The sequence below is a fragment of the Pseudomonas sp. CCI4.2 genome, assembly GCF_034350045.1.
GTDB lineage: Bacteria > Pseudomonadota > Gammaproteobacteria > Pseudomonadales > Pseudomonadaceae > Aquipseudomonas.
Window position 1 is genome coordinate 4,360,069 of sequence record NZ_CP133781.1, and the last position, 57,671, is coordinate 4,417,739.

Below are 57,671 nucleotides of genomic sequence, written 5' to 3' on the forward strand. Positions count from 1 at the left end.
CGAATGAAATCACGCGTTCGTATTCGGCGTTCTTCAGGCTGTCAGCCCAGAGTCCGGTTTCTTTGGCGTACAACTCAACCAGACGCACTTGTTCGTCATCGCGACCGGTGAGTTTCAGGTAATCAATGGTTTGTTTGTCGATGTAAAACATGGCCGCCGTGGAACCAAACTCCGGGGTCATGTTGGAAATCGTCGCACGGTCGCCCAAGGTCAGGTGTGCGGCGCCGGCGCCATAGAATTCTAGGTAGGAGGACACGACTTTTTGGTTGCGCAAGAATTCAGTCAAGGCCAGAACGATGTCGGTGGCAGTAATGCCTTCTTGCGGCTTGCCGCTGAGTTCCACGCCGATGATGTCCGGCAGGCGCATCCATGAGGCGCGGCCGAGCATGACGCTTTCAGCTTCAAGGCCGCCAACACCGATGGCGATCACGCCCAAGGCATCCACCATGGGTGTGTGGCTGTCGGTGCCGACCAGTGTGTCCGGGAACGCCACGCCATTAAGCACCTGAATCACCGGCGACATCCGCTCCAGGTTGATCTGGTGCAGGATGCCGTTGCCCGGTGGAATCACGTCGATGTTCTTGAACGCTTTTTTGGTCCAGTTGATGAAGTGAAACCGGTCCTCGTTGCGACGGTCTTCGATCTGGCGATTCTTTTCGAACGCGTCTTTTTCGAAACCACCGTGTTCAACGGCCAGCGAGTGGTCAACCACCAACTGCGTTGGCACTACCGGGTTGACCAGCGACGGGTCCCCACCTTGGGCCGCAATCGCGTCACGCAAACCGGCGAGGTCGACCAGCGCGGTTTGACCCAGAATGTCGTGGCAGACCACGCGCGCCGGGAACCACGGAAAGTCGAGATCGCGCTTGCGATCAATCAACTGACCCAACGACGCGTTCAACGTGGCCGGGTCGCAACGGCGCACCAGGTTTTCGGCAAACACGCGAGAAGTGTACGGCAGCGTGTCGTAGGACCCAGGCTTGATGGCTTCAACCGCAGCGCGGGTGTCGAAAAAATCCAGGCGGGTGCCGGGCAGAGACTTACGGTATTCACTGTTCATGGCGATGGGGACTCGATCACGGGCGATTCAAAGGGTCGGGGGCAAAGGGCTTGGGAGTGGTAAAGCCGGTAGCCACTCCCCTGCTCCCGATCAGCGTTGTTCGATTGGCACGAACGTGCGCTGTTCGACGCCGATGTACTCGGCGCTCGGACGGATGATGCGGTTATTGCCGCGCTGTTCAAACACGTGCGCTGCCCAGCCAGTCAAGCGCGAGCAGACAAAAATCGGCGTGAACAGCTTGGTCGGAATGCCCATGAAGTGGTACGCCGAGGCATGGTAGAAGTCGGCGTTCGGAAACAGCTTTTTCTGTTCCCACATGGTCTTGTCGATGGCTTCGGAGACTGGGTACAGCACGGTGTCACCAGCCTCATCAGCGAGCTTCTTCGCCCAGCCCTTGATCACCTCATTGCGCGGATCTGACTCTTTATAGATCGCGTGACCAAAGCCCATGATCTTGTCCTTGCGTTCCAGCATGGCCAGCGTGCCTTTCACGGCGTCGTCAGCCGAGCTGAAGCGCTCGATCATTTCCATGGCTGCTTCGTTGGCACCGCCGTGCAATGGACCACGCAAGGTGCCAATGGCCGCCGTCACACAGGAAAACAGGTCCGACAGGGTTGATGCGCAGACCCGCGCGGTAAAGGTTGAGGCGTTGAATTCATGTTCGGCGTAAAGAATCAGTGATACATCCATGACTTTGCAGTGCAGTTCACTGGGTTTCTTATCCAGCAGCAGGTGCAGGAAATGACCGCCAATGGAGGCTTCATCCGTTACGCAATTGAGGCGCACGCCGTCGTGGCTGAAGCGGTACCAGTAGCACATGATCGCCGGAAAGGTGGCGAGCAAGCGGTCGGTGCTGTCGAGCTGCTGGTCGAAGCTGGTTTCAGGCTCCAACGTACCGAGCATTGACGCGCCGGTGCGCATGACGTCCATCGGGTGGGTGTCGGCAGGAATGCGTTCCAGCACTTCTTTCAAGGCTTGCGGCAAATCACGCAGGCCTTGCAGCTTCTTCATATAAGCAGCCAATTCGGCTTGGGTCGGCAATTCGCCGTAAAGCAGCAGATAAGCCACTTCTTCGAAACGCGCCTCGGCGGCCAACTCACGCACGTCATAGCCGCGATACGTCAGCCCAGCGCCTTCCTGGCCCACCGTCGACAAGGCCGTTTGGCCGGCAACCTGACCACGCAGGCCAGCGCCGCTCAATACTTTTGCTTCAGCCATTGCTTTCTCCACTCTTGAAATTATTGGGGAGCACCATCGAACTGCATGGCAATTGCCGTCCAGACAAGGTTAGGTCTGGATCGACATCAGGATCACTTTTTGTTGGCAAACAACGCATCGAGCTTTTGCTCGAAGGTGTGGTAATCGATGGCGTCATACAACTCCATGCGGGTTTGCATGGTGTCCACCACGTTCTTTTGGCTGCCATCACGGCGGATTGCGCCGTAAACGTTTTCAGCCGCTTTGTTCATGGCGCGGAATGCAGACAGCGGGTACAGAACCAGCGAAACATCGGCAGAGCGTAATTCGTCGACAGTGAACAGCGGCGTCGCGCCGAATTCAGTGATGTTGGCTAGAATTGGCGCCTTTACCCGAGCGGCGAACAGCTTGTACATGTCCAGCTCGGTGATCGCTTCCGGGAATACCATGTCAGCACCGGCTTCGATACAGGCCGCAGCCCGATCCAATGCCGATTCCAGGCCTTCAACAGCCAGTGCATCGGTCCGCGCCATGATCACAAAGCTGTCATCGGTACGGGCATCAACCGCCGCTTTGATGCGGTCGACCATTTCTTGCAGTGAAACGATTTCTTTACCCGGACGATGGCCGCAGCGCTTGGCGCCGACCTGGTCTTCGATATGAATCGCCGCAGCGCCGAACTTGATCATCGAGCGAACGGTGCGTGCCACGTTAAACGCTGAAGAGCCAAACCCCGTGTCGACATCGACCAGCAACGGCAGGTCGCAGACGTCAGTGATGCGGCGCACGTCAGTCAGCACATCGTCCAGACCGGTAATACCCAAGTCTGGCAAGCCCAGCGAACCCGCTGCCACACCGCCACCCGACAGATAAATAGCTTTGAAACCGGCGCGCTTGGCCAACAGCGCATGGTTGGCATTGATTGCGCCAACGATTTGCAGTGGATGTTCACTGATAACAGCATCACGGAAACGCTGGCCGGGAGTAGTCTTATTGCTCATTTATCACCTCGGGCGGTCGATGGGGGAGCGGCCTGATAATGGCGCTCAATATTACGTTTCGAAGCGCCGATATGACGGCGCATCAACAGTTCAGCCAGTTCACCGTCACGCTCGGCGATGGCATCAAGAATTCGGTGGTGTTCGGCAAACGCCTGGCGCGGACGATTGGGTGTTGCAGAAAATTGGATGCGGTACATGCGAACCAGTTGGTACATGTCACCACAGAGCATCTGGGCGAGAGTCTGGTTGCCGCTGCCCTGGATGATCCGGTAGTGAAAGTCGAAATCGCCTTCTTGCTGGTAGTAACCAACACCGGCTTGAAACGCTGCGTCACGTTCGTGGGTGTCGAGCACGCGGCGCAACTCATCGATTTCTTCGGTGGTCATGCGCTCAGCGGCAAGGCGGCAGGCCATGCCTTCCAGCGACTCACGTATTTCGTAGAGTTCGATCAGTTCTGCATGGCTCAGGGAAACCACCCGAGCGCCAACGTGAGGAATGCGCACCAGCAGCCGCTGACCTTCAAGACGATGGATCGCCTCACGCAAGGGGCCGCGGCTGATGCCGTAGGTGCGCGCCAGTTCAGGCTCAGAGATTTTGCTGCCCGGCGCGATATCACCTTTAACAATAGCCGCCTGGATGCGCCGAAAGACGTTCTCGGACAACGTTTCGGAATCATCCTGTGTCGTGCCTGCTATTTCGACTGCATCCAACATATTGTCAACACCTTGGTAGCGACTGGCGCTAAAATTAGCCAATAAGCCCTAATTCGTCAACCAATATGTAGAAACTGTCGACAATCGTCTAATATCGCGAACCCCCTGCAGGAGCCAACGTGTTGGCGAAGCGTTGGACCTGACACACCGCGCCGGACCTTCGCCAACACGTTGGCTCCTACAGGTTCATCGGATGTGTGGATCCTTAGAATCAGGGAATATTCCTACAAACTCTGGCGATCCTTTACTTAGGGAGCAGGCTAAATCCTTCATGCTAGAATGCCGCGCCCCGCTGCTGCACCGTTTCATCATCTATTGCGCCAGGACCTATGAGACTCAAACCCTTTCTTACCTTCCTCTGTTTATTGGCCTTGCCCGGCTTAAGTGCCGGCGCTGACAAGACCGTGTACGGCCTGAACGAATACGCGACCCTGTCCGACATTGACCTGGAAGTGGCAGCGAAACTCGACACCGGCGCCAAAACTGCGTCCTTGAGCGCTCGGGACATCAAACGTTTCAAACGTAATGGCGAGCGCTGGGTGCGTTTCTACCTGGCCATTGATGACGCCCATGCCCACCCGATTGAACGGCCGTTGGCGCGGGTCAGTAAAATCAAGCGGCGCGCCAGTGATTACGACCCTGACGACGACAAGAAATACACGGCGCGCCCGGTCATCAGTCTCGATGTGTGCATGGGAAAGACTTTAAGAAACATCGAAGTGAACTTGACTGACAGAAGCGCATTCCAATACCCGCTTTTGATTGGTTCAGAAGCACTGATGAATTTTGATGCGCTGGTCGATCCCAGTCTTAAATACGCAGCCGGCAAACCTGCCTGCGCTACCGACGCTCATACCGCAGAGTAATACCCATGCGTTCCATCACCCTCCATCTGAAAATCTTGATCGCTGTCCTGGTGACACTGGGGATCGCGGTCACGGCGTATCAGATCCTTGTGCTCGGCATTCCGGTGACCGAGGATGAGACCGACGACTTGTGGAACATCGACGCCAAGGTCGAGTTCGTCGCTAACCCCAAAGACCCGGTCAAGATCCAGATGTTCGTGCCGCCACTGAGCCACGACTTCGTCAGCCTGAATGAAAGCTTCATCTCCAACAATTATGGGGTCAGCGTCAACCGCGTCGACGGCAATCGCAAAGTCACGTGGTCGGCCCGGCGTGCGACCGGTAACCAGACGCTGTATTACCGACTGGTACTGACTAAACGTTACAGCGGCGACAAACCCAAGATCAAAGGCCCGACGTTTCGCGACAGCATCGCCATCGAAGGCCCGGAAAAAATCGCCGCTGAAGCCCTGCTCGCACCAATTCGCCAGCACTCGGCGGACACCGAAACCTTTATCACCGAAGCCATCAAACGGGTCAACAACCTCAGCGACGATAACGTGAAGTTGCTGCTGGCCGGCGACACGGCCACCTCAAACAAAGCGCGAATCACAGAATTGCTGCTGTCGATTGCCCACGTGCCCATCGAAAAGGTCCACACCTTGCGTTTGGTCGCCGATCAGCCGCAAACCCCGGAACTGTGGTTGCGCAGCTTTAACGGCAAAGCCTGGCTTTATTTCAACCCGGACACCGGTGAACAGGGCATGCCGACCGACCGCCTGCTGTGGTGGGTTGGCGATGAAAACCTGATCAGCGTCGAGGGCGGCAAAAAAGTCACGGTCAACTTCACGCTGAACAACAGCGAAATGAACGCGATCCGCCTGGCCAAGCTCACGGACGCCAATACCGACGGAGATTTCCTGGGTTATTCGCTGTACGGGTTGCCGCTGCAAACCCAGCAAACGTTCATGATCATGGTGATGATCCCGATTGGCGTGCTGGTGATTCTGATCCTGCGCAATCTGGTCGGCCTTGAAACCCTCGGCACCTTTACCCCGGTGCTGATCGCGCTGGCGTTTCGAGAGACGCAGCTGGGTTTCGGCATCGTCTTGTTCACGATCATCACCGCGCTGGGTCTGTCGCTGCGTTCATACCTTGAGCACTTGAAGTTGCAGATGCTGCCGCGACTGTCGGTGGTGCTGACGTTTGTGGTGGTGCTGATCGCCGCCATCAGTTTGTTCAGCCACAAACTTGGCCTGGAGCGCGGTTTATCAGTGGCGTTGTTCCCCATGGTGATTTTGACCATGACCATCGAACGCCTGTCGATCACCTGGGAAGAGCGCGGCAGCGGCCATGCGATGAAAGTCGCCATCGGCACGCTGTTTGCCGCCTCCCTGGCACATATCATCATGAGCGTGCCGGAGCTGATTTACTTCGTCTTCACCTTCCCCGCCGTGCTGTTTATTCTGGTGGGCTTCATGCTGGCCATGGGTCGCTACCGCGGCTATCGCCTGACTGAGCTGATCCGTTTCAAAGCCTTTCTCGATAAAGAGCTCAAGGACGAGAAGGAACAGGTTAAATGATCGGCCTCTGGAAAACCTGGAAGGCACTTGAAGCCCGAGGGATCATGGGCATCAACCGGCGCAATGCGGATTACGTGCTCAAGTACAACAAACGCAGCCTGTACCCCATTGTCGACGACAAGATCGTCACCAAAGAACGCGCCATTCAGGCCGGCATTCACGTACCCGAGATGTACGGGGTAATTTCCACGGAAAAGGAAATCTCCCGCCTCGATGAGATCATCGGCGGGCGCGACGACTTTGTGATCAAGCCGGCCAAAGGCGCAGGCGGCGATGGGATTCTGGTAATCGCCGACCGCTTCGAAGAGCGTTTCCGCACGGTCTCCGGCAAGATAATCAGCCATGAAGAAATCGAGCATCAGATTTCCAGCATCCTTACCGGCCTATATTCCTTGGGCGGCCATCGGGATCGCGCACTGATCGAATACCGGGTCAAGCCGGACCAGATTTTCAGGAGCATCAGCTTCGAAGGCGTACCCGATATTCGGGTTATCGTCCTGATGGGTTACCCCATCATGGCGATGCTGAGGTTGCCGACGCGTCAGTCCAACGGCAAAGCCAACTTGCATCAAGGCGCCATTGGGGTGGGTGTCGATTTGGCGACGGGTTTAACGCTACACGGTACCTGGCTCAACAGCATCATCCACAAGCACCCCGACACCACCAATGCCGTGGACGGTGTGCAGTTGCCGAATTGGGATGGGTTCATGAAGCTCGCCGCCGGCTGCTATGAACTGTGCGGTCTCGGCTACATCGGCGTCGACATGGTGCTGGATCAAGACAAAGGCCCGCTGATCCTCGAAATCAACGCCCGCCCCGGCTTGAACATTCAGATCGCCAACGACTGTGGCTTGACCCATCGCGCCCACGCCGTTGAAGAGCGTCTTGCCCAACTGGCACTGAATGACGAACAGGATTCAGCCCAAGAGCGCGTACGTTTTGTGCAGGAACTGTTCGGTCATGTGCCGAGCGCTGCCCTCTAGGAGTCAGCCCTCGGGAGGATTACAATCGCCGCCCCCCACCGCTGATCCTCTTCGAATGCCCATTTGCGCCGTACATCCACTGCCCTACTGCCCTGACCCGGCCGCGTATTTCTCGCGGGTGCGTCATGCGCCCGGTGCCGTGCTGCTCGACAGCGGACGGCCAACTGCCGATCGGGGACGCTTCGATCTGCTCAGCGCCTGGCCTTCCATTGAATTGCTCGCGCGACCCAATGAAACCGGCGACGCCTTTCTCCAGCGCCTGCGCGACGGCCTCGACACACTGGGTCACGCCGAGTTACCCCACTCATCACCACTGCCATTCGCGGGCGGCATTATCGGTTATCTCGCCTATGACTTTGGCCGGCGCCTCGAACCTTTGCAGGTTCACGCCCATGATGACCTGCAACTGCCGGATGCGCGGTTGGGTGTTTATGCTTGGGCCATGATCAGCGATCACCTGCACTGCACCAGCCAACTGGTGTTCCATCCCGCATTGGCTGCCAGCGAACGTCAGCGTTTACGCCTGCTGTTTGCCGAGAAGTCCGCCGTTGAAGCTCCAGCCTTCTCACTGACCACCGCGTTTGAGGCCAACCTGAGCGCCAGTGATTATCGCAGCGCGTTTGCGCGCATTCAGTCGTATATTCAGGCCGGTGATTGCTATCAGGTGAATTTCGCCCAGCGCTTTCAAGCAGCCTATGAGGGCGATCCGTGGGCGGCGTATTGCGCGCTACGCAGCGCCTGCCCCACGCCCTTTTCCGGTTTCCAGGCGCTACCCGACAACAACGCAGTGCTCAGCCTCTCGCCAGAACGATTCGCCCGCGTCACCGGCCAGCACGTTGAAACACGCCCGATTAAAGGGACCCGCCCGCGCGGCAACGATCCGGCTGAGGACGCAGCATTTGCCGCTGAGTTATTGGTCAGCGATAAAGATCGGGCGGAAAATCTGATGATCGTCGATCTGTTACGCAACGACTTGGGCCGTACCTGCCGCATTGGCTCGGTAAAAGTACCGGAATTGTTCAGCCTGGAAACCTATCCAAACGTACACCACTTGGTCAGCAGCGTTACCGGCGAACTGGCGGAGGGCAAAGACGCCTTGGACCTGATCGCGGGTAGCTTTCCTGGGGGCTCGATCACCGGGGCACCAAAAATCCGGGCGATGCAAATCATCGACGAGCTGGAACCCACACGCCGTGGGTTGTATTGCGGGTCGTTGCTGTACCTGGACGTGCGCGGCGAGATGGACAGCTCCATCGCCATTCGCAGCTTGCTGGCCAAAGACGGGAAAGTGTCTTGCTGGGGCGGTGGCGGGATTGTTGCTGATTCAGACTGTGAGGCGGAATATCAGGAATCGATCACCAAAGTGCGGATCTTGTTGGAGACGTTGCAGGGGCTTTGAATGCGGGGTGATTTCGCTAGTTCTTTCGCGAATGAATTCGCTCCCATCGGGATCACACACCCCCTGTGGGACCGAATTCATTCGCGAAGGCGTCTTACAGGCTCAACTCGCGATTCGAGGCCTTGATGAATTCCTGCTTCAGGTCTTCAAAGGTATGCACCGCCGGAAATTGCGGGAATTCGCGAATCACGTTCTGCGGGGCATGGAACAAAATCCCGGCGTCCGCTTCGCCCAGCATCGTGGTGTCGTTGTACGAATCACCTGCGGCTACTACCCGGTAATACAAGCTCTTGAAGGCCAGTACTGATTGGCGCTTCGGATCCTTCTGACGCAGCTGGTAGCTCACCACTCGATCCGTCTCGTCGGTGATCAGGCGATGACACAGCAGGGTCGGGAAACCCAATTGACGCATCAACGGCTGCGAAAATTCGTAGAAGGTGTCCGACAGAATCACTACCTGAAACCGCTCACGCAGCCAGTTGACGAACTCAATGGCGCCGTCCAATGGTTTCAAGGTTGCAATCACGGCTTGGATATCGGAAAGCTTCAAACCGTGTTCATCCAGAATGCGTAGACGCTGTTTCATCAGCACGTCGTAATCGGGAATGTCCCGCGTGGTGGCTCTCAGCGATTCGATACCGGTTTTTTCGGCGAACGCGATCCAGATTTCCGGGACCAATACACCTTCAAGGTCGAGACAGGCAATTTCCACAGATCACTCCTAGCACTTCAATTAGGCCGCCTCAATGGGGCGACTTCAAAACTAGCGGCACTCTAACGGCTCATTCACGGCGACGCCAGCCCGTCAAACCGGGAACTGGTGGAAGGTTTTTGTTACTATCGCGCCCATACGAGCGCGCCAAGCGCCACCACTACAGGAAGCCGCCTGATGAGCCAACCCTTCGACGTCGCTGCCCTTGCCGCGACTTACGCTAAAAAGTCCGCGCAGGATATTTTAAAACTGGCCTTCGAGCATTTCGGTGACGACGTCTGGATCTCATTCAGCGGTGCCGAAGATGTGGTGCTGGTGGACATGGCTTGGAAGCTGAACAAGAACGTCAAAGTTTTTAGCCTCGACACCGGTCGCCTGCACCCGGAAACCTACCGTTTTATCGAGCAGACCCGCGAGCACTACAAGATCGACATCGAGCTGATGACCCCGGAGCGGACTGTTCTGGAACCATTTGTCAAAGAGAAAGGCTTGTTCAGCTTCTATAAAGATGGCCATGGCGAATGCTGCGGTATCCGCAAGATCGAACCGCTGCGTCGCAAGCTGTCCGGGGTCAGTGCCTGGGCCACCGGCCAACGTCGGGATCAGAGCCCGAGCACTCGCAGTGAAGTAGCGGTCATGGAAATCGACAGTGCGTTTTCGACGCCGGAGCGCCCGCTGTATAAATTCAACCCGCTGGCGCAAATGACCAGTGAAGAGATCTGGGGTTACATCCGCATGCTGGAGCTGCCGTACAACACCCTGCATGAACGCGGCTTTATCAGCATCGGCTGCGAACCCTGCACCCGCCCGGTACTACCGAACCAGCATGAGCGCGAAGGCCGCTGGTGGTGGGAAGAAGCCACGCAAAAAGAATGCGGCCTGCATTCCGGGAACTTGATCGCGAAGGTGTAACACGCATAACCTGTGGGAGCAGGCTTGCCTGCGAAGGGCTTGACTCGGTTGAGCCTGATCCACCGCCTTCGTCGGCAAGCCGACTCCCACAAGTTTATGAAGGGCTCACACTGACCTGATCAATGCACCGGTAATTCAACCCCGGCGAACAGCTCTTCGAGCTCTTGCTTGTTATGGCACTGGATCGCTTTTGCCATCACTTCCCGAGTCAGGTGCGGTGCGAATTTCTCGATGAAGTCGCACATGAAACCGCGCAAGAAAGTGCCGCGTCGGAAGCCAATCTTGGTCACGCTGGCCTCGAACAGATCGCTGGCATCCAGCACCACCAAATCGCTGTCGAGTTTGGCGTCTACCGCCATTTTCGCCACGATGCCTACACCAAGGCCCAACCGCACATAAGTTTTAATCACGTCAGCATCGGCCGCCGTAAACACCACTTTTGGGGTCAAACCGCGATGGCTGAACGCTTCGTCCAGTTTCGATCGGCCGGTAAAGCCGAACACGTAAGTGACGATCGGGTATTCGGCGAGGATTTCCAGAGTGAGCTTTGCAACCTTGGTCAGCGGGTGGCCGTGAGGCACTACGACACACCGGTTCCAGCGGTAGCACGGCATCATCACCAGGTCGCCGAAGAGTTCCAGCGCCTCGGTGGCAATCGCAAAATCCACAGTACCGTCAGCCGCCATTTCAGCAATCTGCATCGGCGAACCTTGGTGCATGTGTAATGCGACGTCAGGGTATTGCTTAATGAAATTGCTGATCACCGGGGGCAAGGCATAACGCGCCTGAGTGTGGGTGGTGGCAATCGACAACGTGCCTTTTTTCTCATTGGAAAATTCTTGAGCGATCTGCTTGATGCTCTCGACCTTACGCAGTATCTCGCCTGCGGTGGTGATGATTCGTTCGCCGGCCGGGGTCACCCGCGTCAGATGTTTGCCGCTGCGGGCAAAGACCTCAACACCCAGTTCGTCTTCGAGGAGGCGGATCTGTTTACTGATGCCGGGCTGAGAGGTGTACAAGCTCTGAGCCGTGGCGGAAACGTTGAGGTCGTGGTGCGCCACTTCCCAGATGTAGCGCAATTGTTGAAGCTTCATATGTATCCCTCAAAGCAGTAGACGCCACGATTATCAGCGACGGTATATAACTATATTAATGGTCGGAGGAATAAAGCTAGAACTTTTTCATCATTTTTAAATAGCACGTCTAGAGGATTAGCGGTCAACGTAAACGGTGCTGCAGCATGGGAACCATGTACACCGGCACCTCTGACAGTTGCAGAACCTTCGCGGCCGTACGCCCCAAAGGGGTATCGCCTGCTGTGCCGTGACTGTGACTGCCGACAATCAACAGATCCACTGCCAGCTTCTGCGCCTGTTCGAGTATCACGTTCGATGGGTCCCCCTGAATGACCTGAACCGTACGAATCAACGCCAAATCCTGATGCCCCTCCCCCAACTCGTCCCGAAAACCATCCAGCACACGCTGCTCGATACCCTCCATCACGGTGTTCAAGCCCTGGCTGTGCAATTCCTTCAAGGCCGCTTCATCAAGATAGCTCTGCAACACCGACTCCGCGAACAATCCCATGGGCTCGACGACGTGAATGACATACAACTCAGCGTTAAATGTTCTAGCCAGCGCCAGGGCATGCTGCAACACATAGGGGGCATAAAGACCGAGGTCAGTGGCATAGAGCATGGAGCGAATCATATGACCTCCTCGACTGCCAATATGGCGGAGATTGACTCAGCTTAGCAGCGTGTTGGCGACTGCGACGGCTGGCACCACACGAGGCGGCCGAGGTTCAAATTTTTAGTTCGTTACTGATCCCGTGGGGTACATGGCCGGTCGCCACAACCTCCCGCGCCTTTTCACAATGTCCTGGTTGATCATCGAAAAAAACGTCCGCCGCGAATGCCTCCAGAAACGCTGATTTCTCCAGGCCACCGAGGAACAAAGACTCATCCAGCCGAATGTCCCACTCGCGCAAGGTGCGAATCACCCGCTCATGGGCCGGCGCCGAGCGCGCTGTCACCAGCGCTGTGCGGATGGGGCATGCGTCCTCAGGGAATTCGCGCTGCAACAGATTGAGTGCCGCCAGGAAAGGTTTGAATGGCCCACCGCCTAACGGCTCACGTGCGGACTCACGCTCGCTCGCCTGAAACGCTTCCAGTCCGCCTGATTGATACACCCGCTCAGACTCGTCGGAAAACAACACGGCATCGCCGTCAAATGCGATACGCAACTCAGCACTCGCGGCACGCCCTGAACCCCCGGACAAAATGGTCGCGGCGGCAAAACCCGCTTCCAGCGCGCTGCGCACATCATCGGGGTGGGTCGAGAGGAACAGGTGACAGCCGAACGCGGCCAAATAGGGATAAGGGCTACGTCCGCCAACGAAGGCTGCCCGGGTGATATCCAGCCCGTAATATTGAATCGAGTTGAATACCCGCAAGCCGGTATCAGCGCTGTTGCGCGATACAAGGATCACCTCGACCCGGGCTTTATCCAACTGCGCATTGAGGCTCAACAGTTTTTCCACCAGCAGGTAAGCGTCACCCTGTTCAAGGATCTCTTCTTCGTGTTCGATCTGGTATTGCCGATAGGCTTCCACCCCGTCGGCCACATACACCGCATGGCTCTCGCGCAGGTCAAACAATGCCCGTGAAGAAATGGCCAATACCAATTTATTGCTTAGCCCGGTCGTCATGTCGCCCCCTGGCTGATTCAACCGTTATGCGCGTCAATAAAAGCCAGCGCCTGATACAGCGCCCGAATTTTTGGCATATCGTGTCCAGCGGTCAGCGCCGCCTGAAGTGGCTTCGCGTAAATTGACGCCAGCTCCAGTGGTCGTTTTTCCTGGTAATCGAAGTACATGCTCGGCCAGTAATCGGGCATTTTCTCAGTCGCGGCGAACAATTGCTCGGCATAACCTTCAGGCATAACGTGCCCGCACGCCGAAGCGCCTTGCATAACCTCTTTCATCAATGCTTGAACCAGATCGCGGCTGTTTGTGTCGTCCATCAGCGGTGCGGTACTGGCCTTGAGTAACACCGACAAGCCGTTATACGGAATATTCCAGACCAGCTTTTGCCAGCGCGCCTGATGCACGTTGGCCATCGTCCGTGATTCCAACCCAGCCTGGCGAAACAGTTCGGCGCCCTCCTCGGCGATCGCTTGCCCGGCAGCCGTATCCGAAGCCGAACCGCTGTGATAACCCAACGTGACCGCACCGAACGCCTGATGCGTGACAACCCCTGGGGCTGTGCGATGAACGCAGATGAAACACAAGCCGCCAAGCAAATGCAGCGACTCAGGCAGCAGCGCACGCAAGCTGTCCTCGACATCCAGACCATTTTGCAGCAGTAACACCTTGGCCCCAGGCGCCGCTGCCTGGGCGATGAGAGGAGCTAGACCAGCATTGTCGGTGGTTTTAGTGCTCACCAGCAGCCAATCGCAAGGTGGCATATCCGCAGCCGACGAATACGCCTGGACCGGGTTCAGCGTCATAACACCGTACTCGGCGCTGTTGATCGTCAGACCCTTTTCCGACACCACGGCAAACTCACTGCGTAGGAGAAAATGCACATCAAAACCGGCGCGAGCCAGCATCACGCCGTAGAAACCACCAATGGCGCCGGTGCCAATGATGCCAATCCTGGGTTTTTTCGTTTCAGTCGTCATGCGCACTCCTGTTAGGGCAATTCATCGGAATTCAGGCTCAATGCCTGCTTAATACCCGCGCTCAGCTCGGTCACGGTGAGTCGTGAATGCAGCGCGCCATAAAATTCGCCGTCACGGACCACAAACATCGCTGGCAAACCAGACACCTGATAACGCTGCACCGCGCCACCGTTGTCGCCTGCATCGATCCAGCATAAACGGTCTACGGGCAGCTCGAAGGCCGGCAACTCACGCCGCGCCCAACGGCAACTTGCACAGCCTGCCCCAGTAAAAATCAGCAGCGAAACGCCTGGCAGCTCAAGCAAACGATGGTCTATGTCGAAATCTGTCAGTTCCAATGGGCTCACACAGCGGGTCCTGAAGTTGGGTTGCACACTATCCGTCTTCGTTGCCTCATTTGTAAAATCTTGCCCGAGTTCTGTAGATACCGTCTTGTTGGCGAAGCGGTTTACCTGGCACCCCGCTGAGAAAGCTTCGCCAACAAGTTGCCGCCTACAGGTGAAAGGCCGCCTGCACACGGCATAAAACCCGCGTTTACCCATTGTCGAACAACCGGGTAACGCGCTAAGGTTCCTCCCCCGTCGCACTCAATCATGCTTGGCTCCGCCGCACGGGAATCGTTGGGGGCCAGCACCCGTGACCTGATGAGTAACACGATGGCTGATTTACCGATTGACGACCTCAACGTTTCCTCCAACGAGACTCTGATCACGCCGGATCAGCTCAAGCGCGAAATCCCGTTCACTGCCGCAGCCCTGCACACAGTGACCAAAGGCCGCGAAGTGATCCGCAACATCCTTGACGGCAAGGATCACCGCTTGTTCGTGGTGATCGGTCCCTGCTCGATCCATGACATCAAAGCCGCTCACGATTACGCCAATCGCCTTAAAGCCTTGGCTGCCGAAGTCTCCGACACCTTGTACCTGGTGATGCGTGTGTACTTTGAGAAGCCGCGCACGACTGTTGGCTGGAAAGGCTTGATCAACGACCCTTACCTTGATGACTCGTTCAAGATCGAAGATGGCTTGCACATCGGCCGTCAGCTATTGCTTGATCTGGCGGAGATGGGCCTGCCAACCGCCACTGAAGCCCTCGACCCGATCTCTCCCCAGTATTTGCAGGACCTGATCAGTTGGTCGGCCATTGGTGCGCGCACCACTGAATCGCAAACCCACCGCGAAATGGCTTCCGGCCTGTCTTCCGCTGTTGGCTTCAAAAACGGCACTGACGGTGGCTTGACCGTTGCGATCAACGCCTTGCAGTCAGTTTCCAGCCCCCATCGTTTCCTCGGCATCAACCAGGAAGGTGGCGTGTCCATCGTCACCACCAAAGGCAATGCCTACGGTCACGTGGTGTTGCGCGGTGGCAACGGCAAACCGAATTACGACTCGGTCAGTGTCGCGCTGTGCGAGCAGGCGCTGAACAAAGCGGGTATTCGTCCAAACATCATGGTCGACGCCAGCCACGCCAACTCCAACAAAGACCCGGCGCTGCAACCGCTGGTCATTGAGAACGTCGCCAACCAGATCCTCGAAGGCAATCAGTCAATCATCGGCTTGATGGTTGAGAGCCACATCAATTGGGGCGCTCAGTCGATCCCCAAGGACCTGGCAGAACTGCAATACGGCGTGTCGATTACCGATGCCTGCATTGACTGGCAAAGCACCGAGAAAACCCTGCGCAGCATGCACGCGAAACTCAAGGACGTCCTGCCCAAGCGTCAACGCGGCTGATCCCTGCGCGTGTACTGACCGCCCACACAAGAACGCCGAGCATATGCTCGGCGTTTTTCGTTGTAGCGTCAGTACTTGCCTCGACAGCCGATCAGATCTTAGCCATGTGGCGCTGATGGCGTTCCATGTAGCGCTCGACATAGGAACACGAAGGAATCACCGTATAACCCATGCTGTCTGCGTACGCGAGCGCTTGCTCGGTTAACGCAGCAGCGATACCCCGACCTCTAAGCGCATTGGGCACGAAGGTTCGATAGATATCGAGGGTCTGCTTACCCAAGTCCATGTAGGTCAGGTACGCACGATGACCGTCCACGTTGGTCTCGAATTGATGACCGGCCTGGTCATGGTGGATGGACAACGCCTCGCTCATCACTACTCCTCGCGGGTCTTGAAATTAGACCTCTACCTTACCGATGTTTTTCCGGCGAAGGAACCTCTACGCCACCCGTGCCAATTTGGACACCGAAATCAGACTGGCTGTTGACCAACACGAGCACCTCCAAATAGTAGGCGTCATTCCTGTGTTTGCTCAAGCAGCTTGCAAAAAGGCCGACAAAAAGACCGGATCCACACTGCAATTGTCACAATCACACGGGGCGATGCTGACACTCCTTCGGCCCATTGCCGGATGCTGAGTTTGAGACGAGTCCGCCCTGAAAAAGTCACCTCTTATTGTGCGCAAAGAGGCAGATGTATGACGGACTCGAGACAATCAGCAATCGTTAGTCTCAATAGACTCGACAATTAGCCAGCTATCCTTTTTAATCGTCGGCAGAGGGCGTGTTTGAGCCTCGGTCCGCGCAAGAACAGGGGCCGAAAGTTGTCGTGATGAGCGCGAATAATTTTGCACAAGAAACGCGAGAAGTTAGACGATAGTTTCAATCCTGAGAAATTTGTCCGCTTCTTGCGCTTCCTCAGTTTACTTACTACAAACAATGGGTAGTATGTACGCCGGTCATTTTCTCACTTTCGAGAGATGACTATTTTTAGAAAGTCCTTAAGGGGAACACGATGAACAACGTTCTGAAATTCTCTGCTCTGGCTCTGGCAGCAGTATTGGCCACCGGTTGCAGCAGCGTATCCAAAGAAACCGAAGCTCGTCTGACTGCTACTGAAGACGCAGCAGCTCGTTCGCAAGCACGTGCTGATGAAGCCTATCGCAAGGCTGACGAAGCTATGGCTGCTGCTCAAAAAGCTCAGCAAACTGCTGACGAAGCCAACGAACGCGCTCTGCGTATGTTGGACAAGGCTAGCCGCAAGTAATAATCTCCGCTGAGATTATTAATAAGCCGATCCAGTTTTGGATCGGCTTTTTAATGCCTGGACACCGGACACTAAAAAGCCCGCCCGCTCAACCTTGAGATTCAAGGCCGTGCGGGCAGGCTTTTAATGGGTCCGTTATTGCGCGGTGGTGGGGGCGCTTGAGATTGTTGCGCCGCCTCCTGGCACCGCAATTTGAACAGGCATGCCGTTTTCAGCAGCGACCACGTCCCGAACCACATCCCAATTCATCTGCAGGTTGGCCGCAAGGTCTTCACGCTTAAGTAACGCGTTGATCACTGCGGTGTGTTTGTCATCTGCTGAAGGATTGCCGTTTCCGTCGAGCGGAGCGTGCGCCTCAAGGTACACCTTGCCAGCGCTGACACCGAATTTGTAGGGCTCGCTCATGATCCGCACAGGCGTCCCGATCGGCACGATACCGGCTAGTTCCAACACGTTGTTGTTGTACATGCGGAAGCAGCCGTGGCTGGTGCGCATGCCAATACCAAATTTCTTGTTCGACCCGTGGATCAGATAACCGGGCAAACCAAGGCCGAACTTGAACGGCCCTAATGGGTTGTCCGGACCAGCCGGTACCACGTTAGGCAGCGGGTCATCGTCAGCCAAATGTTCAGCTTTTACTGAAGCCGGCGGGGTCCATGTCGGGTTCGGTGTTTTAGCGGTGATCTTGGTGATCGCCACCGGCGAACCCCAGCCCTCGCGGCCGATACCAAGCGGGTAGGTATCAACGACGTTTTTGCCTTTCGGGTAGTAATAAAGCCGGTACTCCGCCAAGTTGATCACGATCCCTTCCCGAGGACCGGGTGGCAGAACGAAGCGGGTCGGCAACACGATCTGCGTGCCCGCACCCGGCAACCATGGATCAACGCCAGGGTTGGCCGCGATCATTTCCAGATAACCCAAATCGTATTGAGTTCCAAGGTCGGCAAACGTGTCTTCGTATTTGGCGGTGATGGTTTGTACTTGACCCACGATGTCTTCGCCAGCTGTTGGCAGCGGGAACTCTAGTGCGGCAACAGGACCCGCCGCACAAAGCGCAGCAAGCGAAAAACAGCGGGCGACCACGGGAATGCGCGACAACATCCGGAAAATCCTTGGTGTATGCGACGGGAAAAGTAGCGCAATTGTACACCGCTGCCCTTGGAATCGGGAGTTGCCTAACGATTTACTCGGGATGACCGATTTACTGGCTGAAACGCAGCTCCGGCCAAATCGGCCGGGTGCCACGTTTCTGTGCTTCAAGAATCGCTCGACACAGAGAACACAAGCGCTCGTCACGCAACCTCACTCGATTAACCCCCAACCATCGCGGCTGAGCAGGCAGCAAGGTGCCGCACAACGTTCGGTCGATAGTGCCGCCTAATTCCAGCTGTCGCGCGACCAGGTGCACTCGCACCTCCTGACAGGCGAACAGGTCAAGCTGGTCATCAGGTTCGATGAGTTGGTATGCAAATAAAGACCAGGCGGGACGCGGCATCGGGGGCTCCAAATCGGGGCGACACCTTAGCCCAAACCCTGCGGTTAGAACAGCGTCAAAGCAGCGGTTTTAGCGTCGGCCAGACATTGTCCAGCAACTTGCCTTGAGCCGCGACGGCCGGGTGTAGACCATCGGCCTGCATCAGCTCCGGGATACCGCCCACGCCTTCAAGAAAAAACGGCACCAGCGCAACTTTTTTTTGTACTGCTAAATTGCCATACACCGCAGCGAAGGCCTCGGTGTAACGCGCGCCGTAATTCGGCGGTATGCGCATCCCCAGCAGCAGGACCTTGGCACCCGCAGCCCGAGCGCTGTCGATCATCGACGCAAGATTTTGTTGCAAATTAGCTGGCTGCTGTCCGCGCAAGCCATCGTTGCCACCCAATTCGAGGATCACCAACTGCGGTTTATACTCTGCAAGCAGCGCAGGCAGCCGCGCTTGCCCTCCCGCACTGGTATCGCCGCTGATAGACGCATTGACCACTTTGTCGGCAATCCCTTCTTTCTGCAGACGCTGCCCCAGCAGCGATACCCACCCCAGGCGGGTATCCAGCCCGAAAGCCGCGCTGATACTATCCCCAACGATCAGCACCGTGCCCGCCGCCGCTCCTTGAGAGATCAGCATTAAGCCCAGGCCTGCACTTAAAAGCCACGCACGCATCGGATTCTCCATGAGCGAAAGTATTCTTAGTGCCTGGAACCTCAGCAAAGTGGTCCCCAGCACGGAAGGTGACCTGACTATCCTGCACGAACTCTCCCTGGAACTGAACAGGGGCGACAGCCTGGCCATCGTCGGCGCCTCGGGTTCGGGCAAATCTACCCTCCTCGGCTTGCTCGCCGGTCTCGACCTGCCCAGCGCAGGAACGGTCACGCTGGCGGGACGCAACCTCGGCGAACTGGATGAAGACCAGCGCGCCCGGATCCGTGCTGAACACGTAGGTTTTGTGTTCCAGTCGTTTCAGTTGCTGGACAGCCTTAATGCGCTGGAAAACGTCATGCTGCCTATGGAACTGGAAGGCCGTAAAGACGCACGGGCACAGGCGCGACTGCTGCTGGAGCGCGTCGGCCTGGGCCAACGCCTGACCCACTCACCCCGCCAGCTCTCAGGCGGCGAGCAGCAACGCGTGGCCATCGCCCGCGCGTTTGCCGCTGACCCCGACGTGTTGTTTGCCGATGAGCCCACCGGCAATCTCGACAGCCACACCGGTGAACGGATCAGCGATCTGTTGTTCGAACTGAACAAGGAGCGGCGCACGACCCTGGTGTTGGTCACCCATGACGAACGTCTGGCCCACCGCTGCCGGCGCCTGATCCGTCTCGAAGGTGGCCGATTGGTCGCCCCTCTGGAGCCTTGATGGCACGCTTGCCGTTTCAACGTTTGCTGAGCCTTGCGACCCGACAACTGCTGCGTGACGCACGTGCCGGAGAATTGCGGGTATTGTTCTTCGCGCTCTTGGTTGCCGTGGCAGCCAGCACTGCCATCGGTTATTTCGGTGCCCGTCTGAACGGTGCCATGCTGTTGCGCGCCACCGAGTTCCTCGGCGCCGATTTGATTCTCGAAGGCACCAGCCCCGCGCTGCCCGCTCAGATCGAAGCCGGCAACACGCTGAAACTGGACCACGCTCAGGTCATCGAGTTTTCCAGCGTGATTGCCACCGACACCGGTATTCAGTTGGCGAGCGTGAAAGCCGTCGACGCTGGCTACCCGTTGCGCGGCGAACTGAAAAGCGCCGCAGCGCCCTATCAAGCAGAAGAACCGGGCGGTAGACCCCAACCGGGTGAAGCTTGGGCCGAGTCACGGATGTTTGCCGCGTTGAATCTAAAAGTCGGCGACAACATTGACGTCGGCTCTAAAACCTTGCGCCTGAGCCGGGTGCTGACCTATGAGCCCGACCGCGCCGGGAATTTTTACAGCCTGACCCCTAGGGTCATGATCAATCTGGCAGACCTGGCCGCCACCGGCGTCGTCCAGCCCGGCAGTCGGGTCAGTTACAAGGAATTATGGCGTGGCAGCCATGCGTCGTTAGAAGCCTACCGTCAACAGGTCACTTCAGGGCTGGCTGCCAATCAACGGCTGCAGGATGCCCGCGACGGCAATCGCCAGATTGGTGGGGCACTGGGCAAGGCTGAACGTTATCTGAACATGGCCAGTCTGGTTGCGGTGCTGTTGTCGGGCGTCGCCGTTGCACTCTCCGCCGCGCGTTTTGCCGCTCGACGTTTCGATGCCAGCGCGCTGCTGCGTTGCCTGGGTTTGTCGCGTAATGAAGCCTTGGTACTGTTCAGTCTTCAGCTAGCCATACTCGGTCTTCTGGCCAGTCTCACCGGCGCTTTATTAGGCTGGTTGGCGCAATTGGGCCTGTTCGCGCTGCTGCATGACCTGCTGCCAGCCGACGTTCCACCCGGTGGTTTGCTACCCGCGATTGCCGGGATCGGCACCGGCCTCGTCGCCCTTGCCGGCTTCGCGTTACCGCCATTGGCCGCGCTGGGGCGGGTGCCGCCGCTGCGGGTATTGCGTCGAGACATGCTACCCATCCCCGCCAGCTCTTGGCTGGTGTACGGCGCCGCACTGCTGGCGCTGGGCCTGATCATGTGGCGCCTGAGCCTGGACCTGGTATTGACCTTTGCCCTGCTCGGCGGCGGCATCATCGCCGCCGTGGTGTTGGGCGGTTTATTGCTGTTGGCACTGCAAAGTTTGCGCCGCCTGTTGGCCGGTGCATCACTGCCGTGGCGTTTGGGGTTGGGGCAACTGCTACGTCATCCGTTGGCCGCCGCGGGGCAAACCCTGGCGTTCGGACTGATTCTGCTGTCCATGGCGTTGATCGCCCTGCTGCGAGGAGAGCTGCTCGACACTTGGCAAAATCAGTTACCCAAAGACGCACCCAATTACTTCGTGCTCAACATTCTGCCGGGGGACAAAGACCACTTCACCGAGCGCATGGCCGGCCTTTCCACCCATGCGTCGCCGCTGTACCCCATCATCCCTGGGCGCTTGATCAGCATCAACGACGAGCCGGTGCGCAACATCGTCAGCAAAGATTCCCGAGGCGAAAACGCCACCGAACGCGACCTCAGCCTGACCTGGGCCGCAGACCTGCCCCAAGGAAATCGCTTAAGTGCCGGCACTTGGTGGGACACCAAGGGCAACGTCGCGGCCGACAAAATCCCCGGTGTGTCAGTGGAATCCAAACTCGCCGAAAGTCTCAAACTCAAGCTCGGCGATCACATGAATTTTGTAGTGGGTGGCATGACCCGCGAAGCTCAGGTCACCAGCCTGCGCGACGTCAGTTGGGATAACTTCCAGCCGAACTTTTTCATGATTTTCCAACCCGGTACGCTCCAGGATTTGCCCACCACCTACCTCACCAGCTTTTATTTAGCACCGGGTAACGACCAGCAAATTGTCGAGCTTTCACGGACCTTCCCGGCGATCACTATCCTTCAGGTCGAAGCGCTGCTTGAGCAACTGCGCAGCATCCTCGCCCAAGTGACGATAGCCGTGGAATACGTGCTGTTGTTCGTTCTCGCGGCCGGGCTTGCGGTGCTGTTCTCAGGCTTACAAGCAACCCTCGACGAACGCATTCGCCAAGGTGCTCTGCTTCGCGCACTGGGTGCCGAACGCGCCTTGCTGATCAAGGCGCGACGCATCGAGTTCGGTTTGTTGGGTGCGGCAAGCGGTGTGTTGGCCGCGTTGGGGTGCGAACTGGTGAGCTTTGCGCTGTACCGTTACGCTTTCAACCTGCAATGGCACCCGCATGCGTGGCTGCTGCTGTTACCGGTGATGGGGGCGGCACTGGTGGGCGGAGCCGGTGTGTTCGGCACCCGCCGCGCATTGAACGTCAGCCCGTTGACTGTATTGCGAGACGGCTGATGAGTAACCGGAGCGTTCCACCTATTTCGGGTATTCGATAACGTTTATCCACCAGCTCATGTCACCCCCCGGAGTCGGCACGATCACATCGTCGCCGACTTCTTTTTTAAGCAGCGCGCGGGCCATGGGTGAATCAATAGAGATGTAATCCATCCGCCCATAGATTTCGTCGTAACCCACCACACGAAAGCGTTTGGTTTCACCGCTTTCGTTTTCGATTTCAACCCAAGCGCCAAAATAGACCCGGCCTTCCTGCTCGGGGGAATACTCGACCACCCGCATGTCTTCCAGCCGCTTGCGCAAATAACGCACACGACGGTCGATTTCCCGCAGCAATTTCTTGTTGTACTGGTAATCGGCGTTTTCACTGCGATCACCCAACGACGCTGCCCACGTGACTTTTTGCGTCGTGTCCGGGCGTTTTACTCGCCAAAGATAATCAAGCTCCTGCTTCAGGGCCTCATGACCTTCCTTTGTAATGATCTGTGTGCTCAATCGATTGCTCGCTTTTCTCTAGTAGCCCTGAGCGTGCGCCGTGAAAAAGCGTGGCCCAACCCAACGAACCGAGAATAGACCCGTCCGCTCGGAAAAAAGCAAGCGTGGTTTCAACCGCCCCGGCGCAACCCAAGCGCGCAACGATGTGGGGTGGTCACTCACGGCGATCAGTACCTGTGATTAACACATCCAATTCTGAATAAACGTCATGACAACGCGGTCTAGCCACGCCGATCAGCGGGTAATGAACCGCTGGTCGAGCTACTAAACTGAGCTTAAAGGAGAAAACTAAAATCAAAGGAGCTGAACAATGGTCAGGGACGGTATCAATCAGGACGCTTTAGGACTGACCACTAAAACCAGTGAACAAGCTATTCCGGACACTCTCCAATGGGCCGAATATAAACGTGATAAGGAGACGTGGCTAAGCCCAGGCTATATCGAAGCCGAACGCGCCTTAAATCTGAAAGAACAGATTTATGCGTTTGTCATTAATAGAGCCAGCGGGAAAATCCTCGAAAGCTTCTATTGGTACCCATCGAGGGAGGACTACAGACCGGTCGGTCAGTGGCCCAAACAACTGGCAATTTCAATGTGGAACACCGGCAGCAAACTTCAGGCAGGCGAAGCTGCCAGTGGTCCGTCGGGCTTGGCAATCGTGCTCCCGGGAGCCGCATCAGTCGGGGCCGCGGCGGTTTCTGTTCGTAACAGGTATTGGTTTCAAGGGGACGACAACAGAGCATTCATTACGCTTCCCCATACCAATAACTGGATCAAGTATTTGGTGTTTTCGGAACTGGATCTTGGGTCAGACGCAAAGATCGAACTACAGGTCAAGGATGAAAGCTCAGACACGCTGTACGAAACCCATAGTTTCACCCCAAAACCGGACCGGCTTAAAGCGGCTGAGTGGTGCCAAGATATTTGCGCTCAAATAAACGACAACAGTCGCATGATTAAAGGTGGCGGTTGGGACGCTAATAAGTTTCTGCGCCCGGCCAGCACGGGCAACGCAGTGTGGATTGCGCGAAACTCCGGCCTGAATCTGGTTGTCATTTCCAGTGGGTCGCTCGTTTCTTCTGCCCCACCTGATTCTGCCGTAACTAACCCCTATGACACCCCTGACTTCAGTTTCGCCTCTGGCCTGTTAGCCGTGCCGAAGACAGACCTGCCGGACATGACTGGTTTTGAACCGGACGAACTCGGTGTGCCGCAAAACTCGTGGCTCAGTCCTTCTTATCTGCTAGCAGACCGTGATCTGGAACCGGGAGAAAAACTTCATACCTGGTTAATCCGTCGCTCGGACGGCGAACCACTGGAGCACGTTACGTTTACCCCGGGCACCAATACCCGAACCAAAGCCAAATGGCCCCAGGCATTTGCTAAATGCATCAACGCCAATGCCAAACAAATAACCGCAGGCGGCTGGAATGACCAAGGCCAATTTATTGATCTGCCGGGAGGCGCAGCACCCGCTGAATTCTCAACGCTGGATATTGTTGGCAAATCGCTGATCAATCGCCTTTGGCACTACAGCCGGGAATACCGCACGTTCTCGACCGCCGCATTTCGCAATAACTGGGTGACCACCTTCACCTTGGCAGAAAAACCGCTGAGCGCTGATACAACCTTATGGGTGCAAGTGCGGGATATCACGTCGCAGTACCTCTATGAAACCCATATCTTCAAACCCGCAAATTCACGCTTGGCCGCTCAACAATGGTCCAAGGACTTGTGTGAGCAAATCAATCGCAACGGCGCGATGCTGCGCGCGGGCGCCATCAATGCCCTCACCGGCGCGATAACGCCTGGAGATGATCAAAACGCCCTGTGGATCCCGCAATGCTCAGACTTGGCAGTGACGGCCATACCGGTGACTTGGTGGACTCAACAGACCGTGCAGGCTGAACGCGACCTGGCAGAGGGTGAATCGATTTACTGCTACGTGTGGGACGATTTTTCTCAAGCAGAACTGGTGCCCGCGTACTGCTTCACACCCGCCAATGCGCAAGAGCGAAAAAAACAAAACTGGATCAACGCGTGGGCGAAAGCCCTTAGTAGCTCTACGGTTGCTCCTTACGTGCGTTTGGGTGGGCGCACTCAAGGCTCCGCTGATCCGGGGGTCAACGCGACGCAAGCATCGATCTGGCAAGTGGGCGCACCGCTGCGCGTGTTTACCACTGAACCGTCAGCACGCAACTGGACGAAGGTGTCCGTACCCTTGGCTGAACTGTATGAAAGCAATCAGAGTTCAGTGCAGCTGCAGCTGGTGAATAAACTGACTCAGCGAGTGTTTTATAGTCAGGTATTTACGCCGATGGCCAAGGATCAGATTACTGACAAAGCATCGTGGGTCGTAAATGTCAGTTCGAACATTGCCATGTTCTTAAATGAAAGCACACGCCCGTACATTCAATCCGGGTACTCCATAGACGCACGTAATGGACCGGCCGCCAGGACGGCTGATCCTGACATTATTTCTGCATCATCCCCTTTGGTTTCAAATATACAAATCATCATACGGACACCCCCCACTATCACCGAAGAATACCGTCAGAACCTAACACCAGACGAAGCAGAACCGATAAAAGTATCGTCAGGGTATTGGAGTAGCGATGACATCTATGAAAATGTTAAAGATATTTACGAGCGAGACCGTATAAAAAACGTGGACGCTCTTATTAATGAAGAGCGGTACAAAATTAATGAAGAGCGGTACAAAGACAAATCGGGTGACGATGTCAAAAACCTCAAAAATAAAATCGACGCGCTTGTACGAATAATGACACTTACGCGTGGTGAAGAGCAAAACTTTTACGGCAACATGTATGATTATAAGTTTGTGTTAGACTGCGTATTGTACCTAAGCTATGAGACGCTATTAAATTTCGAAAAATCTCTTATTTTTGAAAATTTCAAACAATTGCTAAGCGAGCACATCCTCAATCGTTGGCAGCTTTTTGCAATAATAAAAGTTATCGACAAACACCACATACCCACAGCATCCATTGCATCCATTGCATCCATTGCATCCGGCAACATAACCTCATCAGGATCAGAAACAAGCTCTTCTGGTTACTCCGGAGTTGTTGATTTCATCAGCGAGAATGGTCGAAGTACCGCTGTGATTTTCATCCTGCCGCAAGCGCGTAAAAACCGCATACAACTACTTCCATCGGCAAAAACCGACACGCGTTTCAACTTCAATCTTTATTTCCCAGAATCACTCGATACCGTACCACTTACAGTCACAGCTTCCGGCGTCATCAATTCAAATGGAATTTGGCACTATGGGCAATCGCATGTCATTACCCCTCGACCTGCAGACGAAGGCCCAACCCCCACTTCTCCGTTATGCGAAGACTACGGCAACACCTACCGCTCCGAGGTATTTGATGTCACTGGCCAAAACAGCAACGGCGTGGACCCACGCACAGGGTTATTCAACGCCCATTATCCAATAGCCACGTTGATGGGACTCGAGGGTAGAGGGCCAGTATTTGATCTCACACTGCACTACTCTCCGCTGCGCGCCAATGAATCCGGCATTGGTGATGGCTGGGCGTTTAATTTCTCCTGGTACGACAGTCGCCCTCGATTACTGACGCTGAGTACAGGACAAACGATCCAGTTCACAGAGAATGAACTAGACGCTTTGAAGGCAATGCAATGCATTGAAAAGTCTGCCTGCAAAGCGACAGCAACCTTCGACAATGAACAAAAGATCATGCGAACGCTAGAGCTCAATTTTCCGTCGGGACGCAAAGAACAGCTCACGCTGCCGAGTGGTGAACTGGCTGAACATAACGCGGCATTCATTTCACAACTTATATCAAAGCTCGAAGAAGCAAAAACTCAAATACCGCTTTTTGTAGCCAGTCAAAAGCCCGTCCTGAACCTTGCGTGGTATCAGCGAGTTGCAGAAGCGTTCTGCGACATCTTTAACGAAGACAACGCTTATACGAAAGATCGAAATCAATTCAATGCTGCTTATACTCAATGGAAAGAATACTGGGTAACACGTCTGCCAGAACTCAAAAAACAAGTTGATCGGGAGCTGGCCTATTGGAAAAATCCCGATCGCCAGCTTGTTCCTGCGAGGGTTTTTTCGCCGTCTGGAGAACGGCTGGATTTTATCTGGGAGCGCCGTCAAGGACAGTACTTATTGATGGAGGTAATGTCGGCAGAAAAGAAACTGTTGCACGCCGAATACTCTTCCGCCCAAAAAGCTGAAAAAACCGATGACCTAGTGTCCAGCGTGATCTTTAGCCTGTGGCCCAATACCGATAACGCTACCACCGTCACTCTCGATCTCAGAAACTACTTGCTTAAAAGCATCAGTCGTCAACTCAACGTCTACAACACCTCTTCAGAAAGCGTGACATATCGGTATTGCCCTGAGCCAACGTTGGACCGGGTATTGGAGTCGATATTAGAATCGGACGGGTCGCTGGAAAAAGTATTTTACGACGAAGACGTTATGCAATTCCCCAGCGGTGCTGGCTGGAAGCCGCCACTGCCAAGGGTAGCATTGCACATTATTTCACCGGGCGCTGATCAACCGCCACTGCGGATAGACTGGTCGTATAGCGATAACAACTACTTGGGTTACAACCAAGGCGAAGGCTACGACCGCCTTAAAGATTCCGCCGTCGAACTTGGCAGCTCCTATTTCTATTCAACCACTTCAATCGAAAATCAAGGCGTCTGCGTAAAGCGAACCTGGAACGGCCTGCACCTCCAGGTTGAGGAACAGGAAACCGCACCTTCCGGTGCCTGCAAAATCACCAAGTGGACCTACAGCGATGTAGCAAAAGGCGACCCACGCTTTGGTTTGCCGACCGCAATTGAAACCACGTATCAGGACGATACTCAGCAATCCGCTCCGGAGTTTGCATCATGAGCACTTCGACCAAAACGCGCTCTAGCGCTACCGCAAGCCAAAGCTTTACCTATGCCACCGATGGGCGCTTGGTCAAAAGCGTCGCCGCAGACGGCGTCATCAGTGTGTGGAGCCACTATCCTTCTACTGGCGGCAAAAGCCCGGACTTGAGGTCACTTTTGCACAAAGACTGGGAACGCGAGATCTGGAATAGCGGCGCGGAGGTCGCCACGCTATGCCTACAGGCGCCGAAAACGGCGGCGACTTCGCCCCGACCGGTGATGGCTCAATTTCAGTACCAGATTTTTGAGGGTGTCATTCTTCCCGTCAGTCTTATGCTTTACGGTTACCTCAAACCGGACAACACCGAACAGCGCACTCCCAAAGCCGACACAGCGGTAACCTTGCGCGGGGTGATCGTCAGCAATCTCAGCGAGGTCAACTCAAATCCCGATACGCCTTGGAAGCTGGGGTTAAGCGCTGGGCGTCAATACGCAGACATTCACTGCCAGACAACGGTTGAGAGTGCTGTTTCCGATAAAGTCGCCACAACCTGCGTCACTGAACGACGTTATTGGGGCCGTGAGAAAGTCCAACTGGTTACCACCGAAACGCGAGAAACGAACATCGCGGTGGGGGTCGTGAAAATCACGCTATGCTCGCGGGCCAGTGATGTTCCCGCAGATGACGTGGAGCTCTCCAGCGAACGGCGTTCGCTTCACCACGGACTACTGCAATGGCGGTTGCACAAGAGCGAACAGGTTCGCTGGCAATACGACAAACTGGGGCGCGTGCTGCGCGAAACCAGCTACGCCAATAATCCTGTGCACAACGACAAGGTCACCCGTACTGATAAAGCGTTGACTGACATCGATACACACTACGAAGAAATCAACGGCGGCGTTCGCATCACGAGCATAGACCGCGCGCATGTCAATGCGCGATACCAGCGGGTTTTCCAGGACGGACTGCAACAAGTGGTAAGCGTCGAGCAACAACGCCAGCCGGGTGCCGACGTGTCCGATGGCAACTTTTGCCCAGTGCGGGCGCAGGGCATTACGCTGGACTATCTGCCAGGAGGTTTGCAGCGGCAGGTTGATTTGTCAGTGCAACCAGATAACGCCCGTGACTGGTTCTGGGCGGGGTCAAATGATAGGGATTCAACGTTATCAGTTGATGGTGTCCCGCAGTTTACTAAAGAAGAAACCCTGGGCGATTCGCGTGGTGCTCGCCTGATCCATGAACACAGTCAGCAAAACCTGAAAAACGGCAGCACCCTGCACATTGATTCCGCACACCTGCCCTTATCCGCCAATTCGCCCTTACCGTTGCCTCGTTTTAGTACGGAGAAAACCTTCGACCCTCTGGGCCGTATGACCCAACTCAAGCAAAGCGCGAAAGATGTGCCAAACAGTGAGCGAGTGTTCAAGGTCGACTACGACGAACTGGATCGACCTGTCGCCTGGACCAGCCCAGAGGGTACGAAGGTTAAGCGCACCTATGGCGGCTTGGGTGACATCGTGACGCGTCTGAGCATTACTGGAGGCGGGACGGGTGACAGGGAAATCGTCATTGGTCAACAAACCCTAAAAGGGCAGGCACGCGTGGACAAGCGTCTGGTCGGGGCGCGCAATTATAACTTCGTCTACACCAATGGAGTTTTTTCAGCGATTGAGATGCCGGACACGACACGCCTTTTCAGCGAAGTGTCTGACGATGGCAATACATTGAGTTGGAAAACCGAGACCACTTCCAGCACTGGCAAGGCGACTACAACGCTGGCGACGTTCACTTACGATCCGCTACAAACAGCCCTGTTAGCCACGCGTCCGGCCGTACCCACCGCCCAACAAAGCGAGGTCAATGCCAGCGCCAGAGAGTCTGACTGGTTAAGTAGCCTTAACCGTCGAGTTACCAGTGATCTGGTGCTCAACACTGGTTTTTATCGCTCGCTGTTGGGTACCGCTTATGTCACTCAATATGCCAGTGATAGCCAAGTCGTTGCGTGGCGCGATGGACTGAACCGGCGCACCCGAGTGCAGCGTGACCGCCTTGAATATCACTACCTGTACGACGCCTGGGGTCAGTGTGAGCGAACCACCGTACGTGACCTGCAAACCGGCCATACGCTGGCGGTAGTCCATGAGTTCGACGGCTTCGGTCAAGAAACCTGTCGTCGCTATGACCTGAACCATGAGGAAGTCGAAACCTACCAACAACAATGGTCGGCCAGCGGACAACTGATTGGCAAAGTTCTGAGCCGCAAGGGCGTTACGTGTCTAAGTGAACGCTTCAACTATGACCTTCGCGAGCGCCTTCAGGAATGGGTCGTCGATGACGCCACTGTCGACGGACCGCAAGATGCTGGCGGTAAATCGATCCGTAACCAAACCTACGAATACGACCTGCTGAACAATCTTATTGCGTGCGCCACTACGTTTGTTGACCGCAGCAAACAACGGCAGGAATACAGTTACAACGCAAGCAATCCGACGCAAAGAATCAAAACAGTGACGATCAACACTCCGGCGCCTGACAGCGCGGGACGGACGGCAAATCCCGTCCGAACCGAAGCGATACTTGCCTATGATCTAAACGGCAATCTAACTCAGGATGAGCTAGGCCGCAGACTCAGCTATAGCATGACCGGACGGCTGGCGGCGGTCACTGGCAGAGATAATAGACTTATCACCCGCTACGAATACGACGAACAGGACCGACTGACCATTCAATGGGACGAACAAGCACAACAGCGCCGCGTGTTGATTTATAGCGACGATGCATTGTGTGGCGAGGTATGGCTTGATCAAACCGGAAAAGAGCTGAAAAGACTTCGGTTTGACGAAGAGGCCGGGCTGGCGGTGCAATTGATAACCGACCAAAGTCAGCAAACCGTATTTACGTTGAGTGACCCACAGAGCGGTATGACCAGCGAGTATCGACCCGACCAAACCGCTGCTTTGGTTCATAACAGTGTTTCGTATACCCCATGGGGAGAGTGCGCTGACACGCGTAGAAGTTCGCTGATCAGTGGCGTCGGATATAACGAAGCCCGGCGCGACCCGCTGACCGGTTGCTACCATTTGGGTGAAGGCTATCGCGTCTACAACCCCTCAATGCGGGTGTTTCAACAGCCGGACAGTGCCAGCCCTTTCGGATACGGCGGACTGAATGATTACGCGTATTGCAGCGGTGACCCGGTGAATCTGTACGACCCCAACGGCCATGTGATGATCAGCCGCTGGGGGCAGGATCAGATGATCCAAAAACTTGACCAGTTAATCAGTGATTTTACGCCGGCAAAACCGCCTAAGACGCAGCAACAGGACACCACCGGTTCCCTTGTATCCTCCATTCTTTGGGCGGGTGTTGCGGTTTTGATTTCAGTGGCTGCGGTGCTATTGGCAATTCCCACCGGTGGCGCATCGCTGGTCGCGGCTGGAACTCTGCTAGCAGCAACAGTGGTCAGCAGCGGGCTTTCAATCGCCAGCGTTGCGCTACAAAACAGTAATCCTGAATTGTCAGAAAAATTGAGTTGGGCGGGGTTTGGATTGGACATGTCGACGATGGTTTTGCCGGTTAAGGCGGCTATCGCCGGTGGGGCAAGGATGATGCGGTGGGGGGCAAGTAAAACAGGGAGACTGGCGGGGGACATTGGAAAACGCTTACAGCGAGCAGGTAGAAGAACAACAAACATTGGTACACATCTTCAGGGGGGAGCAACTGTAGAGCTTGGCGGCCCCATGAAAAACATGAGACCTCTCGATGCCGACAGTCCGTTAAGCAAGCATATTTATATTTTCGAAGACGTTTATAACGTGAAAAAAGGTAATCCCCTGACCCGATTAAATATCGCCGGGCACGGCGTTCAGCTGGAAGATGGATCTGTAGAGATTTACGTCAATACCGTCTCGAAGAAATTCAAGATTTTAGGGAAAGAAATAAAGGTCGGCGATGACTTCGTGACATGGAAAGCAGACCGCCTTTACAAAGAACTTGAACAGTCTGGCGTTCAATTCTCGAACTACGACGTTGTACGACTTTGCATGTGTCACTCCGCCGAGGGTGCCGAAAAATCATTTGCAAGCCGGTTTTCCATAGAAGCGAGTCTGCCGGTGAAAGGATTCCATGAGCCTCTGACGGCAAATTTCGAACCGGAAAGTACGGTGAGCTTATTTGACCAAGTGCTGAATAAAGGTTTTACCATCAAGGAGTACTCAGACAGGCTGTTTAAAAAAGGCGATGTCTTCATGTCCCACAAATCCCAATTCATTGATAGTTCTGGCAATCTCGTCACCCCGATCTATCGCCCTGAATGGTTTCCCTCTAAACCACTGAAATGAGTGATCAGACCGCGTTGGCGAAGGCGGTGGATCAGGCGCCAGCGAGTCAAGCCCATCGCAGGCAAGCCTGCCCCACAGGATTTTGGATTATCCGAAATCCGGCGGGAGGTTGGCTTGCGAGCGAAAGAACCAACGCGGTACGACGCGTTACACCATGGTGCCCGCTCGAATCAATCCGGTCCCACAGAGATTTGTGTAATTGCGGTGGAAATGGACATCAACCCCGAGTTATCAACCCCTGCCGCGCAACACGCACCAAGTGCTTGATAAAGACTTCAGCCTGGTCAGCGCTGGGTGCTTGCACCACCGCGATGTCGAAACGGTCATTGGGAAAATCGGAGAGGGATTCGTTCTGGTCGATGAACTGGATCAGGAACGCAGCGGGTTTGCCGTTGCGTTTGGGCCAGCCTTCGAGGTAACGCAGCAGTGTCGGTTGATGCGAGCCACCCAGCAAAATCCTGGGGTTGCGGCGCGTCAGCGGTGATGTGAACGGCGATAAGCGAATAAGGGGACGCGGACAGCTCATGATGTTTTGTCTCAGCCTCAAAAATCCCGCTGGGCACGGGTGAGAGGCAACACCGAACCAGCGCTTTAGCGGTATTTAGAAGTCGGTTCAGACTTCAGATAGACGAGGATTCGATCCTTGCCTGGCGCCCCGCAAGTAGCTGTTTAAATCGGCGCATGGGCAGCATCCTAGAGAAGCGGCGTAGCCACTGTCAATAAGCGCTTAGGCTAAAACAACAAGGCCCGCATTGAGCGGGCCAGGTGGGTGATGCCGATGTTCAGCCAGTAATGGCTCGGTCCAGCGAAACTCTGCCGGCACCTTCGATCAGGATCGCGATCAACGCCCCCAACAACGCCAACGCGAACTCAAACCCGTTGTTGGCCATGAACAGGCCGTTGTGAATGTGCACCGAAAGAATCGCAACGATCGTCATGAACGATAAGGCGACCGCCGCCGGGCGCGCCAACAGCCCAATGATCAACGCCAGGCCGCCGAAGAATTCAGCACCTCCCGACAGCGATGCCATGAGATAACCCGGCGTTAAACCCAGGCTCTCCATGTATTGAGCCGTTCCGGAAAGGCCATAGCCGCCAAACAGGCCGAAGAGCTTTTGCCCGCCGTGAGCAACGAAGATGATACCGACGAGCATCCGCAAGACTGTCACGCCGTAGCCGGCACGTGTCGAAAATACTGTGTTCATCAGAGTGTTCATCGCGTGCATTCCTTTGTATGAGGGGGTTGAGATGGCCGCTATATTAATCAGTTTAATCGGTATTAAAATCCCGCAATATGCGGCATAACGATCAGTATTATCGATTACTTCGAAAGGCGATCTTTTGCTGCAGCGGTTTGGAATGAGACCCTTCCAACGACCCGCGCTCGCGATCAAACGCCAAATAATACTTGTTCACACTGTTAACGTAGCTCACAACCCCCATCCCCACCTGCTCCATAGCAATGCGCTCAACCTGAAAAAACCACTGATTCGGGTTCAATCCACGACGCTTGGCCTCAACGCGCATCGCCTCGACACGCTCAGGCCCCAAGTTGTAGGCGGCCATGACAAAGGCCATGCGTTCGCGCTCATTGACCTTGGAGCTGGAGAAATACTTGCGTTTGATCATCGCCAGGTACTTCGCACCGGCCAACACATTGCCATCGACGTTGTGAATATTGTCGACGCCGACCCGTTGCGCAGCCGAGGGGGTAATCTGCAGCAGTCCCGTGGCGTTGCCTGCGCCCCTGGCGCTTGGGTCCAGCGCCGACTCTTTAAAAGCCAACGCCGCAAGGTTCAGCCAATCCATGCCCTGCTCGTCAGCACAGCGCTGTAATACCGGCCGCAATTTCTCCAGGCGTTGGCGGTCTTCGCTGGCCAGCGGGTAATGCACTTGATACAGACCTCGGTAGGCCTTTTCGAAAGCAAAATCTTCGTCGGAAGGCACCTGATACTGCTTTAGAAACCGGTTGATACTGGCGCGTAGCATGGTAGCGTCGCGGCGCACGTACCAGTTCATGTCGCCGCTGTTGCTGAGCACCAATGAGCGGTCTACCCGCAGCTTGGGCATGACTTTGGCCCAGCGTTCGGCGATGGGTTGCTCGACCACGGTCAGGTGATAGACCCCGGCCTGAACCATCTCCAGCACGTCTTCCACTGCGAGACTGGGATCCACCCATTCGATCTTGACCGGGGGTAGTTTGCGCAGGGCGAGCTTCTGATTGAGTTGACGGACCGCGTCGTCCGCCGCACTGCCGGTGGACAGGGTCACTGTTCGCCCCGACAGTTGTTCGATGTGTTTGAAGCCGTGCTCGCCTTTGATGCCGACGACAATCAACGGCACATGACTGACCACCGGCGCGCTGGCATCTATGCGTCGGGCCGCACTGGTGTCGAGCAACTCGCCGGGTGCCACCAAGTCGCCCTCTCCGCGTTGCAACGCGGCCAGCAATTGATCCTTGGATTTGGGGATTATCTTTAAGGTCAGTTGCTGACCGTCACGGGAATGGCCGTTAAGGTATTGCTCGAAGGCACTCAGGCGATGGTACTCAACACCAATTTCTTCGCCTTGAACTTCCCCCGAACTGTTGCGGCTTTGATTGACCAGGACCCGCAGCACTTTGCTGCTGCGAATCGCTGAGAGGTCACGCACCTGGCTTTTTTTCACCACCACTGGCGGCCCCGTCAGGCGAGCGAGTGCCGGCAATGGCGACAATGCCAGTATGCAGATCACGATCAAAAACGTGGGTCGCGTCATCCGCTCTCCAGGGGAATGCGTGCCAAAATAAGCCGCAAAAAAGTCGAAAGCCAAGTGTAGACGCGAGTCAGCGACCCATCGAAACGACTAAAGCACTTCAACAACGTGTTCCAACCAGCTATAACTGCTGTGTTTTTTTGATATCGGCTCAGGTCTGATATTCTCACCAGCCTTCGGCCTGAGGTAGCACCATGCAACTCATCGACATTGGCGTCAACCTGACCAACTCCAGCTTTGCCAATAAGGAGCAAGCGGTCCTTGATCGCGCTTACGAATCGGGTGTCAGTCAGTTGGTGTTGACCGGTACGCACATTGAAAGCAGCGAGCAGTCGCTGGAGCTGTGCCTCAGGCTCGACGAGTCCGCTCAGCGGCTGTTTTGCACCGCCGGTATTCATCCGCATTCGGCCAGTGATTGGACCTCCGACAGCGAACGCCAGTTACGAGCGCTGTTGAAAGAGGCGCGGGTGCGCGCGGTCGGTGAATGCGGGCTCGACTTCAACCGCGACTTCTCCCCGCGTTCGCAACAAGAAAAGGTGCTGGAAGAGCATTTGGCGTTAGCGGTTGAGCTGCAACTGCCGGTGTTCTTGCACGAGCGGGATGCCAATCAACGGTTGTTGGAAATACTTCGTGACTACCGCGACCGCCTGCCTGCCGCCGTCGTCCATTGCTTTACTGGCGAGCAGCGCGCGCTGTTCAGCTACTTGGATTTGGATCTGTACATCGGCATCACCGGCTGGATTTGCGATGAGCGTCGCGGTACGCACTTGCACCCGCTGGTAAAAGACATCCCACGAGGCCGATTGATGCTCGAAAGCGACGCGCCGTATTTGCTGCCGCGCAGCTTGCGACCAAAACCGAAAAACGGCCGCAATGAACCGGCTTATCTCACCGAAGTCTTGCGCGAAGTGGCGCTGCACCGTGAAGAAAGTTTGGAAGAGGTGGCCGTGCACACCACCGATTGCGCACGGGCATTTTTTGGATTGCCGAGTGTCCCCGAAACACCGCGTCGCGCCCTCCCCGAATGAATTCGGTCCCACCGACAAACCGCAAAGACACTGTGGGAGCAGGCTTGCCTGCGAAGAGGCCGGTAATCGGGCCGTTGATGTCGACCTGAAAGCTGGGGCGCTTGCAATGACGATTTCGTCGGCGAGCCAACTCCCACAGAGATGTCGGCAGACACGGGCACGGGATAGTAGGCACTGAAATCTGATCGCAGCCTTCGGCACTCACAAATCCGTGCATTACCTAACCTGTGGGACCGAATTTATTCGGGAAGCGTTGATCGCCTCGCCAACAAGTTGGCTCCTACAGAAATTAATAAAAGGTACGGGAGATAAACATGTCGATACCTCTACTGATCCTGATTGACGTCAATCCAGATGGTTTATCCCGTTTTGAATCCGCTGGATTTGTGCTGTGCCTGGCGACGACGCCCAATGATCGAGCCAACGCTATCGGCACGTACGGCACCGAGATCCGCGCGGTGTTGACCAATGGTTCTACCGGATTCACCGCTGACGAAATCGCAATGTTTCCCGCGCTGGAAATCATCTGCGCCCTGGGCGCCGGCTACGAGAAAATCGACTTGCCTGCCGCCCTGTCACGAAACATTGTGGTGACCAACGGTGCCGGCACTAACGACGCCTCAGTCGCCGACCATGCCATGGCGCTATTGATGTCCATCGCCCGTGGCATTCCCCAGGCAGACGCTGCAGTACGCCGTGGCGAGTGGGCGCAGTCACGCCAGCCGCGCCCGATGGTCTCGGGCAAAAAACTTGGTATTCTCGGGCTCGGCAACATTGGCCGGCAAATCGCGCAACGGGCCGCCAACGGTTTCAACATGCAGATCAGCTACCACAACCGCACACCACTGGCTGACTCGCCGTACACCTATTGCGCGACCCCGGAAGCGCTGGCCACGTGGGCCGACTTTATGGTGGTCGCCACCCCCGGCGGCGCAGCCACCCGGCACCTGGTCAATGCACCGGTATTGGCGGCGCTGGGCCCAAGCGGTTTTCTGATCAATATCTGCCGGGGCAGCGTTGTCGACACCGCCGCGCTGATCGCTGCATTGCAACAAAATCAAATCGCCGGGGCAGCGCTGGACGTACTGGATGGCGAGCCCCACGTGCCGTCTGAATTTTCGACGCTGACCAACATCATCTTCACCCCGCACATTGCTGGCCGTTCGCCCGAAGCAGTGGCTGCAACCGCACAGCTCGCGCTGCAAAACCTGACTGCGCATTTCGCCGGGGAGCCCGTCCTGACTCCCGTACCCATGAGTCCACCGAGCTAAACCTGTATATCCATACAGATAACGCTTGCCTGATAAGCCAACACTGCGCATGCTGCACGCACTTCCCGCAGCAATGAAAGATCGATGACCATGCGGCTGTTCCTGTGCGAAAAACCTTCTCAGGCCAAAGACATCGCCAAAGTGCTCGGTGCTACCCGGCGCGGCGACGGCTGTTGGCTCGGGCCGGATATCACGGTGACCTGGTGCATCGGTCATTTGTTGGAAGCCGCGCCGCCCGATGCCTATGACGAGCGCTACAAACGCTGGGTGTTGGCTGATTTGCCGATTGTTCCGGCGAAATGGAAGATGCTGGTCAAGCCAAAAACCGCCAGCCAATTCAAAGCTGTCAAACGCTTGCTCGGCGACGCTCAGGAATTGATCATCGCCACCGATGCCGACCGTGAGGGCGAGATGATTGCCCGGGAACTGGTGGAGCATTGTCGCTATCGCGGGCCAATTCAGCGTTTGTGGCTTTCGGCGCTGGACGACGCCTCCATTCGCAAAGCCCTGGGGGCGCTGAAACCCGGTGCCGAGACCTTCAGCCTTTATCACTCAGCCTTGGGCCGGTCCCGCGCCGACTGGTTGATTGGCATGAACATGAGCCGCCTGTTCACCTTGCTCGGCCGTCAGTCCGGCTATCAGGGTGTCTTGCCGGTAGGCCGGGTGCAAACGCCGACCTTGCGCCTTGTGGTGGACCGAGACCGTAGCATCGCCGATTTTGTGCCCGTTGCGTACTGGTCCATCGACGTTCAGTTGCTCAGCGACGGCACCTCGTTCACTGCCCAGTGGATTGCCCCGGACGATAGCTGTGATGAACAGGGCCGTTGCCAAAACCCGGCACTGGCCAATGAGGCGGCAGCCGCTTTGCGCGCCACAGCGACCGCGCGGGTGGTCAAGCTGAAAACCGAACGGATGCGGGAAGCGCCGCCGTTGCTGTTTGATCTGGGCACATTGCAGGAAGTCTGCTCAAAGAAGCTCGGGCTCGGCGCACAGGAAACCCTGGACATCGCCCAGTCGCTTTATGAGCAATACAAAATCATCACTTACCCACGCAGTGATTGCGGCTTTCTGCCACTGAGCCAACACGCTGAGGCCCCGGCGATAGTGGCCGGCTTGGGTCGAGCGGATCCGGGCTTGGCTGACCTGATGAAGCACCTCGACCCAAAGCGCCGCTCGCGGGCTTGGAACGACGCCAAGGTCAGCGCCCACCATGGCATTATTCCCACGGCGGCCACCGTGGACCTGAACCGCTTGGCCAGCAAACAACGGGCGGTTTACACCTTGATCCGCGCACGTTATCTGGCGCAATTTCTGCCAAACCATGAATTTGATCGAACCCAGGCCGATTTTGAGTGCGCCGGGCAAAGCTTGCGTGCGGTCGGTAAATGCATCGTCGAACCCGGTTGGAAACGCGCCTTGCCGCAAGCCATGGCGCCCAGCAAAGGCCAGGAAGCGCCTGCGCCTCAAGCATTGCCCGCGCTTAGAGAGGGCCAGGAGTGCGTGGTTGAAAACGTCACACTGAAGGATATGTGGACCCAGCCGCCAAAGCCGTTCACCGAAGGCGATTTGATCAAGGCCATGAAGAACGTCGCCAAGCTGGTCAGCGATCCTCGGCTCAAGCAAAAACTGAAGGACACCACCGGCATTGGTACTGAAGCGACCCGCGCCGGGATCATTCAGGGGCTGCTCGACCGGGGTTACCTGAACAAAGTCGGCAAAGCGTTGGCCGCGTCCCCCGCTGCGTTCAGCCTGATCGACGCCGTGCCCCGCGCCATTGCCGATCCAGGGACTACTGCGATTTGGGAGCAGGCCTTGGACATGGTGCAAAGTGGAGAGATGACCCTGGAAGATTTCGTTGCCAAGCAATCGGCGTGGATGACCAAACAGGTCGCGCGCTGTACCGGATTGCAATTGACCATCAGCGGTCCGGCCAGCCCCTCGGGGCGTACCGGCGCTGCCTGGAAGAAAAAACGTAAGCCGGTGTCAGGTAAGCCTGCCGCTGCCAAGCGCACCACTTCAGCCCGAAAATAATCGATCAGTCATCCAACGACTTGGGTGGCGCTGGCGGCGCTTTCCCGGTTTTGGTTGATTTGCTGGTTTTGGTACTGGTCTGCGCTGCTGCATCCGGCGCAGGCGTTGGAGTCGTGACCGAAGTGGCCGGCGCGGAAGCCTCTTTTTCGCGCATGGGCATCTGATCGATAGCGGCAAAAATCTCCTTCGGATCAATTGGGCCGGAATGTTCAATTTTCTTTTCGCCGTCTTTGCCCACCAGAATCACCCGTGCCTCGCCCCCCGCACCGATTTTCAATTCGCGAATCAACGCCATTGTGGTTTGTGCGTCCATGCTTTTACCGTCGCGCTGGCCCATCAGATTGATCACGGTATAAAGCACCATGTGGCGTTCGTTGAAAGCAGCACGATTGGCTGGCTCGTCTAACGCCTTTTTCCAACTAACCACCGTGGGGTCGACGGAGCTTGAGGCGATGATAATCAACGGGCGCGACTGACCGCGATCTTGAGCCAAGGGATCGTCGCTGTCGGCGGCCAGCGCGGCGCCGACAACAGCCGTGAATAATGTAGCAAGTGCCAGTGACCGGATAAGCATGCACAGTTCCTTTTTGGGTATTCATGGACTAATGATTGCTTATCGTGGTGAAAGGTCCAGCCAACTGCGCAACTATCTTTCTGGAAAAAATAGAAAATGTGGAATTTGGTACGAGCAGGGTTGGCCCCCGCTCGTACATCCTGCTTACTTATGGCTTGCGGGTATTGCTTTGGCCGGTGTCGCCACCTTTTTTGCCTGCTCCCGACGTTTTATCGCGATCCTGCTGAGAAGCATTGCTTTGACCCCCTTTCTTGCTGGCGTCAGAAGCCTTGTCGCGATCATTTGAGAAACCACCTTGATTACCTTGGTTAGAGTTTCCACTGTTAGGCATGATTGCAATCCTCATATTTATTTTTAGCGGAGTAATACCTCCCCGCTTTATCTACGAATCGTCTTTTGCAAAATAGTTTTAAGAGAATGTGAGTAACTGACAAATGGCATATTGTGACAAGGACTGGAACTCAATTGCCATTAAAATGAAACTGTTACGCCATCATTCAATAAAGGTAATAACTAACAGTTCGACATTTAAAACCACAATCAGCAGAGCAACGCCCCAGGCGATAAACGTCAACCAGCGCCCTGTCACAAAATCACCCATCAGTTTTCGATTTGAAACAAACCGCACTAACGGAATCACGGCGAACGGTAACTGCATCGACAGCACGACCTGACTGAACACTAATAACTTGGTGGTCCCACTGGGTCCGTACAGACTGGTTACGGCAATCACCGGAATAACCGCCAACCCTCGGGTCAACAGACGGCGCATCCAATCTGGCACTCGCAGTTCGAGAAAACCCTCCATCACAATCTGCCCGGCCAGCGTCGCCGTCACCGTCGAATTGATACCCGATGCCAGCAACGCCACGGCAAACAGGGTGGATGCAACGCCGACGCCGAGCATGGGTGAGAGCAAGTGGTAGGCCTGTTCAATGTCCAACACGTCGGTGCGACCGGCTTTGTGGAACACTTCGGCCGCCGTGATCAGAATCGCGGCGTTAACAAACAGCGCGAGCATCAACGCCACACTGCTGTCCAGGACAGCCCAACGTAGCCCGACTTTTCGCCCGGCAAGGGTCCGTGGGTAAGCGCGGGTTTGAACGATGGACGAGTGCAAGTAGAGGTTATGCGGCATCACGGTGGCGCCAATGATACCAATGGCCAAATACAGCGCAATGGGATCGGTGACGATCTGGGTGTGTGGGATGAACCCCGCCACGATGTCGCCGATGGACGGATGGACCAACAGCATTTGCACGCCAAAGCAGACAAAAATAAGGGTCAACAAGGCAATCACGAACGCTTCCAGGGAACGAAAGCCGCGCCCCATGAGCATCAGAATAAGAAATACATCGGCGACCGATATAATGACCCCCCACAACAGTGGCAGGCCAAACAGCAGGTTCAAGGCAATGGCGGTGCCGATCACCTCGGCCAGATCGCAAGCGACGATGGCACTTTCACAGGCTAGCCACAGCGCGATACACACCGGCCTGCTGTAGTGCTCACGACAGGCCTGCGCCAAGTCCAGGCCTGTGACAATACCCAGTCGTGCAGCCAGCGCTTGCAAGAGAATGGCCATCAGGCTCGATAACAAAATGACCGACAACAGCAAATAGCCAAACTGCGAGCCGCCCGCGATGTCGGTGGCCCAGTTGCCGGGGTCCATGTAGCCCACCGCTACCATGTAACCCGGTCCGGTAAAGGCCAGCAGTCGCCGGAACCAATGCCGGGCCTTGGGCAGTGCGACGCTTCCGTTGAGCGCGCCAAGGCTCAACCTTCGCACGGGGGGCGCTGGCTCACACCCGCCCACGACGGCTGTTTCGTTGTTGTCCGGTGCGCTCATTGTCCACCTTGTACGGTTACGGCCATCGATGGACATCCATTTGGCACTCCATCGGTGGATACCGCCTTAGGAGGCGAGTTCCGCCAACATCAGTCTCAGCAGTCGGTTTTCAGTCATGAAGCGACGCGTGGTTTCACGGGTGCCTTTTTTGCGGCAAGGCCTGGGCGACCCAAAGGCACCGTACACCCCGCCAATGGTCATGACATCCACCCGCAATTGCATCTGTATTGCACCGCCACCGCGGATATCGCCGCACCGATCACCAGTCAAACAGGCCGCCAAACTGCCAGGGCCGGCGCAAAAAGGCGTGCCGGGCAACTGTCGGTTCGCGGCCCGATCACGGCTCATCTACTGGGACTGGTTATCGAATAGGAGAGCCTCCATGGCCGGCTTACTGTCCAGCAGAGCGAATTGCCGCTGCTGGGCCTGAAGCTCCAGCGACAGTGATTCATCCAGCGGTCGTCTCCCTTCCCCATCGGCATAGCCCAGCAGCCCGGCCGGGCAATGCCGATCATCGTCCCAGCCTGGGTAATCGAGGATCGGGTACCAACAGATGCCCTCAATCGGGACGCCGCGCGCCATGGCCAGTGTCACTTGTTCGCAGATGTACCTCATCCAACTCGCCCGGTCATGGCCTTCTGAACCGGTTTCAGTGATCACCATCGGCCGTTGATAACGCCGCCAGGTTTCAGCCAGCATGCCGACCAGCGGACGGTAACGTGAGTCGCCGCGAAAGATTCGAGAACCGCTGAGAATCCATTGGTTGTGCGGGTAATAGTTAACGCCAACGATGTCCAGGTACTCGGGTTTGCCCCCCAGACCTGGCCAGCGCTCACCGGTCAATAAATCCCAAGCTTCGAACTGTGACATTCGATAGCCTTCGGCCGCCGCCGTGTCTTGGTGACTTGGACTGTCAGGCAGTACATGAATAATCGGATCGGTCTGGACAAAGCGCGCCCGAGGCTCCACTGCCCGAACCGATTCGATAGCTGCAATGCTGGCCCGCACCAATTGATGCTTGAGTTCCAGTCCACGTCCGTGAGCGTTCGGTTCGAAATAACCGACATCACCGCCCGCCCAAGACCAAAAAGACATCTCGTTCACAAGCGAATAAAACGGAATCTGATCCGACTCTTCCCGCACCAGGGTCGCCACGGCCGCGGCAAAACGGGCGAACCGGTCAACGAACTCCGGGCGCCAGATGTCCAAGCCTTCGGGACAGCCGTAGTGAGACAGGTCCCAAATAACCTGCGTCCTCTGCACATTGGCCGCCCGCAGCATCGGCAAAAAGCTGCTCCAGTCGTAACGACCTGATTGGCGCTCGATCAAATACCAGCGCAGCCCATCCCGAACCGTGTTGATACCTGTCGTCGCCAGTTGCGCGTAATCCGCACCGGCCCATCGATCATGGCCACTCGAATGTATGAGGTCGAGGCGTTGCCCATCCCGCCGACGGTGAGTTGAACACTCGAAACCACCCATGAAAAAACTGTCGAACAGTTTCGCCTGGTGCATGCTCACTCCCCCACAGGGGCGGGCTGCCCTGCCGCTGCCAGCGCTTCACTGGCGGTGGTCTCTGCATCGGCGATCCGCTTGTATAACGCCAATGCCTGACCTACTACTTGATCCATGTTGTAGTACTTATACGTCCCTAAGCGCCCAAGAAATGTCACCTCGGGGGTTTCTTCAGCGAGCGCTTTGTAGCGCGCATACAGTTCGGCATTTTCCGGGCGCGGGATCGGGTAATAGGGATCGCCGTCGTCACAGGGAAATTCATAAGTGAGGCTGGTCAGCGGGTGTTCCTGCCCGGTCAAATGTTTGTATTCAGTGATCCGGGTGTAGGACACCGTCTCTGCGGGGTAGTTGACCACCGCCACTGATTGGAACTGTTCCTGATTCACGGTTTCATGGTGAAAGCGCAACGAGCGGTACGGCAATCGACCGAGGCTGTGACCAAAGAACTCATCGATCGGACCGCAATACACCAAGTGCCGATAGCTCACGCGCTCGCGCACGTCTTCAAAATCGGTATCAAGCATGATGTCGATGCCCGGATGATCTAGCATGCGCTCAAACATGTGCGTATAGCCGTGCAGCGGCATCATTTGGAAAGTGTCGGTGAAATAGCGATCATCCGTGGTGGTGCGGGTCGGTATTCTCGAGGTGACCGATTTATCCAACTCAGAAGGATCCAGGCCCCATTGCTTGCGGGTATAGCCCCGGAAAAACTTCTCATACAGCTCGCGGCCGATCTGATTAATCACCACGTCTTGCGAGGTGCGAATATCAGCCACCGGCTCCGCACGACGGGCGAGAAAATCCTGCGCCTGCGCTTCGGTCAGCGATAATCCATACAGGCCATTGAGGGTCGTCAAGTTGATGGGAATCGGCAGCAGGTGCTCGTCGACTTGTGCCAACACTCGATGCTCATAGGGACGCCACTCGGTGAACTCAGACAAGTAATCGACAATGCGCTGGGCGTTGGTATGAAAGATATGCGGTCCGTAACGATGGACCAAAATTCCGGCGTCGTTGTAGTGGTCGTAAGCATTGCCGCCAACGTGCTCACGGCGATCGATGAGCAACACTCGCTTGCCGAGCCCGGCCGCCAACCGCTCCGCTAGCACGCTTCCAGCAAACCCGGCGCCGACAATTAAATAGTCGTAACGACAGGCTTGCTCAGCCATCTCCAAGGTTATTTTAGGCATGCGATCTGCTCCTTGATCTGGGTCCAGGTATGGTCCCAAGACTGGCCTTCTAACGCTTCATCCGCGTGCCGATACAGGGTTTGCAAATCACTGCGGTCCGCCAATGCCGCTTTGATCGCCGAGGCAAAATCCTCGGCAGCGCCGGCGATCCGAACCACGGGGCTGTTGCCGTACATGCGCCCGACGTCGATGATCGGCGTCGACACCACCGGGCAGCCGCCCGCCAGGTATTCAGGAGTTTTGGTCGGGCTGATGAACCGCGTGGATTCATTGATCGCAAACGGCATCAGTGCCACGTCCCAGCCACTGAGGTAATCCGGCAGTTGTGCGTAATCCTTGCCGCCCAAATAGTGAATATTGCTCATGCGGGGCAGACACGCGGGATCGATTTTCACCACCGGTCCAATCAATACGAACTGCCAGTGCGGATATTCCACGGCCAATCCAGCCAACAGCTCACTGTCGAAACGCTCATCGATAACACCAAAAAAACCCAGGCGCGGATGAGCGATGGCGCGTTGATCAGCAGGTTCGACGGTGATGGTCCGGGCCTTGGCAAAATGCTCGACGTCGACGCTGCTGGGCATTGGGTGGACGTTGCCGTGCTGACCGCGCTTCGCTTCCCAAAGGCTATAACCGCCCGTGAATACCACGTCGGCGCGCTCCAGCAACTGGCGTTCTTTCTCGAGCAAATCGGGCGGTGCACCTTTGAACGCGGACAACTCATCCATGCAATCGAACACCGTGACCTGGGCCTGCAAATGTTCAGTGAAGGCAAGGCTCATGGGCGTGAAGTACCACAGCAGTAATTCCAGAGGCGGATGTGCGGCCAAATAAGTGTCGATTAATTGACGCTGGAGTTGAATCACCGCCTCGGCCCTTAAACCGTTCGGGACGTGGGGGATAAGCACCTTGACGCCACTCGCTTGCACCTGCTCTTCAAGCCAGGCGTCCGACCGGTCCGAGCGCAACGGCTCTTCAAAAAAAAGCACCTGATAGTCCTGGGTAAAGCGCGACATCAAATGCTGCGGACGCTGATAAACAAATCCCCAGCGCAAATGCGACAAGCACAACAACGTCGGTCGCAGGTTGGCGGTGAGTGCCTCAATGGCTTGGGAAATCTCTTGTTGATCATCAAGAGCGTCGGGGTATTGCGTCTGGGCTTCTTCCATCTTTTCTTCCTCTGGAAAGACGTCTTTACGTATCTCGTTATTACTACCTCTTACCTACCAACGAGGGCTAACACCCAATAATCGTGCAACGGATATGCAGATACCCATGAAGGCAACAACACTGTCAGCCAGACGCAAGACACCCGGTAAAACCCCCTGTTACTCCTATGGGAGTGACCCTCTGGCACAGGCGTTCAGCGCAAATAAAAACGAAGCGACGAAGCGTCACCACCGGTCAGTAACCTGCGCTGAACTCGTGCTGAACCTTGCTCTCCGACTATTCAAGAGCAGCGAGAATCCTGTGCGAACCGTCAGCATTTATTGCCCGGTATACAGCGGCGCACGTCAGCTCGATCAGGCCGCTGCTCGGTTGGGCTGTCCGCGTTGCCGGTCAATGAGTGTTTGCAGGTTCGAGGAATACCCAATGATTCTAGTGACCGGGGGTGCGGGCTATATAGGCGCGCATGCAGTGCTTGCATTGCTGCAAAACGGGTATGAAGTCGTGGTGTTGGACAATCTGTGCAACAGCTCCAGAGTGTCCTTGGAACGGGTCGCCCGCCTGGTCGGGACCCGACCACAATTTGTGTTGGGGGACGTGCGAAATCGACGTTTACTGGACAAAGTATTCGCCACCTATCCAATCGATGCGGTGATGCATTTCGCCGGATTAAAAGCGGTAGGTGAAAGCGTCCGCGAACCTCTCCGGTATTTCGAAACCAACGTCAGCGGCAGCGTGACCCTGTGCCAGGCAATGGCCCATGCCGGGGTGTTCACCCTGGTGTTCAGTTCATCGGCCACGGTGTATGGCGAGAGCGAAAGCATGCCCATCAGCGAAAGTGCCGAACTGGGTTCGCCAACCAATCCTTACGGCCATTCAAAACTCATGGCCGAACATGTGATGCGCAGCGTGGCGCACTCGGATCCACGCTGGGCCATCGGCCTGCTGCGCTACTTCAACCCTATTGGTGCGCACCCTTCCGGTCTGCTGGGTGAAGCGCCGAAAAACATCCCGAATAACCTGCTGCCGTATTTGCTCCAAGTGGCCCTGAAGCAATTGCCGGTACTGCGTATCTACGGCGACGACTACCCCACACCGGACGGCACCGGGATTCGCGATTACCTGCACGTGGTGGACTTGGCCGAAGGTCATTTGATGGCGCTCAAACGCCTGCGCAACCAACCGGGAATCTCAACCTGGAACCTCGGCACCGGTCGTGGTTATTCAGTACTGGAAGTGCTCCGCGCCTTCGAAAACGTCGTTGGTAAACGCATGCCGGTCAGCGTCGAGCCACGGCGCAGCGGTGACATCGCCCAGTGCTGGTCAGACCCAAGCAAAGCCCGCGAAGAATTGGGTTGGGAATCGAAACGGGATTTGAACTGCATGCTTGAAGATGCCTGGCGTTGGCAGTGCTTGAATCCGAATGGGTATGCGGTGGATGCGGTGGCGGTTTAGACGTTCGGTAGCAAACCCGGCCCGCAAATAATGGGCCGGGTTAACCCACTCCATCAACCCTGCCGCGTCACAGTCAGGGCCACCGCTGCGATTCGGTCGACGTTCTCATAACCTTGGGTCGCCAGTTCCTCACCGAAGACGTCTGGGTCCAGTTCACGGTAGGTCCAGGTGTAATCCGGCTGGTCCAATTGATCTTTCAAAGCCGCGATAAACGGATCGTTACCGTCAACCATGGCGACCCCGGTGTACAGCAGCAGCGAGCCGCCCACCGATAGCCTTGGCAGGGCTTCTTCTACGATACGCCGTGATAATTCAGCCCCCAGATCACCCCCGCCGTGACGGTAGGCGCGCTGGCCGGGGTCTTTCATGTAGGGCGGATTCGCGACGATGAGGTCGAAGGTGCCAATGACGTCTCGCAGCACATTGCTGTGCTGACACGATACGTTGCTGACCCCGGCCAGCGCGGCGTTGACCGAGGTCATGCGTAGGGCCATGGGGTTGATGTCCGTCGCCAACACTTGCGCTTCGCGCCGGGCTTTGGCAACGAGAATGGCGCCGGCGCCAGAGCCACAACCAATGTCGATCACGTGGTTGATGTCGTGGAAGCTACTTTGCAGATAGGCTTCGATCACTTGGGCAAATCGATAGGTGTCGGGACCAAAAAAAACCGCGTCGTTGGCGGTGGTTGGAAAGCCGGAGTGGACCAACAGCAAATCACCCAGGCTCGACCAGCGAACCTTGCTCAGCATTCCCTTAGGCCTCTCCTCGATAACGCCTGCTTGGCGCATCTGCTCCAGTTCGTCGGCGGACATCAGCGATGGCGTAAAGAGTCGGCTCCAACCAAACACATCGCGCAAGGTGGTCGCGGTTTTCGAAGCCGCACGCTCATTGACCCGACGGTGTGTCAGCGGCGTCACCGTGGTGAAGTGGTATCCATCCGCCTGAAGACGACGCCCCAGTTGCAACAGCGCGGTATCTGCGGCCAATTGTTGGTCATCGGCTTGCATGTCATCTCCCTCTTTTAAACCCTATTGCCCGATAAATTCAGAAAACAGCCGAGTCGCTAACAGTCCAGCAGGGGTCGAATGCCGACCCGGTGACATGCGTTCGATGAGGTACAAAATCTGATGCTGCTGACTCATGGTTTGCAGTTCGGTGCGAAGGCGGTCCATGTCGATGTCGACTGTCTTGGCCGGCAGGCTGACCAGTGATTCACGCTCGGGTGATGGTTCGCTGGGAGTAAAACGAGACCGCACATTGGCGGTATTTACAGGGCGCGCACGGGGTTGGAATTGAGCCTGTTCTGGGCGCCAATCGCCTGAAATCCAATCTCGCAGCAATTGTTTTTCATAGGGGCTGAACACCCCAAACATGGACGCGCCAGGGCCGTCGATCAGTTGCCAAAAGCGGCTGAGTTGCGGGTCTTGATGGCGCTTGATCCAGCCTTTGTTTTCTAGCGCAGCCAGGAATTCCGGGATTTTTCCTGACAACTGCAACCATTGGTTAACCGTCCGACCTTCGAACTTGCAGTAGTCGGAATGCATCTGCTGACCAAAGCCGCGCTTGCGCTCCAGCATCTGAATCACTTCATGTTCGAGGTCGAAGGACGCAATCACTGCGGTCGTATTCACACCCAGGTTGTTAAGCCGATAGCCCAACGCAATCCGTTGGTAAAAATCAGAGGGGTTACTGTCGACCGGCATTAACTGCGATACCGAGTGCGCCGCCCTGCGCGCATGTCCGGAACTGGCGTTGTCAATGGTCACGTGCAGCGTGAAGTAATAAGGATCGATGCCCAATTCGCTGAGTTCATAAGCGGTAATCAGCAGGTGCAAAGGCAGCTGTTCGTAGCCAAGATTAAAGCCGATCACTTCCGGCAAAAAGTGCCGAACGTTATAGCCCAGCGCAAGTTGCAAGGCGCCCTGAAGATAGAGCTGGTCGTGCATTTCGATTGAAGCTTCGCAGCCCTGTTCGGCGAGCAATTTGCGGTAGATAACCACATGATTCTGCGCAGGATCACCGTCGCCCAACTCTTCGAGGTAGGTACGCACCAGCCCGTCAAAACGGTAGTCGTCCCAATGCCGCAATACCCCGTACAACCAAGCGCCGTCCACCGCTTTGCTCGGTGCAACGCATTGCAGGAAATACAGCGCATGCGCCCTGTTGGTGAAGTAGCGACGACTGCCACCATTTCGTCGTGTTTTCAAGTACTCCGCGTACTGCTCACCCACCTGAGCGGCGTTGGTTTCAATCCAGGCTTCCAATGCCGATGGGCTATCAGGAAGGTCACAAGGCTGCTCACCTACCGCCGCCAACTGCTGGTGCAAAAACTCCCGGGCGTCGCTGATTGCCTCCGCACTCGGCGTCTGCATCAGTGCGTCGTACAGCCGTTTTGTATCTTCTTCGCCGTGGGCCGGGTATACGGCGGAAACAGCGTGCAAGGCAGGGATTCGAAAGGTATTCATGGCCACTCCAAGCAAAAGACGGGGGCCTTTTCGGCGCCTCCAGTCAGACCGTGTTTGGCCTGCGCATATACAACGGAGCCATGGCCGCTGCAAAGATTCATTGAATTTGAAATAAGGCGGACAGGTGGGAGATGCTTACCGACAACCATGGGAGCCAACTGGTTGGCGGAGCGGCGTAACCTGTACGCCGAGTAAAGCTCTCGCCAACACGTTGGCTCCTACAGATCGGGTCATTCACCAGCAGGGGATTTCGGTGTTAGCGGGGGTGAGAGTTGTAAGCTTTTTCCGAGGTTCTTGTAAGGTTGTACAGCTTGGCTTGTAGGGCGTCTCTCCATTTTTTCGGCGATATTTTACTTCGGTTTTGTGGCTGGTAGGGTGGCGAAATTCTAGCCAGGAGCCAGCGCCATGACCCAGTGTTTCAAAGACCACGAATGCGACACGCAGCTGTTGAACCAACCCACCAAACCGATCGAAGAGTGCGAGACGCACAGGATCGAGTTGTACGGGGTCATGCAGGACGTTGTTGACGTGCCGTTTTTGACTTGCTCGGGAATCTGGCGAGTCTTCCAGCGCGAAGCCGAAGAAATCGTCGCCCCCGGCGGCGTCCTGATCGCCGACCCCATCGAACGCAACCGCGTAATCAACGCCGCCTATGCCCGGTTGTGGCTGCACGACAACCGCTTTCAGTGGGCCGGGCTGGCAGCCTTTGCCTCCAAGCAAGTCGGTTGCGGGTTGTTGCATGCCGCGAGTATGACTGAGGTTATCCAGGCTGAGCGCGACGCCAGGCAGCGCTTGATCGACTCCAATGCGGCATCGAATCCCGGCTTCCTCGGGGCTCATATCTTCAATGATACGGATCAGCAGGCGCTGGACGATTACCGAGCCGCCCGCAGCAATAATCCCGTTCCTCTAAGCGACCTTGCTTTGGGCCCGGAACCCTCATCCTTGATGCAGCAACAGTTCCAGCACGTCTACGAAATGATGGCGCTGGGCAACACCACGTTGTTTCTGGATATCTTCCCGTTGCATGCGTTTTACAAAAAGCGTGGGATTGAAGAGTTAAAAACTTGTCTTGAAAAGCGGGCGGGTATTTCCGGTCATCCGAAGTTTCCGGTGTTGTGGCCGGTGGAGAAGGAAAAGCTCGAGTTTGGTGTACGGTATCCAGAAATCCTGCAGGCCTTCGAGGCGATAGAGGGGGGAGATATTGCCGAGAGCGTGAGGCAATTGGCGAAACATGAGCAACTCAATATCCTGCAACCGACCATCTACCAAGACCCACAACTTAAACTGCTACTTCGCGGTAACCATGTCTCCTATGTCACCGGTTTTCCATCGGGTGTGGCTCAAGCGATTGAGTTGACCTTAGCGAGCCAATGCCAGCCCGTTGGGGATGGGCGCACCCTCGAATTCAGCAGCAACCCGTTTGCAGACTTGTCAGATTACGAGCAGCGCATAGCCTTCGTGATGCAAGCAGCAGCGCGTTTCAACGAGATGCTGGGCGACGAAAATCGTGCATTGTTGGAGCAGTCAATAAAAGATATCGCCAACGGGGCGGGTGTCCGATGAAGCGGCGATATTGGTTCTGCTTGGCACTGCTAACGGTATGGGGTGCCGATGTTGCGCGGTCGTGGTACGAACGGGAGATCGTCGTTGAGATCGGTGGAACTTACGAGCACATGCGACAACAGTCATCAGCCCGCTTTAGTCCACCTTACCCAGACGGGGGCATATCGTGGGGCGGGGCAAAGTCCAACGCACGATTACGGTTCGTCGACCCGCAATATGGGTTTATCACCCCCATTGGCACCCACTTCACTATGGGATTCAGAGGCAACATCATTGAGGACATTCGCATTTCTCCGCAGATCGAGCCCTTGTTACTCGAAGACGCCCTGAAGGTTGTTCTGGATCTACAAGAACAATGGCGTCGGGGTGGTTGGCTGGATAAAAAAAATTTCCGCCCTTCGCTGATACGCCGCAATGGCGTGCTCAGTTGCGCGACAAGGGAGGCACGACTGATTGGTATGCGGGCGACAAGTATCAGGCCATGCTCATAATGCATCGCTTTAAGGACCGCAAACACCCGGAAGAAGAGCGCTATAAAATTATCCTGAGCGTTGCCAAACCTTGGACGCCTTACCCATGACTCGGCGTCGTTGGGCCTTACTTATCGTTGTGGCGCTATTGGCCGCCTATAGGTTTGGGTTCCCCGGAGAGCCTTAAGCTGGCACACCCAAAATGATGTGGGAAGCTTTGATCACGGCGGTGGCGCTGACGCCTGGGACCAGACCGAGATCGACCACCGCTTGGCGGGTGACGATGGAGAAGACTTCGCTGCCGCCGTCCAGTTTAATCACCACTTCGGCGTTCACCGCGCCGTCAGTGACGCTAGTGACTGTGCCTTCCAGGCAGTTACGGGCTGACAGGCGAATGTCGCTGGATTCAGTCATCAACATCACCCACGGCGCTTTGATCAGCGCCACCGCCTCTTTGCCGACAGCGATGCCCAGACTTTTCAGACTTTCCATGGTGACCACGGCCACCAGTTGGTTGCCACCCGGCAGCGCCAACACCACCTCGGCATTCACGGCACCTTCCTGTACCTGGCTGACGGTTCCTTTGAATACGTTACGTGCGCTGACTTTCATGATCGTAAATCCTGCGAATTAACAGTGGGTGAATCGAACCATAGTGCGGCATTGACCTAATGCGCTGCGCTATACCAACAAGTCTTCGAAAAAGGCGCCGTAGGGTTTGCTCGGATGGGCGATCTGGATTTCCAGAATCCACAACCCGGCGCCGGGAGTGGTCTCAAAATCACCCAGGTTCCCGCCCCGATAAATGGCGTGGGGGAAGTCACTGACGCGATGCCCCTTGATGTCCAGATTCAACACCCACCCCATCTCGGTCGCCTGTTCCTGGGCGAATGTGTAGAGCTTCCGGCCCGCCGTTTGGTGAGTTGTCCAGTAGTGTTCGACACGCGTGAACAAGTCTTTTGCGGCGGCGGCACAGGCTGCCATTTCAGGGTCGCTGCCGGTGGTAAAGGTGTCGCCGGCATCGCCTTCATGCCCTTGCCAGACCGCGCCCATGTCGACAAAAAAAATGTCGTCTTCGCCCAATACCGGATCACCTTCGGACGGCTGCTTGAATGTCTTCAAGGTGTTGGCACCAAAACGAATCAGCAGCGGGTGCCAGATGCGTTGGGTGTCCAGGTCGGCGAGAATTTTTTTGCTCAACTCCCGTGCTTCGGATTCGCGCATACCGGGTTTGATCGACAGGCCCATTTGCTCGATTGCCCGCCAAGTCATTTGCTGTGCGTGCTTCATGGACTCAATATCGTAGCGCTCGCCAACGGCTTCTTTTGCATTTATAGCGGTCATTCATTGCCTCCTGAAAAGGGCTGGCGTGACCAGCGACGAACCGACAAAACGCAACGCTAACGTATTTTTTATACAGTGAGCGGCTTATTTTCGGTGGGTCCACGCCCTTCAGGATGACGACAAACCAATGGCGTGAATCCACTCAGCTACGACCTCTTCACTCGACTACCCTCAAGGCACTTATGTCATAAGAAGGTTTGCCGCGTATGCCCATGATCATTCGAACGTTGCGCACCTTAGTCCTGTTGGTCGTGGTAGTCGCCGTCCTCTACCTGTTGGCCTGTGGCCTATTGTTGGTGTTTCAGCGGTCGCTGATTTATTTCCCACAACCGCGCGCCATGGGCGGGATCGCTACGGTCATGGAGTTGCCGAGGCCCGACGCGACTATAAAGGTCTCTATCCGACCTCACACGGGTCCCAACGCAATGATTTATTTCGGTGGAAACGCCGAGGATGTTTCGCTGAACTTGCTGCCGTTTTCACAGGCATTCCCCGATCAAGCGCTGTATCTGATGCACTATCGAAGCTTTGGCGGCAGCACCGGTTCGCCATCCGAATCGACCATTATTGCGGACGCTGAAGCGTTGTTTGATACCGCATATAAGGAACACACCCATGTCACGGTGGTGGGTAGGAGTTTGGGCACCGGGGTGGCGATTCACGTGGCCAGCGAACGACCCGCCGCGCGGCTGATATTGATCACGCCCTACAACAGCCTGCTGCACATCGCGATCAAGAGAATGCCGCTGTTCCCCGTCAAATGGCTGCTTCGAGACACCTTCGAGTCATGGCGCTACGCTCCGCTGATCAGCGTCCCAACGTTGTTTATTGCGGCGCAGGATGATCACGTTATTCCCCGGTCAAGCACTGAAGCACTTTTGGCTCACTTCAAGCCCGGCGTCGCAACGATGACCGTTATCCCGGACAGCGGCCATAACACCCTTTCCGACAGTCCAGTGTATTTGGAACTGCTGGGAGATGGGTTGTAATTGGGCTACTTGATCAATTGGGAAAAGGAAAATTTCGCCTTAAAAAACACCTCGGTTACAAATAAAACTTCCGTTCGTTAGAGTAGTTTGCTCCCGCTACACCGGGGTCAAACGCTCTAAACAAGGGGTTAATAACGAGTAAAGTAAAATAAAAACTTTACAAACGAATGATAACGATTACCATTAGCGTCACATCAAGGTTCATGGAACGAGATCAGTGATTAGGACGTCACCTGTTTTTTCCCGTCTAAAACACGGCGAAAACATCTACGGATTACTAAATTCCGTACCCTCTCCCCTCCTGTGCGAAATGATCGCTTTTGCCGGCTATCACTTCGTCATTCTCGACATGGAACACCTGCTACGCAGCGAAGAAGATCTGATGCATTGTTTGCGAGCCTGTGAAGCCGCGGGCATCTCGGCTTGGCTGCGCATTCCGGACATCGACACCAAACTGATAGGCCGTGCGCTGGATGCGGGCGTTGAAGCCATTGTGCTGCCTCGGGTTGAAAGTGCAGACGACGTGGCCCGTGCCCTCGATGCTGCGTATTTCCCACCACGGGGCAAACGCGGTATCAGCGGTGGGCGGATCACCGGTTTCGGGCGCATGCCGTTACCGGATTACGTTGACCTGGCCAACCAGCAAAGCCCCATCGTACCCATGATTGAATCAGTTGCCGGGCTGCGGGCACTGCCTGAAATTCTGGCACTGCCTGGCGTCGGCATGGTGCTGGAAGGCGCACTTGATCTAGCCCTCGACATGCAGGTAGGCCCGGAGCCTTTGCACCCGGATGTTTGGCTGGCACTCCAGGCGATGGCCGATGCCTGCGCCGTCGCCGAAGTCCCCTTTTGCGCAAACCCGCGCACGCCCGAACAGCACGCCTTTTGGTGTAACCGGGGTATCCGCAGCTTTCTCGCCGGCGAAGACCGCGGCTTGCTGCATAACGCCCTGAAAGCGCGTCTGAGCAGTCTTCAATCCTCTAACTGAGCCAGAACCAAGTCCCGATGAAAACAACAAACTGTCTGTTTGCGTTTCCCTTCAGCCTGATTTCCTTGAGCGTCTGCCAAATAGCTCTGGCGGATGAGCAAAATGCTGAGATTTCCCTGGCCCCCATTACCATCAAAGGTGATGTACTTGGCACCGCCAGCGACCCTGAGGTGCGCACCTACTCTGGCAGCCGAAGTGTGATTGACGCCGCCGATTTGAGAAAAGGCAGCGTGCGCGGTATCGACGATGCCTTGCAGCGGGTGCCGGGCATCAAGATTTTCGATGAAACCGGCACCGGGGCGCTGCCGCAGATTTCCGTTCGTGGTTTGTACGAAAGCCGCAGTGGACGTATTCAAGCCCTGTCCGACGGCATCCCATTGGCCTTGGCGCCCTATGGTCAGACCGGGTTGTCGCTGTTTCCCATGACCCTGGCAACCATCGACAGGGTAGATATCGTGCGCGGTGGAGCGGCCGTGCAATACGGTCCGAACAACGGCGGTGGGGTGATCAACTTCATCAGCGCGCCGATTCCCCGCGAGATGCAAACCACGATCTCCGAGCGCACCACGTTTTCAGCGGGTGGGCATCAACTGTTCGATACCTACTTGGGCACCGGCGGTTATCTGACCGATAACTTTGGTCTGCAACTGGACCTCAACACCATTAACGGCGAGTACGGCCGCGAACATTCAGACACCGACATTCAGAACTATCGACTGCGCGGGCAGTGGAACATCGATGACGATCACGACTTCAGTTTCGGTGTTCAACACTACAAAGCTGACATGGACCTTGCCGGCGCCTTGAGCGTCAAGGACTACAAAGACGATTCGCGTCAATCGACTCGACCGCTGGACCGTTTCGAAGGCGACACCGACCGGGTCTGGGGGACTTACACTCAGCAACTGGGCGCGATGGGCCCATTCGATTCCGTGCAGTTCAGCTGGACCAACTTTGCCCACAACAGTTACCGCAATTTTGTTGTCGGCTTGCCGTTCACCCCGGATGGCACGGCGGTGACCAAGCAAGATGGCCCGCGTGACTTCAAGGTCTGGGGCAGTGAACCGCGCTTGAGCATGACTATCGACGGCGATACGGTTGGTCAAACCTGGTTGTTGGGCGCACGTTATGTCAGTGAAGATATCGACTATCGGGTAGACCGTCAGGCCCTCAATACGGGCGTGACCAGCGTGTTCCGCGATTGGAAATTCAACGACGAAGCCAAAGCCGCCTACCTGAGTAACGCCATTAGCCTGTTTGATCGTCGCCTGACCATTACACCCGGGATTCGCTACGAAAATGCGCGGATGGACTACAGCGACAGCGTGACCGGATTCACCCATAGCAACCTGGCCGAAGAATGGTTACCAGGGCTGACGGTGGGTTTTCAGGCGACCGACGATTGGTACGTGTACGCCAACGCCCAGCGGTCACTGCGTCCGCCGCAAGTCACCCAGATTGTCAAAGAAGGGGCCGTGGGTGCGGAGATTGCCTGGAACTACGAGACCGGCGTGCGCTACACCCCATGGAAAGGACTGCGGGTTGATGTGGGCCTGTACCGTATCGATTTCGATGACCAGATCGAATACAACGCCACCACCGATCGCTACGTGAACCTCGGCAGCACCCGTCACCAAGGGATTGAAACGGAGTTGTTCTGGACCCCAAGCGTGACGCCCAACCTGGACCTGCATGCGAGCTATGCGTACTTGGACGCCAAGCAGCGCACGGGCGACAACAAAGGCAACGAAGTACCGTTTGCCTCGAAAAATCAATTCAATGCCGAAGCGCGGTACCGCTTCGCCGAGCATTGGACCTACAGCCTGGACGGCCTCTATGTCAGCAGTGCCTTCACCGACGCCGCCAACAGCGTCGCAGAAAATGCGTCCGCCTCGGTCGGTAGACTTCCGTCCTATGTGGTCTTCAACACCGCACTGGAACGCGAATTCAAGCTGGATGACAAAAGCGTACTGACCGCATCAGCCGGCATCAGCAACCTGTTCAACCGCGAGTACTACTTCCGCGGCATCGACACCAGCCCGTGGGGTCGACAGCCAGCCCCGGAGCGCGCCCTCACCCTTGGCGCCAATTACCGCTTCTAACCGCGCAGTAGCGCCCCTGTAAACCAGTCGCCCAATCCCCTGGGACGGGCGACTGCTGCCCCCAGGAATCTTACGATCATGCAATCTCCACTCGTCATTCTCAGCCATGTGCCTCATGCCGCGATCACCGAAGGTTTCTTGACTGCCGCCCGCGCACGCGGCTTACCGGTGGTGTTGATCAGCGATCATGCCCAAGAGCATAGGCGGGTGCTGGCCGCGTGCGACACGCCAGCGCACGATCTGCAAATCCTCGAATGCGACGTGTTTAATCCGTTGGCGGTGATCGAGCTGATCAACGCGCACGGCCTACGCCCGGTGGCCGTATTTTCCAACAGCGATCATTTGCAGACCGCCACCGCCTTGGTAGCCGAGGCCCTTAAGGTGCCAGGTAAAGACTGGCGGCTTTGTTATTCGGCAAAAAACAAAGCCGTCATGCGTGAACGAATGCTTGACCTAGGCTTACCCGGCCCTTGGTTTCAGGTGCTGACGGCAGGCAGTGCCGTGCCCACCGACGCGCCCTTTCCGCTGGTAGTAAAACCCACTCAGGGAGTGGCCAGCCTGGACGTGCGCTTATGCAACAGCGCCCATGAGCTTTCGGATTACTGCAACCGGTTCTGGGAGCAACAACCCGGTCGGGCATTGTTGCTGGAGGCCTACATGGAAGGCCCGCTGTTCACCCTCGAAACCCTCGGTGATCAGCGGCGTTTTCAGGCCATTGGCGGTTTTGATGTCACCC

The 57,671-nt window shown here is 56.2% G+C and carries 49 protein-coding genes (2 of these 49 only partly in view); 20 read left to right on the top strand and 29 right to left on the bottom strand.

All coding sequences use genetic code 11. The features are described 5' to 3' along the window. The 4 genes from acnD to RHM65_RS19770 all read right to left on the bottom strand — a co-directional run. Nucleotides 1-1,060, bottom strand: the 5' end (the start) of a protein-coding gene (acnD, locus tag RHM65_RS19755) for a Fe/S-dependent 2-methylisocitrate dehydratase AcnD (RefSeq protein ID WP_322169922.1). Its footprint begins 1,532 nt before the window's first position; the window shows 1,060 of its 2,592 coding nt (coding positions 1-1,060); the start codon lies at nt 1,058-1,060; the stop codon falls past the left edge of the window. A 90-nt stretch (nt 1,061-1,150) separates the two neighbouring features. After that, nucleotides 1,151-2,278, bottom strand: coding sequence for a 2-methylcitrate synthase (gene prpC, locus RHM65_RS19760; protein ID WP_322169919.1), 1,128 nt, complete (start codon nt 2,276-2,278; stop codon nt 1,151-1,153). A gap of 92 nt (nt 2,279-2,370) precedes the next feature. Then, nucleotides 2,371-3,258, bottom strand: a complete 888-nt coding sequence (gene prpB / locus RHM65_RS19765; protein WP_322169916.1) for a methylisocitrate lyase — start codon at nt 3,256-3,258, stop codon at nt 2,371-2,373. Next, nucleotides 3,255-3,971 carry a GntR family transcriptional regulator gene (locus RHM65_RS19770; protein WP_322169913.1) on the bottom strand — a complete coding sequence of 239 codons (717 nt, stop codon included), beginning with the start codon at nt 3,969-3,971 and terminating at the stop codon, nt 3,255-3,257. The genes prpB and RHM65_RS19770 overlap by 4 nt, the downstream gene beginning before the upstream one ends. Before the next feature lie 329 nt (nt 3,972-4,300). Here RHM65_RS19770 and RHM65_RS19775 point away from each other — a divergent pair, with 329 nt between their 5' ends. From RHM65_RS19775 to pabB, 4 genes are read left to right on the top strand one after another with little or no spacing between them, the layout of a single operon-like run. Beyond that, nucleotides 4,301-4,837 carry an ATP-dependent zinc protease gene (locus RHM65_RS19775; RefSeq protein ID WP_322169909.1) on the top strand — a complete coding sequence of 179 codons (537 nt, stop codon included), beginning with the start codon at nt 4,301-4,303 and terminating at the stop codon, nt 4,835-4,837. Nucleotides 4,838-4,842: 5 nt separating this feature from the next. Continuing rightward, nucleotides 4,843-6,399 (top strand): inactive transglutaminase family protein, encoded by a 1,557-nt coding sequence (locus tag RHM65_RS19780; protein WP_322169906.1) that lies wholly within the window; start codon nt 4,843-4,845, stop codon nt 6,397-6,399. Next, nucleotides 6,399-7,382, top strand: a complete 984-nt coding sequence (locus tag RHM65_RS19785) for an alpha-L-glutamate ligase-like protein (RefSeq protein ID WP_322170914.1) — start codon at nt 6,399-6,401, stop codon at nt 7,380-7,382. The genes RHM65_RS19780 and RHM65_RS19785 overlap by 1 nt, the downstream gene beginning before the upstream one ends. A 55-nt stretch (nt 7,383-7,437) precedes the next feature. Beyond that, nucleotides 7,438-8,781: an aminodeoxychorismate synthase component I gene (pabB, locus tag RHM65_RS19790; protein ID WP_322169902.1), complete on the top strand. Its 1,344-nt coding sequence runs from the start codon at nt 7,438-7,440 to the stop codon at nt 8,779-8,781. A 94-nt stretch (nt 8,782-8,875) separates the two neighbouring features. Here the strand turns inward: pabB and thrH are convergent, their stop codons facing one another. Continuing rightward, entirely contained in the window at nt 8,876-9,493 is a 618-nt protein-coding gene (thrH, locus tag RHM65_RS19795; protein WP_322169898.1) for a bifunctional phosphoserine phosphatase/homoserine phosphotransferase ThrH, read from the bottom strand. 177 nt (nt 9,494-9,670) lie between these two features. On the opposite strand from thrH, the gene RHM65_RS19800 reads away from it, so the two are divergent. Beyond that, on the top strand, nt 9,671-10,405 hold the full coding sequence (locus RHM65_RS19800; protein WP_322169896.1) for a phosphoadenylyl-sulfate reductase: 735 nt from the start codon (nt 9,671-9,673) through the stop codon (nt 10,403-10,405). A 119-nt stretch (nt 10,406-10,524) separates the two neighbouring features. Here RHM65_RS19800 and cysB read toward each other — a convergent pair whose 3' ends face one another. The 5 genes from cysB to RHM65_RS19825 all read right to left on the bottom strand — a co-directional run bounded on the left by cysB (nt 10,525) and on the right by RHM65_RS19825 (nt 14,436). Next, the gene (gene cysB, locus RHM65_RS19805; protein WP_322169892.1) at nt 10,525-11,499 is read right to left on the bottom strand and encodes an HTH-type transcriptional regulator CysB; all 975 of its coding nucleotides are present in this window, start codon (nt 11,497-11,499) and stop codon (nt 10,525-10,527) included. 124 nt (nt 11,500-11,623) lie between these two features. Continuing rightward, nucleotides 11,624-12,115: a universal stress protein gene (locus RHM65_RS19810; protein ID WP_322169889.1), complete on the bottom strand. Its 492-nt coding sequence runs from the start codon at nt 12,113-12,115 to the stop codon at nt 11,624-11,626. Nucleotides 12,116-12,209: 94 nt separating this feature from the next. Then, nucleotides 12,210-13,115: a 5'-nucleotidase gene (locus tag RHM65_RS19815; protein ID WP_322169886.1), complete on the bottom strand. Its 906-nt coding sequence runs from the start codon at nt 13,113-13,115 to the stop codon at nt 12,210-12,212. 17 nt (nt 13,116-13,132) lie between these two features. Next, nucleotides 13,133-14,089: a putative 2-dehydropantoate 2-reductase gene (locus tag RHM65_RS19820; RefSeq protein WP_322169883.1), complete on the bottom strand. Its 957-nt coding sequence runs from the start codon at nt 14,087-14,089 to the stop codon at nt 13,133-13,135. A gap of 11 nt (nt 14,090-14,100) precedes the next feature. Then, the gene (locus RHM65_RS19825; RefSeq protein WP_322169880.1) at nt 14,101-14,436 is read right to left on the bottom strand and encodes a thioredoxin family protein; all 336 of its coding nucleotides are present in this window, start codon (nt 14,434-14,436) and stop codon (nt 14,101-14,103) included. Between the two features lie 309 nt (nt 14,437-14,745). On the opposite strand from RHM65_RS19825, the gene RHM65_RS19830 reads away from it, so the two are divergent. After that, complete coding sequence (locus RHM65_RS19830) at nt 14,746-15,822, top strand: 3-deoxy-7-phosphoheptulonate synthase (protein ID WP_322170911.1); 1,077 nt, start codon at nt 14,746-14,748, stop codon at nt 15,820-15,822. 91 nt (nt 15,823-15,913) lie between these two features. On the opposite strand, the gene RHM65_RS19835 is transcribed toward RHM65_RS19830, so the two are convergent. After that, nucleotides 15,914-16,195 (bottom strand): GNAT family N-acetyltransferase, encoded by a 282-nt coding sequence (locus tag RHM65_RS19835; RefSeq protein ID WP_322169876.1) that lies wholly within the window; start codon nt 16,193-16,195, stop codon nt 15,914-15,916. A gap of 641 nt (nt 16,196-16,836) precedes the next feature. Here RHM65_RS19835 and RHM65_RS19840 point away from each other — a divergent pair. Beyond that, nucleotides 16,837-17,088: an Lpp/OprI family alanine-zipper lipoprotein gene (locus RHM65_RS19840; RefSeq protein ID WP_003347084.1), complete on the top strand. Its 252-nt coding sequence runs from the start codon at nt 16,837-16,839 to the stop codon at nt 17,086-17,088. A gap of 135 nt (nt 17,089-17,223) precedes the next feature. On the opposite strand, the gene RHM65_RS19845 is transcribed toward RHM65_RS19840, so the two are convergent. From RHM65_RS19845 to RHM65_RS19855, 3 genes are all read right to left on the bottom strand, one after another. After that, the gene (locus tag RHM65_RS19845) at nt 17,224-18,189 is read right to left on the bottom strand and encodes a L,D-transpeptidase family protein (RefSeq protein WP_322169862.1); all 966 of its coding nucleotides are present in this window, start codon (nt 18,187-18,189) and stop codon (nt 17,224-17,226) included. A gap of 100 nt (nt 18,190-18,289) precedes the next feature. After that, a complete protein-coding gene (locus tag RHM65_RS19850) occupies nt 18,290-18,583 on the bottom strand; it encodes a hypothetical protein (RefSeq protein ID WP_297839358.1) in 294 nt (97 codons plus the stop codon). 55 nt (nt 18,584-18,638) lie between these two features. Further along, nucleotides 18,639-19,244, bottom strand: a complete 606-nt coding sequence (locus tag RHM65_RS19855; RefSeq protein WP_322169858.1) for an arylesterase — start codon at nt 19,242-19,244, stop codon at nt 18,639-18,641. A 10-nt stretch (nt 19,245-19,254) separates the two neighbouring features. On the opposite strand from RHM65_RS19855, the gene RHM65_RS19860 reads away from it, so the two are divergent. Further along, entirely contained in the window at nt 19,255-19,938 is a 684-nt protein-coding gene (locus tag RHM65_RS19860; protein WP_322169855.1) for an ABC transporter ATP-binding protein, read from the top strand. Continuing rightward, nucleotides 19,938-22,451 carry an ABC transporter permease gene (locus RHM65_RS19865; RefSeq protein ID WP_322169851.1) on the top strand — a complete coding sequence of 838 codons (2,514 nt, stop codon included), beginning with the start codon at nt 19,938-19,940 and terminating at the stop codon, nt 22,449-22,451. The genes RHM65_RS19860 and RHM65_RS19865 overlap by 1 nt, the downstream gene beginning before the upstream one ends. 21 nt (nt 22,452-22,472) lie before the next feature. On the opposite strand, the gene greB is transcribed toward RHM65_RS19865, so the two are convergent. Beyond that, nucleotides 22,473-22,946 carry a transcription elongation factor GreB gene (greB, locus tag RHM65_RS19870; RefSeq protein ID WP_322169848.1) on the bottom strand — a complete coding sequence of 158 codons (474 nt, stop codon included), beginning with the start codon at nt 22,944-22,946 and terminating at the stop codon, nt 22,473-22,475. Between the two features lie 310 nt (nt 22,947-23,256). Here greB and RHM65_RS19875 point away from each other — a divergent pair, with 310 nt between their 5' ends. Together RHM65_RS19875 and RHM65_RS19880 are read left to right on the top strand one after the other, a co-directional pair. Further along, the gene (locus RHM65_RS19875) at nt 23,257-27,849 is read left to right on the top strand and encodes a hypothetical protein (protein WP_322183926.1); all 4,593 of its coding nucleotides are present in this window, start codon (nt 23,257-23,259) and stop codon (nt 27,847-27,849) included. Nucleotides 27,850-28,109: 260 nt separating this feature from the next. Then, on the top strand, nt 28,110-32,171 hold the full coding sequence (locus tag RHM65_RS19880; RefSeq protein WP_322169843.1) for an RHS repeat-associated core domain-containing protein: 4,062 nt from the start codon (nt 28,110-28,112) through the stop codon (nt 32,169-32,171). 217 nt (nt 32,172-32,388) lie between these two features. Here RHM65_RS19880 and RHM65_RS19885 read toward each other — a convergent pair whose 3' ends face one another. From RHM65_RS19885 to RHM65_RS19895, 3 genes are all read right to left on the bottom strand, one after another. Beyond that, nucleotides 32,389-32,697 carry a class I SAM-dependent methyltransferase gene (locus RHM65_RS19885; RefSeq protein WP_322169841.1) on the bottom strand — a complete coding sequence of 103 codons (309 nt, stop codon included), beginning with the start codon at nt 32,695-32,697 and terminating at the stop codon, nt 32,389-32,391. Between the two features lie 256 nt (nt 32,698-32,953). Then, a complete protein-coding gene (locus tag RHM65_RS19890; RefSeq protein ID WP_322169839.1) occupies nt 32,954-33,388 on the bottom strand; it encodes a DoxX family protein in 435 nt (144 codons plus the stop codon). A gap of 97 nt (nt 33,389-33,485) precedes the next feature. Beyond that, on the bottom strand, nt 33,486-34,928 hold the full coding sequence (locus RHM65_RS19895) for a transglycosylase SLT domain-containing protein (RefSeq protein ID WP_322169837.1): 1,443 nt from the start codon (nt 34,926-34,928) through the stop codon (nt 33,486-33,488). 191 nt (nt 34,929-35,119) lie between these two features. Between RHM65_RS19895 and RHM65_RS19900 the strand changes: the two genes are divergently transcribed. From RHM65_RS19900 to RHM65_RS19910, 3 genes are all read left to right on the top strand, one after another. Further along, complete coding sequence (locus tag RHM65_RS19900; protein ID WP_322169835.1) at nt 35,120-35,953, top strand: TatD family hydrolase; 834 nt, start codon at nt 35,120-35,122, stop codon at nt 35,951-35,953. A gap of 314 nt (nt 35,954-36,267) precedes the next feature. Beyond that, on the top strand, nt 36,268-37,224 hold the full coding sequence (locus RHM65_RS19905) for a 2-hydroxyacid dehydrogenase (protein WP_322169833.1): 957 nt from the start codon (nt 36,268-36,270) through the stop codon (nt 37,222-37,224). A 90-nt stretch (nt 37,225-37,314) separates the two neighbouring features. Continuing rightward, complete coding sequence (locus RHM65_RS19910; RefSeq protein ID WP_322170908.1) at nt 37,315-39,255, top strand: DNA topoisomerase III; 1,941 nt, start codon at nt 37,315-37,317, stop codon at nt 39,253-39,255. A 4-nt stretch (nt 39,256-39,259) separates the two neighbouring features. On the opposite strand, the gene RHM65_RS19915 is transcribed toward RHM65_RS19910, so the two are convergent. The 7 genes from RHM65_RS19915 to RHM65_RS19945 all read right to left on the bottom strand — a co-directional run bounded on the left by RHM65_RS19915 (nt 39,260) and on the right by RHM65_RS19945 (nt 45,558). Further along, complete coding sequence (locus RHM65_RS19915; RefSeq protein WP_322169831.1) at nt 39,260-39,829, bottom strand: DUF4174 domain-containing protein; 570 nt, start codon at nt 39,827-39,829, stop codon at nt 39,260-39,262. A 148-nt stretch (nt 39,830-39,977) separates the two neighbouring features. Further along, nucleotides 39,978-40,160, bottom strand: a complete 183-nt coding sequence (locus RHM65_RS19920) for a KGG domain-containing protein (RefSeq protein ID WP_322169829.1) — start codon at nt 40,158-40,160, stop codon at nt 39,978-39,980. A gap of 162 nt (nt 40,161-40,322) precedes the next feature. After that, entirely contained in the window at nt 40,323-41,678 is a 1,356-nt protein-coding gene (locus RHM65_RS19925; protein ID WP_322169827.1) for an Nramp family divalent metal transporter, read from the bottom strand. Nucleotides 41,679-41,744: 66 nt separating this feature from the next. Continuing rightward, nucleotides 41,745-42,026, bottom strand: a complete 282-nt coding sequence (locus tag RHM65_RS19930) for a hypothetical protein (protein ID WP_322169826.1) — start codon at nt 42,024-42,026, stop codon at nt 41,745-41,747. Continuing rightward, the gene (locus tag RHM65_RS19935; RefSeq protein WP_322169824.1) at nt 42,027-43,193 is read right to left on the bottom strand and encodes a beta-glucosidase; all 1,167 of its coding nucleotides are present in this window, start codon (nt 43,191-43,193) and stop codon (nt 42,027-42,029) included. Between the two features lie 2 nt (nt 43,194-43,195). Next, nucleotides 43,196-44,386, bottom strand: coding sequence for a UDP-galactopyranose mutase (gene glf / locus RHM65_RS19940; RefSeq protein WP_322169821.1), 1,191 nt, complete (start codon nt 44,384-44,386; stop codon nt 43,196-43,198). After that, nucleotides 44,374-45,558, bottom strand: a complete 1,185-nt coding sequence (locus RHM65_RS19945; protein WP_322169818.1) for a glycosyltransferase family 1 protein — start codon at nt 45,556-45,558, stop codon at nt 44,374-44,376. Before RHM65_RS19945 ends, glf begins: the two co-directional genes overlap by 13 nt. Nucleotides 45,559-45,982: 424 nt before the next feature. Between RHM65_RS19945 and galE the strand changes: the two genes are divergently transcribed. Continuing rightward, entirely contained in the window at nt 45,983-47,011 is a 1,029-nt protein-coding gene (gene galE / locus RHM65_RS19950) for a UDP-glucose 4-epimerase GalE (RefSeq protein WP_322183928.1), read from the top strand. 53 nt (nt 47,012-47,064) lie between these two features. On the opposite strand, the gene RHM65_RS19955 is transcribed toward galE, so the two are convergent. Together RHM65_RS19955 and RHM65_RS19960 are read right to left on the bottom strand one after the other, a co-directional pair. Further along, nucleotides 47,065-48,018 carry a class I SAM-dependent methyltransferase gene (locus RHM65_RS19955; RefSeq protein WP_322169812.1) on the bottom strand — a complete coding sequence of 318 codons (954 nt, stop codon included), beginning with the start codon at nt 48,016-48,018 and terminating at the stop codon, nt 47,065-47,067. A gap of 21 nt (nt 48,019-48,039) precedes the next feature. Beyond that, nucleotides 48,040-49,476 carry an iron-containing redox enzyme family protein gene (locus tag RHM65_RS19960; protein ID WP_416194771.1) on the bottom strand — a complete coding sequence of 479 codons (1,437 nt, stop codon included), beginning with the start codon at nt 49,474-49,476 and terminating at the stop codon, nt 48,040-48,042. A 405-nt stretch (nt 49,477-49,881) separates the two neighbouring features. Between RHM65_RS19960 and RHM65_RS19965 the strand changes: the two genes are divergently transcribed. After that, nucleotides 49,882-51,042: a DUF2515 family protein gene (locus RHM65_RS19965; RefSeq protein ID WP_322169810.1), complete on the top strand. Its 1,161-nt coding sequence runs from the start codon at nt 49,882-49,884 to the stop codon at nt 51,040-51,042. Nucleotides 51,043-51,695: 653 nt separating this feature from the next. Here RHM65_RS19965 and RHM65_RS19970 read toward each other — a convergent pair. Continuing rightward, nucleotides 51,696-52,124, bottom strand: coding sequence for a TOBE domain-containing protein (locus RHM65_RS19970; protein WP_322169804.1), 429 nt, complete (start codon nt 52,122-52,124; stop codon nt 51,696-51,698). 69 nt (nt 52,125-52,193) lie between these two features. Then, complete coding sequence (locus RHM65_RS19975; RefSeq protein ID WP_322169801.1) at nt 52,194-52,856, bottom strand: M24 family metallopeptidase; 663 nt, start codon at nt 52,854-52,856, stop codon at nt 52,194-52,196. A gap of 206 nt (nt 52,857-53,062) precedes the next feature. On the opposite strand from RHM65_RS19975, the gene RHM65_RS19980 reads away from it, so the two are divergent. The 4 genes from RHM65_RS19980 to RHM65_RS19995 form a co-directional block, all read left to right on the top strand. Next, nucleotides 53,063-53,845 carry a hypothetical protein gene (locus RHM65_RS19980; RefSeq protein ID WP_322169796.1) on the top strand — a complete coding sequence of 261 codons (783 nt, stop codon included), beginning with the start codon at nt 53,063-53,065 and terminating at the stop codon, nt 53,843-53,845. Nucleotides 53,846-54,062: 217 nt separating this feature from the next. Further along, nucleotides 54,063-54,833, top strand: a complete 771-nt coding sequence (locus tag RHM65_RS19985; RefSeq protein ID WP_322169793.1) for an HpcH/HpaI aldolase family protein — start codon at nt 54,063-54,065, stop codon at nt 54,831-54,833. A 17-nt stretch (nt 54,834-54,850) separates the two neighbouring features. Beyond that, the gene (locus tag RHM65_RS19990) at nt 54,851-56,935 is read left to right on the top strand and encodes a TonB-dependent siderophore receptor (RefSeq protein WP_322183930.1); all 2,085 of its coding nucleotides are present in this window, start codon (nt 54,851-54,853) and stop codon (nt 56,933-56,935) included. A 78-nt stretch (nt 56,936-57,013) separates the two neighbouring features. Continuing rightward, a protein-coding gene (locus RHM65_RS19995; protein WP_322169789.1) for a siderophore biosynthesis protein PvsA crosses the window boundary here: on the top strand, nt 57,014-57,671 show its 5' portion. 542 nt of this gene lie beyond the right edge of the window; only the first 658 of its 1,200 coding nucleotides appear in the window; it begins with the start codon at nt 57,014-57,016; its stop codon lies beyond the right edge, outside the window.

Bases quoted from the DNA above. Each gene is read 5' to 3' on its own strand.
- prpC (WP_322169919.1), bottom strand. From the start codon at position 2,278: ATGGCTGAAGCAAAAGTATTGAGCGGCGCTGGCCTGCGTGGTCAGGTT.
- prpB (WP_322169916.1), bottom strand. From the start codon at position 3,258: ATGAGCAATAAGACTACTCCCGGCCAGCGTTTCCGTGATGCTGTTATC.
- RHM65_RS19770 (WP_322169913.1), bottom strand. From the start codon at position 3,971: ATGTTGGATGCAGTCGAAATAGCAGGCACGACACAGGATGATTCCGAA.
- RHM65_RS19775 (WP_322169909.1), top strand. From the start codon at position 4,301: ATGAGACTCAAACCCTTTCTTACCTTCCTCTGTTTATTGGCCTTGCCC.
- RHM65_RS19780 (WP_322169906.1), top strand. From the start codon at position 4,843: ATGCGTTCCATCACCCTCCATCTGAAAATCTTGATCGCTGTCCTGGTG.
- pabB (WP_322169902.1), top strand. From the start codon at position 7,438: ATGCCCATTTGCGCCGTACATCCACTGCCCTACTGCCCTGACCCGGCC.
- RHM65_RS19800 (WP_322169896.1), top strand. From the start codon at position 9,671: ATGAGCCAACCCTTCGACGTCGCTGCCCTTGCCGCGACTTACGCTAAA.
- cysB (WP_322169892.1), bottom strand. From the start codon at position 11,499: ATGAAGCTTCAACAATTGCGCTACATCTGGGAAGTGGCGCACCACGAC.
- RHM65_RS19810 (WP_322169889.1), bottom strand. From the start codon at position 12,115: ATGATTCGCTCCATGCTCTATGCCACTGACCTCGGTCTTTATGCCCCC.
- RHM65_RS19815 (WP_322169886.1), bottom strand. From the start codon at position 13,115: ATGACGACCGGGCTAAGCAATAAATTGGTATTGGCCATTTCTTCACGG.
- RHM65_RS19820 (WP_322169883.1), bottom strand. From the start codon at position 14,089: ATGACGACTGAAACGAAAAAACCCAGGATTGGCATCATTGGCACCGGC.
- RHM65_RS19830 (WP_322170911.1), top strand. From the start codon at position 14,746: ATGGCTGATTTACCGATTGACGACCTCAACGTTTCCTCCAACGAGACT.
- RHM65_RS19835 (WP_322169876.1), bottom strand. From the start codon at position 16,195: ATGAGCGAGGCGTTGTCCATCCACCATGACCAGGCCGGTCATCAATTC.
- RHM65_RS19840 (WP_003347084.1), top strand. From the start codon at position 16,837: ATGAACAACGTTCTGAAATTCTCTGCTCTGGCTCTGGCAGCAGTATTG.
- RHM65_RS19845 (WP_322169862.1), bottom strand. From the start codon at position 18,189: ATGTTGTCGCGCATTCCCGTGGTCGCCCGCTGTTTTTCGCTTGCTGCG.
- RHM65_RS19850 (WP_297839358.1), bottom strand. From the start codon at position 18,583: ATGCCGCGTCCCGCCTGGTCTTTATTTGCATACCAACTCATCGAACCT.
- RHM65_RS19855 (WP_322169858.1), bottom strand. From the start codon at position 19,244: ATGCGTGCGTGGCTTTTAAGTGCAGGCCTGGGCTTAATGCTGATCTCT.
- RHM65_RS19860 (WP_322169855.1), top strand. From the start codon at position 19,255: ATGAGCGAAAGTATTCTTAGTGCCTGGAACCTCAGCAAAGTGGTCCCC.
- RHM65_RS19865 (WP_322169851.1), top strand. From the start codon at position 19,938: ATGGCACGCTTGCCGTTTCAACGTTTGCTGAGCCTTGCGACCCGACAA.
- RHM65_RS19875 (WP_322183926.1), top strand. From the start codon at position 23,257: ATGGTCAGGGACGGTATCAATCAGGACGCTTTAGGACTGACCACTAAA.
- RHM65_RS19880 (WP_322169843.1), top strand. From the start codon at position 28,110: ATGGCTCAATTTCAGTACCAGATTTTTGAGGGTGTCATTCTTCCCGTC.
- RHM65_RS19885 (WP_322169841.1), bottom strand. From the start codon at position 32,697: ATGAGCTGTCCGCGTCCCCTTATTCGCTTATCGCCGTTCACATCACCG.
- RHM65_RS19890 (WP_322169839.1), bottom strand. From the start codon at position 33,388: ATGAACACTCTGATGAACACAGTATTTTCGACACGTGCCGGCTACGGC.
- RHM65_RS19895 (WP_322169837.1), bottom strand. From the start codon at position 34,928: ATGACGCGACCCACGTTTTTGATCGTGATCTGCATACTGGCATTGTCG.
- RHM65_RS19900 (WP_322169835.1), top strand. From the start codon at position 35,120: ATGCAACTCATCGACATTGGCGTCAACCTGACCAACTCCAGCTTTGCC.
- RHM65_RS19905 (WP_322169833.1), top strand. From the start codon at position 36,268: ATGTCGATACCTCTACTGATCCTGATTGACGTCAATCCAGATGGTTTA.
- RHM65_RS19910 (WP_322170908.1), top strand. From the start codon at position 37,315: ATGCGGCTGTTCCTGTGCGAAAAACCTTCTCAGGCCAAAGACATCGCC.
- RHM65_RS19915 (WP_322169831.1), bottom strand. From the start codon at position 39,829: ATGCTTATCCGGTCACTGGCACTTGCTACATTATTCACGGCTGTTGTC.
- RHM65_RS19920 (WP_322169829.1), bottom strand. From the start codon at position 40,160: ATGCCTAACAGTGGAAACTCTAACCAAGGTAATCAAGGTGGTTTCTCA.
- RHM65_RS19925 (WP_322169827.1), bottom strand. From the start codon at position 41,678: ATGAGCGCACCGGACAACAACGAAACAGCCGTCGTGGGCGGGTGTGAG.
- RHM65_RS19930 (WP_322169826.1), bottom strand. From the start codon at position 42,026: ATGAGCCGTGATCGGGCCGCGAACCGACAGTTGCCCGGCACGCCTTTT.
- RHM65_RS19935 (WP_322169824.1), bottom strand. From the start codon at position 43,193: ATGCACCAGGCGAAACTGTTCGACAGTTTTTTCATGGGTGGTTTCGAG.
- glf (WP_322169821.1), bottom strand. From the start codon at position 44,386: ATGCCTAAAATAACCTTGGAGATGGCTGAGCAAGCCTGTCGTTACGAC.
- RHM65_RS19945 (WP_322169818.1), bottom strand. From the start codon at position 45,558: ATGGAAGAAGCCCAGACGCAATACCCCGACGCTCTTGATGATCAACAA.
- galE (WP_322183928.1), top strand. From the start codon at position 45,983: ATGATTCTAGTGACCGGGGGTGCGGGCTATATAGGCGCGCATGCAGTG.
- RHM65_RS19955 (WP_322169812.1), bottom strand. From the start codon at position 48,018: ATGCAAGCCGATGACCAACAATTGGCCGCAGATACCGCGCTGTTGCAA.
- RHM65_RS19960 (WP_416194771.1), bottom strand. From the start codon at position 49,476: ATGAATACCTTTCGAATCCCTGCCTTGCACGCTGTTTCCGCCGTATAC.
- RHM65_RS19965 (WP_322169810.1), top strand. From the start codon at position 49,882: ATGACCCAGTGTTTCAAAGACCACGAATGCGACACGCAGCTGTTGAAC.
- RHM65_RS19970 (WP_322169804.1), bottom strand. From the start codon at position 52,124: ATGAAAGTCAGCGCACGTAACGTATTCAAAGGAACCGTCAGCCAGGTA.
- RHM65_RS19975 (WP_322169801.1), bottom strand. From the start codon at position 52,856: ATGACCGCTATAAATGCAAAAGAAGCCGTTGGCGAGCGCTACGATATT.
- RHM65_RS19980 (WP_322169796.1), top strand. From the start codon at position 53,063: ATGCCCATGATCATTCGAACGTTGCGCACCTTAGTCCTGTTGGTCGTG.
- RHM65_RS19990 (WP_322183930.1), top strand. From the start codon at position 54,851: ATGAAAACAACAAACTGTCTGTTTGCGTTTCCCTTCAGCCTGATTTCC.